At 66.0% G+C, this 55,303-nt stretch carries 61 protein-coding genes and 2 pseudogenes (1 of these 63 cut by a window edge); 29 read left to right on the top strand and 34 right to left on the bottom strand.

Going from position 1 to position 55,303, the window contains the following annotated elements; translation table 11 throughout:
* Positions 1-483, top strand: partial view of an alpha/beta fold hydrolase gene (locus NU1_RS12430; protein ID WP_067520667.1) — the 3' portion only. The gene continues 399 nt to the left of window position 1, outside the view; the window shows 483 of its 882 coding nt (coding positions 400-882); the start codon falls outside the window, past its left edge; it ends in the stop codon at positions 481-483.
* A gap of 79 nt (positions 484-562) precedes the next feature.
* Positions 563-847 carry a hypothetical protein gene (locus NU1_RS12425; RefSeq protein ID WP_212761171.1) on the top strand — a complete coding sequence of 95 codons (285 nt, stop codon included), beginning with the start codon at positions 563-565 and terminating at the stop codon, positions 845-847.
* Positions 848-890: 43 nt separating this feature from the next.
* On the opposite strand, the gene NU1_RS12420 is transcribed toward NU1_RS12425, so the two are convergent.
* Positions 891-1,328, bottom strand: coding sequence for a MarR family winged helix-turn-helix transcriptional regulator (locus NU1_RS12420; RefSeq protein ID WP_067520512.1), 438 nt, complete (start codon positions 1,326-1,328; stop codon positions 891-893).
* Between the two features lie 93 nt (positions 1,329-1,421).
* On the opposite strand from NU1_RS12420, the gene NU1_RS44015 reads away from it, so the two are divergent.
* Positions 1,422-1,619, top strand: coding sequence for a maleylpyruvate isomerase N-terminal domain-containing protein (locus NU1_RS44015; protein WP_307643694.1), 198 nt, complete (start codon positions 1,422-1,424; stop codon positions 1,617-1,619).
* A gap of 36 nt (positions 1,620-1,655) precedes the next feature.
* A complete protein-coding gene (locus NU1_RS44010) occupies positions 1,656-2,057 on the top strand; it encodes a TIGR03086 family metal-binding protein (protein ID WP_307643723.1) in 402 nt (133 codons plus the stop codon).
* 58 nt (positions 2,058-2,115) lie between these two features.
* Here the strand turns inward: NU1_RS44010 and NU1_RS12410 are convergent, their stop codons facing one another.
* From NU1_RS12410 to NU1_RS12405, 3 genes are all read right to left on the bottom strand, one after another.
* Positions 2,116-3,624 carry a serine/threonine-protein kinase gene (locus tag NU1_RS12410; RefSeq protein WP_067520510.1) on the bottom strand — a complete coding sequence of 503 codons (1,509 nt, stop codon included), beginning with the start codon at positions 3,622-3,624 and terminating at the stop codon, positions 2,116-2,118.
* A 357-nt stretch (positions 3,625-3,981) separates the two neighbouring features.
* Complete coding sequence (locus NU1_RS41325) at positions 3,982-4,125, bottom strand: hypothetical protein (RefSeq protein WP_157552132.1); 144 nt, start codon at positions 4,123-4,125, stop codon at positions 3,982-3,984.
* A 52-nt stretch (positions 4,126-4,177) separates the two neighbouring features.
* The gene (locus NU1_RS12405) at positions 4,178-4,822 is read right to left on the bottom strand and encodes a TetR/AcrR family transcriptional regulator (RefSeq protein WP_067520507.1); all 645 of its coding nucleotides are present in this window, start codon (positions 4,820-4,822) and stop codon (positions 4,178-4,180) included.
* A gap of 47 nt (positions 4,823-4,869) precedes the next feature.
* On the opposite strand from NU1_RS12405, the gene NU1_RS12400 reads away from it, so the two are divergent.
* Positions 4,870-5,871: an AF_0692 family protein gene (locus NU1_RS12400; RefSeq protein ID WP_169815048.1), complete on the top strand. Its 1,002-nt coding sequence runs from the start codon at positions 4,870-4,872 to the stop codon at positions 5,869-5,871.
* A gap of 2 nt (positions 5,872-5,873) precedes the next feature.
* On the opposite strand, the gene NU1_RS12395 is transcribed toward NU1_RS12400, so the two are convergent.
* Together NU1_RS12395 and NU1_RS12390 are read right to left on the bottom strand one after the other, a co-directional pair.
* Complete coding sequence (locus NU1_RS12395; RefSeq protein ID WP_067520502.1) at positions 5,874-6,377, bottom strand: HAD domain-containing protein; 504 nt, start codon at positions 6,375-6,377, stop codon at positions 5,874-5,876.
* A gap of 133 nt (positions 6,378-6,510) precedes the next feature.
* Positions 6,511-6,906 carry a RidA family protein gene (locus NU1_RS12390; RefSeq protein ID WP_067520660.1) on the bottom strand — a complete coding sequence of 132 codons (396 nt, stop codon included), beginning with the start codon at positions 6,904-6,906 and terminating at the stop codon, positions 6,511-6,513.
* Between the two features lie 135 nt (positions 6,907-7,041).
* On the opposite strand from NU1_RS12390, the gene NU1_RS12385 reads away from it, so the two are divergent.
* Positions 7,042-8,016 carry a helix-turn-helix transcriptional regulator gene (locus NU1_RS12385; RefSeq protein WP_067520499.1) on the top strand — a complete coding sequence of 325 codons (975 nt, stop codon included), beginning with the start codon at positions 7,042-7,044 and terminating at the stop codon, positions 8,014-8,016.
* A gap of 352 nt (positions 8,017-8,368) precedes the next feature.
* Here NU1_RS12385 and NU1_RS12380 read toward each other — a convergent pair whose 3' ends face one another.
* Both NU1_RS12380 and NU1_RS12375 read right to left on the bottom strand, forming a co-directional pair.
* Positions 8,369-8,965, bottom strand: a complete 597-nt coding sequence (locus NU1_RS12380; RefSeq protein WP_067520496.1) for a dihydrofolate reductase family protein — start codon at positions 8,963-8,965, stop codon at positions 8,369-8,371.
* Positions 8,962-9,807 (bottom strand): metalloregulator ArsR/SmtB family transcription factor, encoded by an 846-nt coding sequence (locus NU1_RS12375; protein ID WP_067520493.1) that lies wholly within the window; start codon positions 9,805-9,807, stop codon positions 8,962-8,964. Before NU1_RS12375 ends, NU1_RS12380 begins: the two co-directional genes overlap by 4 nt.
* A gap of 235 nt (positions 9,808-10,042) precedes the next feature.
* Between NU1_RS12375 and NU1_RS12370 the strand changes: the two genes are divergently transcribed.
* Complete coding sequence (locus tag NU1_RS12370; protein ID WP_067520489.1) at positions 10,043-11,002, top strand: phosphatase PAP2 family protein; 960 nt, start codon at positions 10,043-10,045, stop codon at positions 11,000-11,002.
* Between the two features lie 136 nt (positions 11,003-11,138).
* Here NU1_RS12370 and tnpA read toward each other — a convergent pair.
* A pseudogene (tnpA, locus tag NU1_RS12365) lies at positions 11,139-11,554 on the bottom strand (IS200/IS605 family transposase).
* Positions 11,555-11,560: 6 nt separating this feature from the next.
* Here tnpA and NU1_RS12360 point away from each other — a divergent pair.
* On the top strand, positions 11,561-12,721 hold the full coding sequence (locus NU1_RS12360) for an RNA-guided endonuclease InsQ/TnpB family protein (protein ID WP_212761172.1): 1,161 nt from the start codon (positions 11,561-11,563) through the stop codon (positions 12,719-12,721).
* Between the two features lie 255 nt (positions 12,722-12,976).
* Here the strand turns inward: NU1_RS12360 and NU1_RS12355 are convergent, their stop codons facing one another.
* Positions 12,977-13,384 carry a pyridoxamine 5'-phosphate oxidase family protein gene (locus NU1_RS12355; protein ID WP_067520486.1) on the bottom strand — a complete coding sequence of 136 codons (408 nt, stop codon included), beginning with the start codon at positions 13,382-13,384 and terminating at the stop codon, positions 12,977-12,979.
* 181 nt (positions 13,385-13,565) lie between these two features.
* Between NU1_RS12355 and NU1_RS41320 the strand changes: the two genes are divergently transcribed.
* Positions 13,566-14,024 carry a hypothetical protein gene (locus NU1_RS41320; protein ID WP_157552130.1) on the top strand — a complete coding sequence of 153 codons (459 nt, stop codon included), beginning with the start codon at positions 13,566-13,568 and terminating at the stop codon, positions 14,022-14,024.
* Here NU1_RS41320 and katG read toward each other — a convergent pair.
* From katG to NU1_RS12335, 3 genes are all read right to left on the bottom strand, one after another.
* Complete coding sequence (katG, locus tag NU1_RS12345; RefSeq protein WP_067520481.1) at positions 13,987-16,218, bottom strand: catalase/peroxidase HPI; 2,232 nt, start codon at positions 16,216-16,218, stop codon at positions 13,987-13,989. The two genes, NU1_RS41320 and katG, sit on opposite strands and share 38 nt — an antisense overlap.
* Before the next feature lie 30 nt (positions 16,219-16,248).
* Entirely contained in the window at positions 16,249-16,653 is a 405-nt protein-coding gene (locus NU1_RS12340; protein WP_067520478.1) for a Fur family transcriptional regulator, read from the bottom strand.
* A 106-nt stretch (positions 16,654-16,759) separates the two neighbouring features.
* Complete coding sequence (locus NU1_RS12335; RefSeq protein ID WP_067520475.1) at positions 16,760-17,302, bottom strand: uridine kinase family protein; 543 nt, start codon at positions 17,300-17,302, stop codon at positions 16,760-16,762.
* Between the two features lie 122 nt (positions 17,303-17,424).
* On the opposite strand from NU1_RS12335, the gene NU1_RS12330 reads away from it, so the two are divergent.
* A complete protein-coding gene (locus tag NU1_RS12330) occupies positions 17,425-17,853 on the top strand; it encodes an HIT family protein (RefSeq protein ID WP_067520655.1) in 429 nt (142 codons plus the stop codon).
* A gap of 79 nt (positions 17,854-17,932) precedes the next feature.
* Positions 17,933-18,238: a hypothetical protein gene (locus tag NU1_RS12325; RefSeq protein ID WP_157552128.1), complete on the top strand. Its 306-nt coding sequence runs from the start codon at positions 17,933-17,935 to the stop codon at positions 18,236-18,238.
* A gap of 41 nt (positions 18,239-18,279) precedes the next feature.
* On the opposite strand, the gene NU1_RS12320 is transcribed toward NU1_RS12325, so the two are convergent.
* Positions 18,280-19,281: an alpha/beta fold hydrolase gene (locus tag NU1_RS12320; protein WP_084521221.1), complete on the bottom strand. Its 1,002-nt coding sequence runs from the start codon at positions 19,279-19,281 to the stop codon at positions 18,280-18,282.
* A gap of 228 nt (positions 19,282-19,509) precedes the next feature.
* Between NU1_RS12320 and NU1_RS12315 the strand changes: the two genes are divergently transcribed.
* The 4 genes from NU1_RS12315 (at position 19,510) to NU1_RS12300 (ending at position 23,216) form a co-directional block, all read left to right on the top strand.
* Entirely contained in the window at positions 19,510-20,223 is a 714-nt protein-coding gene (locus tag NU1_RS12315) for an AraC family transcriptional regulator (protein ID WP_245720084.1), read from the top strand.
* Positions 20,224-20,309: 86 nt separating this feature from the next.
* The gene (locus NU1_RS12310) at positions 20,310-20,756 is read left to right on the top strand and encodes a nitroreductase/quinone reductase family protein (RefSeq protein WP_067520470.1); all 447 of its coding nucleotides are present in this window, start codon (positions 20,310-20,312) and stop codon (positions 20,754-20,756) included.
* A 149-nt stretch (positions 20,757-20,905) separates the two neighbouring features.
* On the top strand, positions 20,906-21,808 hold the full coding sequence (locus NU1_RS12305; protein WP_212761174.1) for an alpha/beta hydrolase: 903 nt from the start codon (positions 20,906-20,908) through the stop codon (positions 21,806-21,808).
* Between the two features lie 118 nt (positions 21,809-21,926).
* Positions 21,927-23,216 carry a low temperature requirement protein A gene (locus tag NU1_RS12300; protein ID WP_307643683.1) on the top strand — a complete coding sequence of 430 codons (1,290 nt, stop codon included), beginning with the start codon at positions 21,927-21,929 and terminating at the stop codon, positions 23,214-23,216.
* A gap of 279 nt (positions 23,217-23,495) precedes the next feature.
* On the opposite strand, the gene NU1_RS12295 is transcribed toward NU1_RS12300, so the two are convergent.
* The 4 genes from NU1_RS12295 to NU1_RS12280 are packed head-to-tail and all read right to left on the bottom strand — an operon-like array spanning position 23,496 to position 29,081.
* Positions 23,496-24,926 carry an aldehyde dehydrogenase family protein gene (locus tag NU1_RS12295; RefSeq protein ID WP_245720083.1) on the bottom strand — a complete coding sequence of 477 codons (1,431 nt, stop codon included), beginning with the start codon at positions 24,924-24,926 and terminating at the stop codon, positions 23,496-23,498.
* Positions 24,923-26,065, bottom strand: coding sequence for an FAD-dependent oxidoreductase (locus NU1_RS12290; protein WP_067520467.1), 1,143 nt, complete (start codon positions 26,063-26,065; stop codon positions 24,923-24,925). The genes NU1_RS12295 and NU1_RS12290 overlap by 4 nt, the downstream gene beginning before the upstream one ends.
* Entirely contained in the window at positions 26,062-27,516 is a 1,455-nt protein-coding gene (locus tag NU1_RS12285; RefSeq protein WP_084521220.1) for an aldehyde dehydrogenase family protein, read from the bottom strand. Before NU1_RS12285 ends, NU1_RS12290 begins: the two co-directional genes overlap by 4 nt.
* The gene (locus tag NU1_RS12280) at positions 27,513-29,081 is read right to left on the bottom strand and encodes an acyl-CoA dehydrogenase family protein (protein ID WP_245720082.1); all 1,569 of its coding nucleotides are present in this window, start codon (positions 29,079-29,081) and stop codon (positions 27,513-27,515) included. The genes NU1_RS12285 and NU1_RS12280 overlap by 4 nt, the downstream gene beginning before the upstream one ends.
* 67 nt (positions 29,082-29,148) lie before the next feature.
* On the opposite strand from NU1_RS12280, the gene NU1_RS43200 reads away from it, so the two are divergent.
* A complete protein-coding gene (locus NU1_RS43200) occupies positions 29,149-29,496 on the top strand; it encodes a hypothetical protein (RefSeq protein WP_245720081.1) in 348 nt (115 codons plus the stop codon).
* A gap of 18 nt (positions 29,497-29,514) precedes the next feature.
* Positions 29,515-30,321, top strand: a complete 807-nt coding sequence (locus NU1_RS43195) for an RNA-guided endonuclease InsQ/TnpB family protein (protein WP_307643720.1) — start codon at positions 29,515-29,517, stop codon at positions 30,319-30,321.
* A gap of 34 nt (positions 30,322-30,355) precedes the next feature.
* Here the strand turns inward: NU1_RS43195 and NU1_RS12270 are convergent, their stop codons facing one another.
* Complete coding sequence (locus NU1_RS12270) at positions 30,356-30,841, bottom strand: flavin reductase family protein (protein WP_067520464.1); 486 nt, start codon at positions 30,839-30,841, stop codon at positions 30,356-30,358.
* A gap of 151 nt (positions 30,842-30,992) precedes the next feature.
* Between NU1_RS12270 and NU1_RS12265 the strand changes: the two genes are divergently transcribed.
* Complete coding sequence (locus NU1_RS12265; protein WP_067520461.1) at positions 30,993-31,778, top strand: IclR family transcriptional regulator; 786 nt, start codon at positions 30,993-30,995, stop codon at positions 31,776-31,778.
* Positions 31,779-31,798: 20 nt separating this feature from the next.
* On the opposite strand, the gene NU1_RS12260 is transcribed toward NU1_RS12265, so the two are convergent.
* Entirely contained in the window at positions 31,799-32,506 is a 708-nt protein-coding gene (locus NU1_RS12260) for a hypothetical protein (RefSeq protein WP_067520459.1), read from the bottom strand.
* Between the two features lie 99 nt (positions 32,507-32,605).
* Here NU1_RS12260 and NU1_RS12255 point away from each other — a divergent pair, with 99 nt between their 5' ends.
* Positions 32,606-33,490 (top strand): alpha/beta fold hydrolase, encoded by an 885-nt coding sequence (locus NU1_RS12255; RefSeq protein ID WP_067520456.1) that lies wholly within the window; start codon positions 32,606-32,608, stop codon positions 33,488-33,490.
* Positions 33,491-33,538: 48 nt separating this feature from the next.
* Here NU1_RS12255 and NU1_RS12250 read toward each other — a convergent pair whose 3' ends face one another.
* A complete protein-coding gene (locus tag NU1_RS12250; RefSeq protein WP_067520452.1) occupies positions 33,539-34,156 on the bottom strand; it encodes an isochorismatase family protein in 618 nt (205 codons plus the stop codon).
* An 11-nt stretch (positions 34,157-34,167) separates the two neighbouring features.
* Complete coding sequence (locus tag NU1_RS12245) at positions 34,168-35,376, bottom strand: CaiB/BaiF CoA transferase family protein (RefSeq protein ID WP_067520449.1); 1,209 nt, start codon at positions 35,374-35,376, stop codon at positions 34,168-34,170.
* Positions 35,377-35,499: 123 nt separating this feature from the next.
* Between NU1_RS12245 and NU1_RS12240 the strand changes: the two genes are divergently transcribed.
* Positions 35,500-36,396, top strand: coding sequence for a hydroxymethylglutaryl-CoA lyase (locus NU1_RS12240; protein ID WP_067520446.1), 897 nt, complete (start codon positions 35,500-35,502; stop codon positions 36,394-36,396).
* Between the two features lie 59 nt (positions 36,397-36,455).
* Here NU1_RS12240 and NU1_RS12235 read toward each other — a convergent pair whose 3' ends face one another.
* From NU1_RS12235 to NU1_RS12220, 4 genes are all read right to left on the bottom strand, one after another.
* A complete protein-coding gene (locus tag NU1_RS12235; protein ID WP_067520443.1) occupies positions 36,456-37,427 on the bottom strand; it encodes an alpha/beta fold hydrolase in 972 nt (323 codons plus the stop codon).
* A 111-nt stretch (positions 37,428-37,538) separates the two neighbouring features.
* A complete protein-coding gene (locus tag NU1_RS12230) occupies positions 37,539-39,086 on the bottom strand; it encodes an MmgE/PrpD family protein (protein WP_245720080.1) in 1,548 nt (515 codons plus the stop codon).
* Positions 39,083-39,925, bottom strand: coding sequence for a cyclase family protein (locus NU1_RS12225; RefSeq protein ID WP_170264166.1), 843 nt, complete (start codon positions 39,923-39,925; stop codon positions 39,083-39,085). The genes NU1_RS12230 and NU1_RS12225 overlap by 4 nt, the downstream gene beginning before the upstream one ends.
* A complete protein-coding gene (locus NU1_RS12220; protein ID WP_067520441.1) occupies positions 39,922-41,109 on the bottom strand; it encodes a CaiB/BaiF CoA transferase family protein in 1,188 nt (395 codons plus the stop codon). The genes NU1_RS12225 and NU1_RS12220 overlap by 4 nt, the downstream gene beginning before the upstream one ends.
* A gap of 142 nt (positions 41,110-41,251) precedes the next feature.
* On the opposite strand from NU1_RS12220, the gene NU1_RS12215 reads away from it, so the two are divergent.
* Positions 41,252-42,715 carry a dihydroorotase gene (locus tag NU1_RS12215; protein ID WP_067520440.1) on the top strand — a complete coding sequence of 488 codons (1,464 nt, stop codon included), beginning with the start codon at positions 41,252-41,254 and terminating at the stop codon, positions 42,713-42,715.
* A gap of 77 nt (positions 42,716-42,792) precedes the next feature.
* On the opposite strand, the gene NU1_RS12210 is transcribed toward NU1_RS12215, so the two are convergent.
* Entirely contained in the window at positions 42,793-43,377 is a 585-nt protein-coding gene (locus NU1_RS12210; protein ID WP_067520438.1) for a YdcF family protein, read from the bottom strand.
* Between the two features lie 111 nt (positions 43,378-43,488).
* On the opposite strand from NU1_RS12210, the gene NU1_RS12205 reads away from it, so the two are divergent.
* Complete coding sequence (locus tag NU1_RS12205) at positions 43,489-44,313, top strand: thioesterase family protein (RefSeq protein WP_067520436.1); 825 nt, start codon at positions 43,489-43,491, stop codon at positions 44,311-44,313.
* A gap of 5 nt (positions 44,314-44,318) precedes the next feature.
* The gene (locus NU1_RS12200) at positions 44,319-44,927 is read left to right on the top strand and encodes a hypothetical protein (RefSeq protein WP_157552126.1); all 609 of its coding nucleotides are present in this window, start codon (positions 44,319-44,321) and stop codon (positions 44,925-44,927) included.
* On the opposite strand, the gene NU1_RS12195 is transcribed toward NU1_RS12200, so the two are convergent.
* Complete coding sequence (locus NU1_RS12195) at positions 44,878-46,362, bottom strand: flavin-containing monooxygenase (protein ID WP_067520433.1); 1,485 nt, start codon at positions 46,360-46,362, stop codon at positions 44,878-44,880. The two genes, NU1_RS12200 and NU1_RS12195, sit on opposite strands and share 50 nt — an antisense overlap.
* Before the next feature lie 70 nt (positions 46,363-46,432).
* On the opposite strand from NU1_RS12195, the gene NU1_RS12190 reads away from it, so the two are divergent.
* From NU1_RS12190 to NU1_RS12180, 3 genes are all read left to right on the top strand, one after another.
* Complete coding sequence (locus NU1_RS12190) at positions 46,433-47,464, top strand: AraC family transcriptional regulator (protein WP_067520431.1); 1,032 nt, start codon at positions 46,433-46,435, stop codon at positions 47,462-47,464.
* A 143-nt stretch (positions 47,465-47,607) separates the two neighbouring features.
* Entirely contained in the window at positions 47,608-48,999 is a 1,392-nt protein-coding gene (locus NU1_RS12185) for an aromatic ring-hydroxylating oxygenase subunit alpha (protein WP_067520627.1), read from the top strand.
* 14 nt (positions 49,000-49,013) lie between these two features.
* Positions 49,014-49,640, top strand: a complete 627-nt coding sequence (locus NU1_RS12180) for a TetR/AcrR family transcriptional regulator (protein ID WP_067520429.1) — start codon at positions 49,014-49,016, stop codon at positions 49,638-49,640.
* A gap of 78 nt (positions 49,641-49,718) precedes the next feature.
* Here NU1_RS12180 and NU1_RS12175 read toward each other — a convergent pair whose 3' ends face one another.
* Genes NU1_RS12175 through NU1_RS12165 form a run of 3 tightly spaced genes read right to left on the bottom strand, consistent with a single transcriptional unit; the run spans position 49,719 to position 50,883 of the window.
* Complete coding sequence (locus tag NU1_RS12175) at positions 49,719-50,105, bottom strand: VOC family protein (protein WP_067520428.1); 387 nt, start codon at positions 50,103-50,105, stop codon at positions 49,719-49,721.
* Positions 50,106-50,117: 12 nt separating this feature from the next.
* Positions 50,118-50,462: an ArsR/SmtB family transcription factor gene (locus tag NU1_RS12170; RefSeq protein WP_067520426.1), complete on the bottom strand. Its 345-nt coding sequence runs from the start codon at positions 50,460-50,462 to the stop codon at positions 50,118-50,120.
* Entirely contained in the window at positions 50,449-50,883 is a 435-nt protein-coding gene (locus NU1_RS12165; protein ID WP_157552152.1) for an SRPBCC domain-containing protein, read from the bottom strand. Before NU1_RS12165 ends, NU1_RS12170 begins: the two co-directional genes overlap by 14 nt.
* A gap of 250 nt (positions 50,884-51,133) precedes the next feature.
* Here NU1_RS12165 and NU1_RS41315 point away from each other — a divergent pair, with 250 nt between their 5' ends.
* The gene (locus NU1_RS41315; protein ID WP_157552124.1) at positions 51,134-51,313 is read left to right on the top strand and encodes a hypothetical protein; all 180 of its coding nucleotides are present in this window, start codon (positions 51,134-51,136) and stop codon (positions 51,311-51,313) included.
* 52 nt (positions 51,314-51,365) lie between these two features.
* On the opposite strand, the gene NU1_RS12155 is transcribed toward NU1_RS41315, so the two are convergent.
* Positions 51,366-51,953 (bottom strand): TetR/AcrR family transcriptional regulator, encoded by a 588-nt coding sequence (locus NU1_RS12155; RefSeq protein WP_067520421.1) that lies wholly within the window; start codon positions 51,951-51,953, stop codon positions 51,366-51,368.
* A 168-nt stretch (positions 51,954-52,121) separates the two neighbouring features.
* Between NU1_RS12155 and NU1_RS12150 the strand changes: the two genes are divergently transcribed.
* The gene (locus NU1_RS12150; RefSeq protein WP_067520625.1) at positions 52,122-53,066 is read left to right on the top strand and encodes an alpha/beta hydrolase family protein; all 945 of its coding nucleotides are present in this window, start codon (positions 52,122-52,124) and stop codon (positions 53,064-53,066) included.
* A gap of 155 nt (positions 53,067-53,221) precedes the next feature.
* Here the strand turns inward: NU1_RS12150 and NU1_RS12145 are convergent, their stop codons facing one another.
* Together NU1_RS12145 and NU1_RS44205 are read right to left on the bottom strand one after the other, a co-directional pair.
* Positions 53,222-54,223, bottom strand: a complete 1,002-nt coding sequence (locus NU1_RS12145; RefSeq protein WP_157552122.1) for an alpha/beta hydrolase — start codon at positions 54,221-54,223, stop codon at positions 53,222-53,224.
* A 239-nt stretch (positions 54,224-54,462) separates the two neighbouring features.
* Positions 54,463-54,859: pseudogene (locus NU1_RS44205) on the bottom strand (RidA family protein).
* 206 nt (positions 54,860-55,065) lie between these two features.
* Here NU1_RS44205 and NU1_RS12135 point away from each other — a divergent pair.
* On the top strand, positions 55,066-55,303 hold a 238-nt coding region (locus NU1_RS12135), incomplete at its 3' end, for an NAD(P)H-binding protein (RefSeq protein ID WP_157552120.1).

Here is a 55,303-nt window from a genome sequence, read left to right as displayed (position 1 = left end):
GCCGGTGCTGTCGCGGTGTATCGCTCCGAACGGCTGGCGAGTCTGACCATGCTCGAGCCGAGCGCCGCCACCTTCGCCAAGCCGCGCTGGAGTCTGCTGTTCAAATTCCTCATGGCGGGTATGCGGCCGACTCCCGAGCGGATGCGAAAGTTCAACAGATGGCTGATGCCCGGCCTGGAGCTCACCGACGAGGAGTTCGCCGTCGCCATGGCGACCATGAAGTTCCGGATGGCGATGCCGTGGGATCGGCCGTTCACCGATGAACAGCTGGCGGCCATTACCGCACCGACCCTGGTGCTGTTCGGCGCCGAAACAGTGGTCGCTGATCCGGAACTCGGGGCGGCCCGCGCCCGCAAGCATATTCCGGCCGCCGAGACCGAACTCTATCCGGGGATCGGCCACGATCTGTTGTGGGCGAATCCGGAGCCGGTGATCGCGCGCTTCCTGAGCTTCGTAGACAGCCATGACCAGGTCCGAGCTTGAATCGTAGGCGGTACCGGCTCGATTCTTAAGCGGCGCAAAGCCGTTGACGCCGCAGCCGAAAGACAGCACGCTGGGCGACATGCTGACTCGACTGACGATCGGATGTCTGTCCGCCCTGGTGGTGCTCTCGCTGACCGGCTGCGGCAAGGACGAACTCGGGGACCGGAGCGGACCCCCGGATGCCATCTACGATGTCGACTACGTCGAGGTCTTCCGCAATACCGATAGCTTTCCCAATATTGCCCGGGTGTGTGTACGCAAACTCGCCTTCGCGGTCACCTCGACCGGCCGAGGCGAGGATTCGGGCGGCGGCGGTCCACTCATCCGAGTAGCCGAGTGGGACAGTTTCTGCGCCGACAAGTAGTCGCCGACAGCCCTGACACAGGTGCAAGGGGCAACCCGTGCGCTCACCCCGGCTGGTCGGCGACAGCTTCCGACAACCGCTGTAGTGAGCGCAGGAATGCCTTCCGGTCGGCGGTCGGCAGTTGGGACAGCAGCTGGTCCTCCTGCTCCTGGATCTCGCGTTGCGTGCGGTCGCGGACGGTCCGCCCGGCCGGAGTGAGGGAGATCAGGCGGGCGCGGCGGTCGGCCGGGTCCGGATCGCGCAGGATGAGGCCGCGCTGCTGTAGTTCGTCGAGCACGCCGATAATGCGCGTCTTATCCGCATGGATCTTCTTGGCCAAGGCGGCCTGGGTGTACACCGGTTCGTCGCCGAGGCCCAGGAGCACGCTGTAACCCCACATGGTCAGCCCGTTGCGCTCGAGTACGGGCAGCTCCGCCTGCATGAGGATGCGGCCGAGCGGTGCCACCATCGCGGCGAGATCGGGACGCTTGGCTTCCGGCATGGTTAGAAAATACTACTCGACAGACTATGTGCATGTGCGTATGATAGGCGAATGCACACGAAGTGTCTGTGTTCGGGTACCGAGAGGACAACCATGACCACCGAATCCACGCCGTCGCACACCTTCGATTCCCTTGTGCGTGAGGCTGATCTCATCGCGCTGAACGCACGCGCCGTGCGCGCCTCCGTCGAAGCCGTATCGCATACCACCGCAGCCGATCTGGCGAAGCCGACGCCCTGCGCGAGCTGGACCCTGTACGGCCTGCTCACCCATATGATCGCCCAGCACTAAGGATTCGCCGCCGCCGCGTACGGCGACGGCGATCCGATCCGCTGGCATACCCGCCCCCTCGGACCGGACCCCGTCGCCGACTACCGGGCTGCCGCCGAACACGTGCTCGATGCCTTCGCCGAGGAAGGTGTACTGGCTCGGCAGTTCCCGCTGCCGGAGTTCACCACCGCTTTCGAGTTCTCCGGAAAACAGGCGGTCACCTTCCATTTCATCGACTACGTCGTGCACACCTGGGATGTCGCCCGAACCCTGGGCAGGACAGCGGATTTCGACGATGACGTGTTGGAGACCGCGCTCCCGGTCGCCGAATTCGTTCCCGGTGGAGCGACGCGCACGGCACCGGGTGCGGCTTTCGCGCCGGAGGTGGCCTGGTCCGGCGATTCCACCCTGGATCGAATCCTCGCACTCCTCGGTCGTTCCCCGAGCTGGGGTGCCTAGCGCCGCGGAATGGAGCGGTGCCGCCCGAAGCCATCGGCGCGGTCGGCGCGCTGCGAATTCAGCCCGGCCACTGGTGGGCTCGCGTCTGGGGTACTACCGCTGGTGCTTGCGGGGCGGGGTTCGCCGGCCGCTGGACGGTGTAGGTCGGTGCATACTGTTCGACCGGCGGCTCGTCGGCGGGCATCGGGGTATCGACCGGCGCGGGAGGATCGGCGGGCGGGGTATCGACCGGAGGCGGCTCGGAGGGTACCGGCGTGCTGCTCGGAATCGGCGTCGTGGTGGACGTAACCTGTTGTGGCACAGTGGGCGTCGATATTGTGGTGCCAGTCGCGGGGGAATCGCCGCGTACCGCGAGCGCCGCGACGACCGCCACGCCGGCAGCAGCCAGGACCAGTCCCGACACCACCGTGAACCGACGACGAGCCGAACCGTCGGCCGTCGGTTCAGTGACCGGCCCGGCCGACCATCGCGGGCTCGGATTGTGCGGCTCGCCCTTCGCCAGCGATACCGCGTTGTGGACCACCGTCGCCGCGGCCGCCTCGTCCGCAATCTGAGCGCGCACGGGGGACTGCGCATCGCGGAGGGCGGTCGGTGCGGCGGTCTCCTTGGCGACCGGCGTGTCGCCCGGGAATTCCGCATGGCGGGCAACGGTCGTCGCGGCGACCTGCTCCAGCGCCGCATCGCTCGAAACCGCCACCGGCCGTGCGGGTTCGGGCCGCGCCGTCACCGCGGACAGTGGTAGCGCGCGTGCCGCCGCATCGGCGAGGGCCGCGCAGGTGGGATACCGATCCTGCGGCGACTTGGCCAGCGCGGTCGCGATCACCGCGTCCAGTTCGGCGGGAAGTTCGGGCCGCAGCTCGCGCGGCGCGGGTGGCGGCGCGGTCAGGTGTGCGCCGATCACCGCCGCCTGATCCTTGCGCGCGAACGGCGGCTGCCCGGTCAGCAATTGAAACAGGGTGCAGCCGAGAGAATAGATATCGGCGCGATGGTCGGCGGGCGTCTCGCTGAACCGTTCCGGTGCGGCATAGGCGAACGTGGCCGCGATACCCGACAGCGTGACGGTGTCGTCGAGGGTGCGGGCGATCCCGAAATCGGTGAGCACCGCGCGCTCACCATCGCGGTGGTCGTTCTCGATGAGCAGGTTCGCCGGTTTCACATCCCGGTGCAGCACACCCTGTGCGTGCGCGTAATCCAATGCGTGCGCGGCATCGGAGAGCAATCGCACCGCCCGTGCGGGGTCCAGACCGTCCGGATGGTCACTCAGCAGTCCGGCCGCGTCACCACCGTCGATATATCGCATCGCCAGCCACAGCGCCGGATCCTCGGTGGCATTGCGGTCGTACACCGACACGATATTCGGGTGATCGAGCCCGGCGGCGAGGGTCGCCTCGCGGTCGAACGCGGCGCGCGCTTTCGGATCGACAGTGAAGGTATTGGTGAGCACCTTGAGCGCTACCCGGCGCTGCAATCGTGGATGCCGGGCCAGATACACCATCCCCATACCGCCCGTGCCGAGCAGGCGTTCGATGGTGAACCCGGCAAATACAGCCCCCGGCTGCAAACCCACTACTATCCTTCCCGCGCACGCTTCGGGCCGAGCACCCGAATCACGCCGCGGCCCCGAGAGAATGTAGCGCAACCGCCGGGCCCGCGGTGGCTTCCAGCCGGGTTCGGCCGCTACCCGACCCGCCATGCTCAGGCTCCTGATAGTCGAGAATCGAACTCCCGGAAGATGTTCGGACATCAGTCGGTCGACCCGCAGCGCGAGCAGGACCCGCGGCGCGAGCATGCCGAAGTCCTACGACAAGTCCCTATTCGCACCGTGCTGAGTCGGTCGAACCCGCGCACCCGGTGACTACCCGGCCCGAACCTGAGGTGCCGAGCAGCCGCCGACGGCGACAATGGGTGCAGATGGTCGCCCGACCTACTCCTGGTCGGCCTTTTCCTCGCCGTGCCGTAACGCCTCGTCGAGCTCACGACGGAGGCGGGCGACAGTCTGCTCGTCACCGGCATCCTCAGCAGTGGTGATGTCCTGACGGAGCTGAGCGATGATGTCTCGAAAAGCCATGGTTTGCTGCCCTCCTTGGTCAATGGCCTACCCTCCGCGGGTGACCGCTCGCTCAAGATCGAAACCGAGGCGGGAGTGCGGCCTCGTTCGGCACCGGCTGTGCGCGATCACCGAGCAGGAATCCGACCTGTTCGTTCAGCATGTGCTTTTCGCGTTCGGCGACGAAATTGTCGTTGGTGGCGACTCGGGCGGCGAAACCGTCGAGCAGCAGCACAATCCACTCGGCGAGCCGTTCGGCGTCCACGTCGACGCGGACGCGCCGATCGTGCTGGGCGGTCCGCACAATGGCTTGCAGTGCGGTACGGGCGGTTTCGTCGTCCGCGTGCAGTGCGCGGGCGATCTCCGGCCGGTGAGTGAGTCCGCCGACGACGGAGATGAATCCGGCGGCCCGGGGGTCTATCAGTCCGGACACGGCGTGCTCGACATAGTCGTGTAGCACTCGACGTGGATCGGCCGCATCGGCCTGCTGCTCGAAGAACTCACGGGTCTCGGCGGCGCTCTGTTCGAGAATGGCCACCAGGAGCGCGTCCTTGGTGGGGAAGTAGTGGAAGAACGTGCCCGAACCGATACCGGCGATGCGGCAGATGACCGCGGTGGTCGCGCCCGCATAGCCGTGCTCGGCGAAGGCGGTCAGGCCGGCGTCGACGATCTGGAGCTGTCGGGCGCGGTGTCGCTGTGGATCGATGGGGCGGGGCACCGCCTCATCATAGTTAATGGAGTGGCCACTCTGATAATATGGGCGGCATGCCTTTCGTGTTGCCGCCGAGCGAAACCGCCAGTGCTGCACGGGAGAAACGGCGTACCGTGCTCGCGCTCTTCGTTCTCGCCCCCGTGCTGGGGGAGGTTCTCGGGGCGTCATTGCGGCTGAGCTATTTTGTCGAGCCGCTGCGCATGGTGGGCATCGTGTGCTTCTACGGTGCCGGGGTCGTGCTGATCCGCGAGATCTGGCAACGGCTGCATCTGACCGGCTGGGGGCTCGTATTACTCGCCTGTGCCTTCGCGCTCATCGAAGAGGGCCTCGCCCTGCAAACCATCTTCAATCCCGTCGGCATGGACGGCGAGCCGGTATACGGAAACGCATTGGGGGTCAACTGGTTCTGGGCGGTTGTCGTATCCGGCTACCACGTCGTGTGGAGCGTCCTGATCCCGATCGCGGTGGTCCACCTCATCTTCCCGCGCAGCAGCCGCTCCCCGTGGCTATCCCGACGCTCGGCCGGTGTGCTGGTCTTTCTCTTCGCCTGTGGCACAGCCACATTCCTGCTGATTTCGTTCCTGCGCTCCGACTTCCGGCTGTCGTGGGTGCAAGCTGGTGTCACCATGGCCCTGGTGGCGGGCCTGCTCTGGGCAGGTACGAAGTGTCGGGAACGTAGAAGCGTGGCGCCCGCGGGACAGCCCCCGAGTCGGAAGATCGTGGCTCTATTCGGTTTCGCGGCCGGTCTCGTCTGGTTCGCCCTGTTCCTGGTCGCCTTCATCGGCGGCCCGATCTCGTTCGTATGGTGGACGGTCGGCGCGCTGGTGTTCGCCGCCGCAGCAGCACTGATGGTGCGCCGCTGGACCCGCCGATCCTGGACTGCACGACACCAACTCGCCCTCTGTTTCGGCGCCAGCCTGGCAAGCGCGCTCTTCGGCCTGTTCCTGGTCGCCGTATCCGGCCATCCCGCGAATATCGCCTTCCAGTTCGCCGTTATCGCCGCACTCATTACCGGCTACACATGGCTGGATCGCCGCCAGGCCGCGGACCGCTGACATCACATCGATCCGGAGTCGAGCCATGCGCTGAAGATCTGAAAATCACTCGGCCGCAGTCCTACCCGGTGATCCACGTGGTACAGCAGGGCCCGACCGGGGTGATGCGCGCAAACCCATTCCCGATCGCCGTCACCGATCTCATCGTCGATCCAGATGAATGAGCGCCCGCCAGCCCGTTCGACCAATGCGCGAGTCTTCCAATGCAACCCGAACCATTCGTCGATGCGATCGTCCGGCGACTCCGGCCAATCCATCACGGTCAGCGTCGGCAAGCCCAATGCCGGACTCACGACCCGATTGGCTTCATCCATCCAGGTCGTAGCCCACACCAGTTCGCAGGAAAGTGCGGACAATAGCGGCCCGAGCGCCGGATCGAGCCGTGCCATGAGCGGATTCGTGCTGCCCGGGCCGTTGTCGGGGAGCGAAGCGTCCGAATCCTGCCCGGATCCTCCGCCGAAGGGGATCAGCGGCCCATCGACGTCGAGGAACAGCAGTGCGTCCATCACTTTTGCAGGTTAGCCTCCAGCTCGGTGGCGACAACTGTGTCGAAGCATCGGTATCGCGTGCGGGCCCGCGTTTTCACGCCCTCCGGCGAGCCACTCCGACGGGCGGCCCGCCGGAGGCGGCGTGGTCGCATTACGCGACGGCGGTTCCCTCGAGCTCGACCATCAGGCCGGGGATGGCCAGCCGAGTCACCCCGAGCATGGTGGTGGTCGGCGCCACTCCGGCGGCGCCCAGGCGCGCCGCCAGCACGCCGTAGTGCTGGAAAAGCAGGTCGACGTCGGTGGTGTAGACGTTGAGTCGAACGAGATTCGCGAAGGACATGTTGGCCTCGCTGAGCACGGCTTCCAGGTTGTCGACGCTCAGTGCCAGCTGCGCGGCCATGTCACCGGCATGTTGGGGCGTGCCGTCGCCGCTCATCGCGGTCTGCCCGGAGCAGTAGAGGGTTCGGGTCTGCCCGGAGACTATCTCGCCTTGGCTGTACCCCATCTCCACCGACCACGTCCACGGGTTGACCGCGGTCCGTTCCAGGGCCCCATCGGTTCCGGTCGATCCATCGACAGTAGGTACGTCCATTGGCTCGCTGGCCATCTTGTTTGTCATGCTGGGCAGCCTCTCGAGCAATACCTGACACCCTGTGTCGTGTATTGCTGACATAATTTTCCCATGCGCGCTGACCGGTTGGTCTCGCTGGTGCTGCTACTGCGCCAGCACGGTCGGCTGTCCGCGCCCGCGCTGGCCCGCGAGCTGGAGGTGTCCACCCGCACCGTGCTGCGCGATATCGAAGCGCTGTCCGCGGCCGGCGTCCCGGTCTACGCCGAACGTGGCCGACACGGCGGATTCGCACTGTTGCCCGGCTTCCAGACCGAACTCACCGGGCTGAACCACGAGGAGGCGCTCGCCCTGCTGGTTGCCGGATCACGGCGCGGCGCACAGGCATTCGGCCTCGGCGCGGCGCTCGCCTCGGCCATGCGCAAGGTGGTTGACGCGCTACCCGAAAGCTATCGAGCCACCGCCGCCGGCGCGGCCCAGCGGCTGCTCATCGACCCGGAGACCGATATTCTCTCGCGGCGGCGGGTCGCCGAGGAGGTACCCGCCGCCGTCGTAGCCGAGGTTCGGCGCGCGGTGTTCGCCGGACATAAACTGCGCATCCACTACGCGGCAGTGGACCAGGCGGCGAAATGGCGCACGGTGGATCCGATCGGCCTGGTCACCGTCCGTGGCCAGGGCTATCTGTTGGCCACGAGGTCCGGCGCGGACCGCACCTACCGACTGTCCAGGATCTTGGCCGCCGAGGAACTCCCGGAGCCCGCGCAGCGACCGGACCGGGTCGATCTGGACCGAGCCTGGAAGGAACGCAGCACCCGGTTTCGGACCGGCGGCGACCAGGTCACCGTGCTGCTACGAGTGAACCCGGAACGGCGGGAGGAACTGGTGGATACCGTGCTGGCCGTCCGCGCCGAAGCAACCGACGCCGACGGCTGGTTGCGGCTGGAGGTGACCTTCCAGGATCCGAGGCACGCCGAATGGGCGCTGTGGCAGCTCGCCACGAACGCGGAAGCCCTTGCCCCACAGTGGTTGCGCACCTCCCTGCACAGCCGCGCAGCGGCGATCGCCACCCGCTACCGCGGGGACTCGTAAGAGGCGTCGCCTCCCCGCGGCCCGCCGCTGAAACTGGCCGACTTACAGTGCCGTCGGACGGGCTCGTGACGGCTCAGGGCGCGCACCCGAGAGCGGATTGATGCACCACTCAGCGGTGAGAATGCCTATGCCGGGTGTCGAAGGCTCGGCAGCGTCGGAGCTGGTGCACCGGAACGGCGGTGATGGTTTCGGGCTTCGGTGCGGTGAAGGTCCATGCATCGGGCGTCGTTTGCGGCCGGGGGTAGCCGGGTACGGCGTCGATGGGTGGCCACCAGCCCGGCCATCCATGACGCGATCGGCAAACCACGTTCCTGACAGTGGAAGTCGCCGCATCGGGGTGCGGCGCAGATGATCAGCGGGCGCGGTCGTAAACCACGGCCATCTCGCCGAGCTCGCCGACCTCCTGATAGGTGAGCTTCCACTTCGAACCCGGCAGGCCGTCGTCGAACAGACGCTCGCCACCCCCGGCGATCTCGGGGCAGATCATGAGATAGAGCCGGTCGAGCAGGTCGGCCGCGAGGAGCGCCTTGATAATGCTCGCGCTGCTGTTGACGAGGATGTCGCCCTCGCCGGTGGATTGGAGGTCGGCGACCACGTCGGCGGCGGGGGCATTCACCACGCGGGCGCGTTCCCATGGTGCTTCGGCCAAAGTGGTGGAGAGGACCACCTTTTCGGTGTCGACGAGCCACTTCGCATATCCGCGATCGCGGGGATCGGCATTGTCGTCGGCGGCGACCGACGGCCAGTACCCGAGGAATCCCTCGGCATTGCGTCGGCCGAGTAGCGCTGTGGTCGCGCTCTCCCAGATGCGGGTGAGGTGGTCGCGCGCGACATCGGTGGTCGCGTAGGGGACGATCGCGCTCAGATCGCTGGGGCCGCCGGGACCGTTGTAGCGGCCGTCGAGGGTGAGGCTGATATTCGCGGTCACCTTGCGGGCAGTGCTGGTCATGACTGTGCTTCCTTCTTGTCGGTCGTGAGCTCAGATGTGGTGGTGTGCTGTGTTTTACCGATGGTGTCGGTGAGTCTGTCGAGGACTTGGCACCAACCGGTTTCGATCCCGGCGATATAGGGGACGGCCTCGACGGTCGTTTCGGTGATGCGCAGGCCGAGCCGCAGTCCGGTCCCGTCAGGGACCGCGGCGAGCGCGAGGTCGTAGTGGCCGGTGAAGGAGACCGCCCCCGCCGCGTCCAGCACCGACAGGTCGAAAGCGAGATGTTCGGGTTCGGTCGCGGTATGGACTCGGCCCTCGGAGCGGTACCGCTGCTCGCCCTCGCGGTACTCGAGGACGGCGCGACCACCCGGCTTCGGCTCGAGGGCGCACTCGGTGATCGTCAAAGGCGAAGGGGCCCACCAGGATGCGAGCAGATCCGGATCGGTCCAGTACCGCCAGATGGTGTCCCTGGGCGCGGCCAGTACCCGCTCGAACGAGAACGTGCGTCCGTCCGCCCATCGTTCCCGGTCCGCGGCAGCGGATTCCGCGTCGATGGTGGCGCGATAGCGCGCGATGACGTCGCGCTCGCCGTGGTGCGCCTCGGTGCTCTCGGTCAATTCCCGCAGCCGCCGTTCGAGGGACTGCAGCGGGGCGGATTCGAGCGCGTAGACGCGCCGTTGCCCGAGCGGAAAGACCGTGACCAGACCCGCGCGAGCCAGGGTTTGCAGGTGTTTGGTGGTCTGTGGTTGCCGGAGGCCGGTCAGCTCGGCCAGTTCGCCGACAGTCCGGGGCCGCTCGGCGAGCAGCTCGACAATGCGCCACCGTGCACGCTCCCCGAGTGCCGATGCGATCTGATCCATGACCGAAAGTATTCACCATGGAGAATATTCCCGTCAAGGAATATCTTCCGGTGGCCGCCGTTGTCCCACCTCGTCGCTTCGTATGCGCCGGTCGGATCGGTTGCGGGTCGCAACCTACCGCTACGCCGCCGATTGCCCGCCGCTGATGAAATGACCTGCGGCGTAAGGGATGCGGATTCACCTACCGCGACCCTGGATGTGACGCCGAGTTGCCGGAGGTGGAACACTAGGTGAAATGGAAGCGGCTTCGGTAGCTTCCGAACTGCCCGACCAGCGGTGGTCGGAGCGGATTCGGCGGCGCAGGGTGGTCTGGTACGTCTATCTGGTCGCACTGGCCATTGTGTCCATGGCCTGGGGTTTCCCCACCAGCCGCATATATCAGGCCGCCTGGATTCTGGTCGGCATCGCCGCCTTCACCATCGACCGCCCCTGGCGCGAACACCTGCGGATTCTGACCGACTGGCTGCCGCTGCTCGCCGCACTGGTGCTCTACGACTACTCCCGCGATTTCGCCGACACCGTCGGCATGCCGCTGCGAATGGAAGAACTCGCCGCGGTGGACAGCTGGATGTTCAACGGCACCGTTCCCACCGTCTGGTTGCAGCAGAACCTGGTTGCGAACGGGGAGCAGCCGTGGTGGACGGTGCTCACCGGAATCGTCTACACCTCCCACTTCATCGTGCCGTGGTTGGTGGCCGCCATCTTCTACGTGTACTCGCGACCGATGTGGGTCAAGTACATGCGACGCATCATCCTGCTGTCCTACCTCGGTCTGGTGACCTACGTGCTGCTGCCCGCCGCGCCACCGTGGTACGCCTCCCGCGAGGGTGTGATCGACGAGGGGATAGCCCGCATCGCCGGTTTCGGGCTGGGTGTGGTCCCGGCCGAGGTCAGCGCGAAATTCCTGGAGACCCAGGGAAATTACGTCGCCGCCCTGCCATCGCTGCACACCGCCTTCGCCCTACTCGTCACGGTGACGCTCTGGCCGCTGCTCACCGCCTGGTGGATGCGCACAATCCTCGCCATCTACCCGCTGGCCATGACCTTCACCCTGGTCTTCGGCGGCGAACACTACGTCATCGACGTCCTACTCGGCTGGGCCTACGTCGGCCTGACCATCGTCCTCGCCCGAGCCTGGGAAAACCGCAAACGCTCCCCGACGGCGGTGCGAGGCCCCGCGCCCGCGGAAGTATGACGCCCGCGCCGACGGGCAGACATTCCTCCCAGGGCGTTGCCCTATTGATTGAGCTACCGGGTGTGGGGCAGTGCGCCGCCGTTCAGGGCGGTGGTGAAGGCCCACGAGGGGAGGGCCGCCAAGGCCCGAGCGTGCCCTAGACCGGGCGTTCCTGCCGCTCGATGTACTGGCGCCGCACCGACATCGGGGCGCCACCGACCGATCCGGCGAAGTAGGCCCCCGACCAGAGTCGTTGTGCTCGCCAGTAGTGACGCACCAGCTCGGGGAACTCGTGGCGCATCCGACGCGAGGACACCCCTTTGAGGGAGTTCACCAGCCGCGACGGGGCAACGGTGGGTGGGAAGTTCACCAGCGGGTGGACGTGGTCGGTGTCACCGGTGAACCCGACCAACCTCGGCGTCGAAGTCCTCGCAGACGGCGCGCGTGATCTGTTCCATCCGCACCGGATGTCGGTGGGTGAACACGCGATGTCGGTATCTCGTGACGAAAACCATGTGCGTGCGGTACGAAAGCACGGTGTCGACCGGTGCGGATATCGCCGCATTCGCTCATAGGTGAATGCTATCGTCGGGTGTGCAGCTTCGATACAACTTCCGCCTGTATCCCACAGTGGGACAACAGGTGTCGTTGGCGAAGGCATTCGGCTGCGCCCGTGTGGTGTTCAACGATGCGTTGTCGGCGCGGCGGGAAGCGTTCGCCGCCGGAGGGCGAATCAGCGACAGCGAGCTGTCGAAACGACTCACCGAGGCCAAGCGGGCCCCGGAGCGGGTGTGGCTGGGTGAGGTGTCGTCGGTGGTGCTGCAGCAGGCATTGGCGGATCTGAACACCGCGTACCGCAACTTCTTTGCCTCCGTCACGGGCAATCGCAAGGGCGCGAAGGTCGCAGCGCCGAGGTTTCGGTCCCGCAGGGATCATCGTCAGTCGATCCGGTTCACGCGCAACGCCCGATTCGCGGTGACCCCCGGTGCGAAGTTGCGGCTGCCGAAGATCGGCGATGTCGCGGTCCGCTGGTCTCGGGATCTGCCGTCGGAGCCGTCGAGCGTGACGATCGTGAAGGACGCAGCGGGACGGTATTTCGCGTCGTTCGTGGTGCAGGTGAACGACGAGCCGCTTGCGCCAGTCGCTTCCGAGGTGGGCATCGATCTGGGTTTGACGACGTTCGCGGTGCTGTCGAACGGGACGACGATCACCTCGCCCCGGTTCCTGCGCCGGGCCGAACGCCGGCTGCGCAAGGCGCAACAGTCGTTGTCACGCAAGGACAAAGGCTCGGCGAACCGGGCCAAGGCACGCATCAAGGTCGCGAAGGCGCACGCGAGGGTGGCCGACACCCGCCGCGATTGGGCACACAAACAGTCCACGATGATCATCGGCGACAACCAAGCGATCTACGTCGAGGACTTGTGCGTGAAAGGTCTCGCGCGTACCCGGTTGGCGAAATCGGTGCACGACGCCGGATGGGGCATGTTCACCCGCATGCTCGAGGAGAAGGCCCACCGGTACGGCCGGACCTTCGCCAAGATCAATCGCTGGTTCCCCTCCACACAGATGTGCTCGGTGTGCGGAGCTGTTGGAGGCAGGAAACCGCTGCACGTGCGGGAATGGACGTGCGCGTGCGGGACGACGCACGACCGCGACCTGAACGCGGCGATCAACATCCTCGCGGCCGGACAGGCCGAGAGGTTAAACGCCTGCGGAGGGACCGTCAGCCTTCCCGCCTAGCGGAAAGCGCGTCCCGGTGAAACAGGAACCCACCCAGAGCGCCCGTCAGGGTGCTGGTAGGAATCTCCGGCCTTCAAGCCAGAGAGGACGTCAACAACTGAGCTGCGAAAGCCGCGGGTTATGAGCCCACTGCGCTAACCGAACTGTGCCACACCGCTATAGAGGGTTCCCCCTCGTCCGGCGGTTCCGAGGAACCTGCGGGACACCAACATTCGCAGGCCGGGGATCTACCGCAATCGACTTTCCGCGCTCGGATTATTCCGGCTGCACGTATTCGATACCCGTGGTGATATCGAGCGACAGTCGGATAAGGCGGTCATCGGGCAGGTCGATCCCGGGCGGAAACAGGTGTTGGCATACGGCGACTTCGTCCGGATGACCGATGGCTTCGGCGGTTCCGGTGCAGACTACGCACCAACCCGATTGGGTGTGGGGATCGATGATGTCGGCCTCGTAGACCACGACCTGCCCGTCGAGCGTGCGGGCGGTGGCGGGGTCGGCGGCCAGGACGAGGTGATCACCGGCGACGTCGTGCGCGACGGGGCGCAGCGCGGGCAATGCGCGTCTGGTGAACGCGACCCGGCCGAACCCGATCGTTGTCAGCAGTCGCAGGCTCTCGCGCACCGGGATATCGCGGCGGCTGTGCGTGCGATGCGGTTCCATATTCCCAGTATGAATCGGCGAATCCCTCCGTTCGTCGGGTTCGGCGAGTCGTGTCAGGACGTATGAACTTTCCTCGCCCCGTGTGGGGGAGCGGGCATAGAATAGATGCCGATTTCGTGAGTCGACATCTACGGCCGCGAAATCCGATCACCACGCGCCGCGAATGGATCGAGGAGGAAGGATGACCGACGTCACGCGGCCCGGCCCGAGTGCCGGTGCCGCGATAAGTTTTCGAAGGCCTCGGCATATCAGCGATCTCGACGCTGAATTATCCGGTCCTGCCGGACAGTTCGTGAGTGCGGCGGACCTCTTGCGTCGCCGCCTGTTCGACGTCGGGTTGCCGCTCCACATTCTGCTCGAGGATCTCGAGCAACCCGAAATCACCCGAGAGCAGACCCGGGCGATCATTACCGGCTTGGCCGATGAGCTCGACGTACTGCTGCGCGAATCCGGTCTGGCGATGCTGGCCCTGCCCCAGGACCGCTATCCGATGTCGTCGGCCGATGGACATCCTGATCACCGGCGGTCGCACGACGGCCGCGACCACCACCGGTACAACCAGGCCGACCCCGAAGGGCCGGCCTGGGACTCATCGATCCGGCTCAGCGGAGATCGAAGCGATCGTTATCGACCACCTTGACCCACGCGGCAACGAAGTCGCTGACGAACCTCGCCCCGGCATCCTGCTGCGCGTACACCTCGGCCACCGAACGCAGCACCGAATGCGACCCGAAGACAAGATCATTGGCGGTGGCGGTCCACCGGCTCTTGCCGGAGTGCCGGTCGTAACCTTCGTACACGTTCTCCGCCGATTCGGACGCCTTCCACTCCGTATTCATATCGAGGAGATTGACGAAGAAGTCGGTCGTCAACGTGCCCGGCCGGTCGGTGAAGACACCGTGCTCGGTGCCGCCGTAGTTGGCGCCGAGAGCGCGTAACCCGCCGATCAGGACCGTCAGCTCCGGAGCCGTCACATCGAGCATGTACGCCCGCTCGAGCAGCAGGCGCTCCAGGGGAGCTTTCTCACCGGCCCGCACGTAGTTGCGGAATCCGTCGGCCCGCGGTTCGAGCACCGCGAACGAATCCACATCGGTGCTCTCCTGCGTCGCGTCCGTCCGGCCGGGCGTGAACGGCACCGTAATGTCATGGCCCGCATCCTGGGCCGCCTTCTCGACCGCCGCGGATCCGGCGAGGATGATCAGGTCGGCGAGGGAGACCTTCTTGTTGCCGGACGCCGAGTTGTTGAAGTCCTGCTGGATCTGCTCGAGCGCGGACAGCACCGTGGCCAATTCCGCCGGTTCGTTGACCTCCCAGTTCTTTTGCGGTTCGAGGCGAATCCGGGCGCCATTGGCACCGCCGCGCTTATCGGTGCTGCGGAAGCTCGCTGCCGAGGCCCAGGCGGTCTTGACCAGTTGCGCAACCGACAGCCCGGACCCCAGGATCGTGCGCTTCAGCGCCGCGATGTCCTGTTCGTCGATGAGATCGTGGTCGACGGCGGGAACCGGGTCCTGCCACAGCTGCGGTTCGGGCACCCACGGACCGAGATAGCGGCTGATCGGCCCCATATCGCGGTGCAGCAGCTTGTACCAGGCCTTCGCGAACGCCTCGGCGAGCTCCTCCGGGTGGTCCAGCCAGCGGCGGGTGATGCCCCGATAGATGGGGTCCTCCCGCAGCGCCAGATCCGTCGTCAGCATGGTGGGGGTCCGTGCGGGTCCGCCGAACGGGTCCGGAATGGTGCCCTCGCCCGCGCCGTCCTTCGCCTTCCACTGCCAGGCCCCGGCCGGGCTCTTGGTCAGCTCCCACTCATAGCTGTACAGGTTCTGGAGAAAGCCGTTGCCCCACCTGGTCGGAGTGGATGTCCAGACGACTTCCAGACCACTGGTGATGGCGTCTTTGCCCTTGCCCGTGCCGAAGGCGCTCTTCCAACCCAGACCCTGCTGTTCGAGCGGTGCGGCTTCGGGTTCGGCGGCGACCAGCTCGGCGTCGCCGGCACCGTGGGTCTTGCCGAAGCTGTGGCCGCCGACGATCAGCGCGGCGGTCTCCTCGTCGTTCATCGCCATGCGGGCGAAGGTCTCCCGGATATCGCGCGCGGCCGCCACGGGATCCGGCTGACCGTTGGGCCCTTCCGGATTCACATAGATCAGGCCCATCTGCACGGCCCCGAGCGGGTTCGACAGCTCACGGTCGCCGCTGTAGCGCTCATCGCCGAGCCAGGTGTCCTCCGGTCCCCAGAAGATCTCTTCTGGTTCCCAGATATCGGGGCGCCCGAAGCCGAATCCGAAGGTCTTGAATCCCATCGAGTCGAGGGCGACGTTCCCGGCGAACACCAGCAGGTCGGCCCAGGAGACCTTGGTGCCGTACTTCTGCTTGACCGGCCACAACAGTCGCCGGGCCTTGTCCAGGCTGGCATTGTCGGGCCAGCTGTTGAGCGGTGCGAAGCGCTGAGCTCCCTGACCGCCGCCGCCGCGTCCGTCGGCGATTCGGTAGGTGCCCGCGGCATGCCAGCTCATCCGAATGAACAGGCCGCCATAGTTGCCGTAGTCGGCCGGCCACCAGTCCTGCGAATCGGTCAGCACTGCCGCGACATCGGCCTTGAGAGCATCGACGTCGAGCTTCTTGAACTCCTTGGCATAGTCGAAATCCGCGCCGAGCGGATTGGACTTCGACGAATGTGCATGCAGCACAGACACATCGATCTGCTCCGGCCACCAGTCCTTGTTGCTGCGAGGACGATGGTCGGTCTGCGGAGTAGGGGAGGGGATCGCCGGATTCTCACTCTCGCTTGCGCTCAGAGTTCCGGTGTCGGGAGCGGGGGGACGGCTCTCGGATGTCACGACATTCCTTCCTGAATGAGTGAGCTGCGATCAAGGACTTTGTGATGCCGCACAATCGGCACACAGACCCCAGTAGATGACCTCGGCCTCGTCGATCGAGAAGCCATGGTCGTCGGACGCGGTCAAACACGGGGCTTCGCCGACCGCGCAGTCGACATCGGCGATCAGCCCGCACGTCCGGCATACGACGTGATGGTGGTTATCGCCGACCCGCGACTCATAACGCGCCACTAGGCCCGACGGTTGAATACACCGGATCAGGCCCGCTGCGGTCAGTGCGTGCAATGAGTCGTATACCGCCTGATGCGACACCGCCGACAGGCGAGAACGCACCGCACGGATAATCGAATCCGTGTCGGCGTGCGGGTGTTCGTGCACCGCGCTCAGCACCGCGACACGCGGAGCGGTCACGCGCAGCGAAACTCCCCGCAGCATCTGCTGGAATTCCGTGGCCGTAGGCACGCACCGAATTTTTGTCCGCATTCTGGAACGAGTCAAGGGTTAGAGGCGTGTCGATTGCTTTCCGCCGCCTGCGTTCGGTTCAGTGCCCGCTGACGATCACATCCGCGTGCTCCCGTGTTCGATCGGTAGCGAAATGAGCGTCCTCATCAGCCATCCAACGCTGCCACAGCGGCAGGGCGTCGACGCCGTCGCGTTCGAGTCCCCGCGTGAGCCGAACGTTGGCGGGAGTCTCTACCCAGATCGACAACGTCAGCCGGTCCCGCACGGCCCCACGCGCCGCGGACACACCCTCCAGGATCAGCACCTGGGGTGGGTCCACCTCATGCCACTCCGACAGCGCGCCGGTACCCCAGTCGTAACGCTGATACCGGCCGGGCCGCCCCGCCGCGATGGGCGCCAAGATCTGCCGTTCCAACCTCGGCCACCAGTCGAGCGGGTGGTCCCAGGACGCGAAGTCGTCGGTGTGTAGCACAATGCCATGGCAGGCAGCGGCGAGCCCGTCTGCCAGCGTGGACTTCCCCGCGCCACCGGGCCCGTCCACAGCCACCAGTTTCGTCGCACCCAACCGCGGCTCCCCGCGTGCCACCGCAGCGGCGATCTCCTCGATCCGCACATACGCCATTCTTGCCGAAGATCCGCATACGCCCCTGGACGTCCGACGAAGGTCGCGTGCTGCTGGTGTACGCGATCGGCGGCGATCAATCCGGTCGCGTCGCAAGCGTGCGGTCGTTAGCGTCGATGCCCATGAGTGATCAGTGCCTGTTCTGCGGTATCGTGGCCGGCGATATCCCCAGTGTCAGGGTGGCGGAAGACGATACGACCTACGCGTTCATGGATATCCACCCGGCCTCGGACGGTCACCTGCTGGTCGTTCCCAAGCGGCACAGCAGAGATCTGGTCGATATCCAGGCCGAGGATCTGACCGCCGTCACCCTGACCGCGCAGCGAATCGCCAAGACAGTCGTCGGGGAATTCGGTGCCGACGGGGTCAATCTGCTCAATTGCTGCGGCGCCGACGCTTGGCAGACGGTCTTCCACTTCCACCTGCACGTGGTTCCGCGCTACGTCGACAAGGCCAAGGACCGACTCGTCCTGCCCTGGCAACCGGGGATCCCGGGGGATATGAACGCGATCGCCGCCCGGGGCGAGCGACTCCGCCGCGCCCTGGAATGACAGCGACCTCTATTTCCGCAATCTCGACAACGATGCCGGGGTGTTCCACCACTTACTGCGCGCCGCAGAGGATTCCGAGGTGAAGGAAACTCTCCTGGCCTACCACTTCCTGCGTACCGCTGACGGTCCGCTCACCGCCGACGTACTCGACCAGCGCATAGAGGACTGGTTCCGTCGACGGTGGGAGACAACCTTCGATTTCGAGATCCGCGGCGGGCTGGACAAACTCCGGGAGCTGGAATTGCTCACCGAGGACGAGCACGGCGCGCTGGGTGTGGTGGGGCTTCCGGAAGCGAAGCAGCGACTGGATCGGCGGTGGGACAACCTGTTTCGCATCCACACACCGACATCGGAGGTAATCGGTAGGACTAGGGAGTCTGCCTGACGCGATAGGTCTTCGCTGGCCTGCGGTTGCAACCCTTGGCCCTACCTATCGTGAATCGTAGTGAACGCCAAGAGAATTGCGGCGGTCCGTGCCGGATCCTCGAGCATCGGCGAATGTCCGATACCGGGCAATAATTCGACGCTCGCATCCGGAACCGCGCGGTATTCGGCGGCGGATGAGGATCGCCATCTGCGATCGTCGGCGCCGAAGATCACCAATAGCGGCTTACCGAGTCCGGTCAGCCGGTCCGGGAGTGGTCGTTGCCCGAGGTAGTCGTCGACCGCTTGTGACGTCGCGGTGATCGCGGTGTAGGTCACGCCGCGTACGTCGTCCACCAGCTGTTGCGGGATCTCGATTTCGCGGGTGAACGCGGTGCTCATGGCTTGGCGAATCAGCCCGTCGGTCCGGAATCGCCACAGCAGGTGTCCGAGGACGGGGACCGGAAGGAGCCGGCTGACGAGCCCCTCCGAGATGAAGGCGTCCATGCTGGGTCCGCTGTCGATGAGCGCGAGCGCGGTCACCAGGTCGGATCGTTGTTCGGTAAGGGCGGTGGCGACCGACCCGCCGGTGGAATGGCCGACCACAATGGCGCGACGCACGCCCAACCGGTCCAAGGCCGCGCCGACTCTGCGGCCCTGCCGAGCGATCGCGTAGCCGTCGCCGGCCGGTTTCGCCGATCGGCCATGGCCGAGCAGATCGATCCGAATGACGCGATAGGTGCTCGCCAGCATCGGGACCAGCGGGTCCCACCAGTGGGTCGACCCGGCGAGCCCATGAATCAGTATGAGCGCCGGGGCGTCTCGGGGTCCGTCCTGAGTCACATGGATGTGCCCGCCGTCGAGCGGCAGCGTCGAATTCCCGGTGGCCTCGGCGTCCTGCCGCGCCACCGCGACCGCATTCCCCAGGAGCAGCCCGACAATTGTGAGGAGGACAGCCGCGGCGACGATGCGCCGTCGTCGGCGTTTCGGCGTACGTCCGGCGGGTAGTCGGTGGTCGCCAGGCCGCCGATCGTCGTGGTGAGTGGGTTCAGGGAGAGTGGTCATGCGCTCACTGTCGCGGTCGGCGCGTCACGGTGGCTTGAACAAATGTTCCGGATCCGCCCGCCCACATACGCTATGTGGATGCGGTCCAGTGCGGACGATCGTGGCGATGCGGCCGTCTGGGATGTGGTACGCCCGGCTCGACCGAGCCGGCTGGCTGGTGTTCGGATGGCTGGTTTCCGTGACCGCGGCTTGGCCCCGGCGGGTCACCGAGTAGTCCCGCACCCGGCTGTGACGCTACTTCTCGAATTCGGCTCCGGCACACCGATTGTGGAGACTTCCGCCGGGCGGCAGCGGGGAAGTCTCGTGGCCGCGCCCGCACCCGGTGCGATCTGGGTGTGGGGCGAGAACGTGGAGTGCGTGCAGGTGCGACTGTCTCCGGTTGTCGCACCTGCGGTTCTGGGTATCTCTGCGGCCGATCTGGACGGTGCGGTGGTGGGACTCGACGACTTGTGGGGCCGCGACGGGTCCCGGATTTGTGAACAGCTGGGCGAGGTCTCGTCGTGGGAGGAGCGCCTCGCGTTGACCGACACGTTGCTCGCCCGCCGATGTACGGCGAGGGCCTACGTGGATCCGGAGGTGGCGTGGGCCTGGCAGCGGATCGTTATCGGCCGAGGTCTGGTCGGAGTCGACAGCTTGGCGGCCGAGGTCGGATGGAGCCGAAAGCGCCTATGGTCCAGATTCTCGGCGCAGCTCGGCCTACCACCCAAACGCGCGGCGAAGCTGGTTCGCTTCGACCACGCCGCCCACCGCTTGGCCGCGGGTGTGGACGTGGCCCGAGTCGCGGCGGAGAGCGGCTACGCCGACCAGTCCCACCTGCATCGCGATGTCATGGCATTCACCGGAGTGACTCCGGCGAATGTGGGCAGCGAGCCATGGCTGGCGGTGGATGACATTGCCTGGGCGGGCTACCCGGGACCGGGCTCTACGGTTTCCAGTGCGTAGGGCATCGATCCGGGGTGACGGTGGTTGGTAGCGTGGTTCTGTAGGCGGCTCACACAACCTGTCTCTGTCACAAGGAGTTTCAACCGATGCCGAAGCCATGGGCGCTCGCGTTCAACCGGCGGGTGATCCACCCGCTCGTGGTCACCGCGCTGAAGTGGGGTATCGCTCCGCCTACGTTCGCGCTGCTGGAGACAACCGGCCGTCGCACCGGCCACAAGCGCGTGGTGCCGGTCGCGAATGGCTTGCAGGGCAACACCTTCTGGCTGATCTCCGGGCGTGGTAAGAGTGCCGGATACGTGCATAATATTGTGGCGAACCCACGTGTCCGAATCAAAGTCGCACCCGCGCGGCTGCGCGACGGAGTGCGCAGCACCTGGCGATCGGGCACGGCGCGGCTGCTGCCTGACGACAATGCCCGGGATCGACACCGCCGACTGGGCCGAGGACGACCGGGCTACCGACTCGACGGGCTGGCGCTGAAGGGGCTCGCCGCGGGCGGTGAGATGTTAACGATCCGTATCGATCTCGACTGATCGCCTTTCGGTGTACGGTGAACCTCGCCGTCTCCGGGCTGTCGGGTGAGGATTCCCGCATCGGCTGTGGCAGGTGTGAGGCCGTGGTCGGGGCGGCCCGCTGTGGGTAGTGACCTATCGTCGTTTATTGCTTCGTCCTAGGGGGATACGTGCCCGAAATTGCTCAGCCGTCTCCGGAAACCGCGACCGCCGCACCGATATTCGTGTTCGTGCACGGCATGGTCAGCAGTAGTTTCTACTGGACGCCCGTGGTTCGCGAACTGGCGTTGCTCGGGCATCGCAGTCTGCCGGTGGACCTGCCCGGACACGGGCTCGACGCCTCGTTCCCGCTGTCCTACCAGTCGCCGCAGGACGTGCCCGGATTCACTTCCGGCTCGTCGCCGCTGGCCGCGATTACGGTGCAGGACAACGTTGCCCATGTTATCGATGTGGTGCAGCAGGCTCGGCGGCACGGACCGGTCGTCCTGGTCGGCCACAGCCTCGGCGGCGTAACAATCGGTCTGGTCGGCAATGCCATACCCGAAGCCATTCACCGCATCGTCTACCTCTCCGCGTTCTGCCCGTCCACGGCGGAGGCCCCCAGCGCCATGGCGCTCAGCCAAACCCCCGAAGCCAAAAAGGATGTTCCGACCCCGAACCCGGACCATTCGCTCTTCCTGGGAATGGACGGGGTGCCACCCGGCATTATCCGTTTCAACCTGCGCTCGGCCGATAAGGAAGCGCTCGAGGACTTTCGGATGACGAATATGCCCGAGGTCACCCTGGAACAAATGCTGCCCGTACTCAATCTCGGCATGCAACCAGAGGACGGGGCACAGACCAGTGTCGCCGACGGCCGGGTCGAGGCCGAAACCTGGGGCCGGATACCCCGCAGCTTCATCCGCCTCACCCGCGACAATGTAATCTCCCCGGCTCTGACCTCGAAAATGATCGACGACGCCGACCGGCTCACACCCGACAACCCCTTCGACGTCCACAGCCTGGACGCCGGCCACGTAAGCGTCATATACCAAGCTCGCGAACTCGCGGCCATCCTCGATCAGCTCGCCTGAACCCCTGTCCGGGCGGTTTCATCCTCAGCAGGCCAGTCCATGGGCCTGCGGTTGAGTTACGCACTACGCAAGCGTGTCCGACCCGGCATCGGTCGCTTCCTGCGGCATGCTGTCACGGGTGACTGAACCGGAGCATCCTGATGATGCGGCAAATGCGGTCGCGCACCGCACTACGCCGATGGTCGGGCGCGACCCGACGGAACGGGGTAGAGCCGCCTCCCCGCTGGAGTTGTTGCTCGACCTGACGTTTGTCGTTGCGGTGGGGACGGCGTCGTCACAGTTCGCGGAGATGCTGGCGGAGAACCATATCGGCCCGGCGATTATCGCGTTCGTGTTGGCGATGTTCGCGATCGTTGTCGCCTGGTTGAGCTTCAGCTGGTTCGCGTCCGCATTCGACACCGACGACTGGCTGTACCGGGTGCTGACCATGCTGCAAATGGTCGGTGTGGTCGTTTTCGCCCTGGGATTGCCTGCGATGTTCCATTCGGTTGCGGAGGGACATCGGCTGGAACTGCGCCTGATGGTGATCGGGTACGTGGTGATGCGGGCTGCGATGGTATTGCAATGGGGACGCGTCGCCCGGCAGTCTCCCTCGTTTCACGGGGTGGCCATCGCGAATATCCGATGGATATCGATCGTCCAGATCGGTTGGGTAATCATCGGATTCGCACCGCTGCCGATCGGTGCCGTCGTGGTGGGCGTGCTTGCCCTGGGATTGTTGGAACTGTGGTTGCCCAAGCTCGCCCAAGGGGGCGCGGGAGGAACCCCGTGGCATCCGCACCACATGGCCGAGCGGTACGGTCTGTTCGCAATTATCGCCCTCGGCGAAGGCGTGGTCGGCACCGTCGCCTCATCCTCCGGATTGCTCGGCGGAGTGGACGGAATGCACTGGTCCGTCGACACCGCGGCCGTCGTCGTCGCGGGCGTCGGGCTGACCTTCGGTATGTGGTGGGTGTACTTCGCGACACCGTTCGGTGAGATCCTGACCTACCGTCGAGACCGGGGATACCTGTTCGGGTACGGGCACCTGCCACTGTTCATCGGCATCGCGGGCGCCGGCGCGGGCTTGCATGTCGCGGGGCTCTATCTCGAGCATCACACGAACCTCGACGAACTCACGGTGGTGCTCGCACTGGCGGTCCCGGTCGGGCTCTACTTGTCGATGGTGTACCTGCTGCACACGTTGCTGTTGTCCGCGGTCGATCGGTTCCATCTGTTGTTGATCGGGCTCACGCTGGGCGTCTTGGTCCTGGCGGGTGTGTTGTCCGCGGTCGGCGCCGATATAGCGGTGTGTCTGATGGTGGTGATGCTCGCGCCATACGTCACGGTGGTCGGCTTCGAAACAGTCGGACACCGGCATCAGCGGCAGATGCTCGCCGACCACCGCCTCGGCAACGGCAGGAAATAGGGCTGTCGCGGTCGGGATTGATCAGCTCGGGCAGCACGGGGGATTGCCGTGTCCTGTGGGCGGAGCTGTGCGTCAGCGCGCGCGTCAGTCGGAATTCCAGGTGGGCCTCTCTGCCGGAGCGATGGTGGCTTCCGGTCGAATCCTGTTGTGTGCACGCAACTTCCGTGGTCCGGGAAAGGGCTGTCGGTGGGACGCGGGGCAGGTGGGCGGCTACCTGGCCTTCAGCTTCGGCGATGACAGCAGGACGGCGCTCCACGAGTTCGCTTCGGCGGTAATCCCTTATTCCTGAACGGGGTTCGGATAGGCGCGGGCGGGCATGCCGGTGCCGCCTCGGCGGAAGGCGGCGGGGGCGTGGGCTACTGCGGATTGGGTGTATTCGCGCAGGCCCTCGTCGGCGTATTCGCGGCCGTAGCCGCTGCGTTTGGTGCCGCCGAAGGGGGCTCGCAGGGACATGCCGGTGCGGTTGTGGGTATTGATGAAGGTGAAGCCTGCTTCCAGGCGGGTGGCGAAGGTGAAGGCTCGGGCTTCGTCGGCGGACCAGACTGAGGCGGCTAGGCCCAGGTCGGAATTGTTGGCGCGGGTCAGGGCTTCGTCTTCGGATTCGTAGGTGAGGACCGGGACTATGGGGCCGAACTGTTCTCGGTGGACGAGGTCGGCTTCGTCGGGGAGGTCGAGGGCCAGGGAGGGCGTGACGTAGTAGCCGTCGCTGTCAGGGATGCTCGACAGGGGGATCATCCAGCCGCCGCGGTTCCAGGCGTCGGCTATGAGGTCGTTCATGCGTGTGACCGCGGTGCCGGTAACGACGGGGCCCATGGTGACGCTCTCGTTGAGGGGGTCGCCGACCAGCAGGATGCGTTGGGCCGCAGCGAGATACGACTCAATGAATTCGTCCAGGCGGGGGTGGGGGACGTAGAGGCGTTTGGCTGCCATACAGACTTGGCCCGCGCTGGCGAACGATGCCAGCACCAGGCGTTCGTAGTCGTCGGGAGTGAGCGCGAAGTCGTCCAGGAACACGGCGGGGTCGTTGCCACCGAGTTCGAGCACCACCGGCGTCAGTGCTTGCCCGGCGGCCGCCGCGATGGCGCGCCCCGCCTGGTCGCCCCCGGTGAAGGCGACCTTGCGGACCAGGGAATGGGTGACGAGGGCGTGCACGGTTTCGGGGCCACCGTGGATTACCCGGGTGGCCGGCAATAGCTCCGCCATCGCACTCACCGCCAAAGGCGCGAGCGGAGAGGGCTTGAGTACCACGGTGTTTCCCGCCGCCAGCGCGGGCCCGAGTTTGAGTACGGCCAGGATGATCGGCGCATTCCACGGGGTTATGGCGGCGACCACACCGAAGGGCGCCGCCGTGCATACGATTCGGCCCTGGGCGTCATCTACGACGGATACAGCGAGTACACGCGGGGCATTGTCGCGCACCCAGCGCAGATAGGTTGCGGCGAAGCCTATTTCTCCGCGGCAGTCGGTGACGGGCTTACCGCTTTCCCGGGCCAGCAGAGTGGCCAGTTCGTCGGCTTTGGCGTCGAGTGCGTCGGCGGCGGCCGCCAGCGCATCGAGGCGATGGTCGAGCGACCGCGTCGACCAGTCGCGGAACTCTCGATGTGACTGGCGGACAACGGCATCCACCGTATCCGGTGCCGTCACCGAGACCGTGCCGACGATTTCCGAAGGGTGCGCGGGGTTCTCCCGCGTGATGAGCAATGGGTTCACCGCTGTGGCTCCAGTGAATCGAGCAGACAGGCGCGACGCAGGTAGGCGCGGGCCGCGACTGGATCGGCAGCCAACTCCCGCAGCTGCGTTCGGTATTCGTCATCTCGGCCGCGCAACTGTTGCCAATTGTTGTGACTGGCCCGTTGGACATGGTCGATGGCCACGGTGCGTCGGCGCGCGGCCACCATATCGAGATCGGATTCCGGCCCACCGTCGAGTACGTCGGCAAGGGCCGCGGAGAGTTGGACGGCGTCGTGGATCCCGCTGTTCATCCCCATTCCACCGAGGGGATTGTTCACATGCGCCGCGTCACCCATGAGCAGCACCCGCCCCCGCCGGAAGCTCTCGGTGACCCGCTGATGCACGCTGTACAGGGACGCGTGCAGCAGCCGCCATGTTCGTCCGAGGTCGGCCACGGCGGTCAAACGGTCGGGCAGCCTGGACAATTCGACGTCATCAGGACTGTCGGCGGGGGTGGGCAGCAGCACTCGCCAATGCTCCGGCGTGCGCAACAGCACCAACCACTCGGTCGGGTCGAAGATGTAATTGATGGGTGCGATACCGGGCAGCGCCGCGGCGAGATCCTCATCGACCGAGGCGACGAGGAAGCGTTCGGGATAGGTACTGCCCTCGAATCCCGCACCCAGCCCGCGCCTTACGGCCGAATGCGCACCATCGGCGCCGATCACCCAGTCCGCGCGCAGCGGACCGTGCGAGGTGTGCAGAATGACGCCGTCGTCGCCGGAGAACAGCCCGTGCACCTGGTACCCGAAGCGCACGCGCACGTTCTCGGGCAGGGTCGCCAGCAGGATCGGGGTGAGCTTGCTCTGCTCACACTGCACCCGATAGGGATAGGCCGTGTCCTCGGCGAGAACCGCGAGATCGAGAGTCGCGATCTCACCCCCACCACGCTCGCGATACTGGAAGGTCGAGGCGATGATTCCCTTGGCCAGCAGGGGTTTCAACACCCCGAGTGTGCCCAGCATGTCCAGGGTCGGTGGATGGAACGTCGAGGCCCGCGATTCGGCGGCGAGGGTATTGCCCTGTTCGAGGACGGTCACCGCGATACCTCGGCGGGCGAGCGTCAGCGCGGCGGTCAGGCCGACCGGCCCCGCCCCGACCACGACCACGCGGGTCATGAGGTGTGCAGGGCGAAGCGGCCCTCGACGCCGACGACCCGGGCTCCGGTGAAGAAGCGCAGGGTTTCCGCGGTGCCCTCCTCGCCCAGACCGGACCAGCCCCAGGCCGGGCGCGGGGTCATCAGGTGCAGACTCATGATGGAGGAGCCGTTCACCTTGACCTCTCCGGCCCGGATGCGCTGCGCCACAGAGAGAGCCACATCCTTGTCGGTGCCGCAGACATAACCCTCGAGGCCGTACGGGACGGCGTTGGCCAGCCGCACCGCCTCATCCACGGACTCATAGGTGACCATTCCGGCGACCGGACCGAAAACCTCGTCGGTGAGATCATCGGCGAGAAGTGCCGGTGCGAGGTAATTCCCGGTCTCGGGAACCTGCCCGAAGCTGCGGAACCGCCTCCCCGACAGCGCTTCCCGCATCGTTCGCACATGCCTCGAGTGGACCAGGGGCCCGAATTCGGTCGCCGGATCCAGCGGCGGCCCGAACCGCAAGGCGTCCAACCGTTTCCCGATCGCCTCCACCAGTTCAGCGGCCCGGTCGGCGGGCAGGATCAACCTGCCCAGCGCCCGACACCACTGGCCGTTGAGGGTGGTGAGGAGTTCGGCCGCCATGCGCGCGGCGGTATCGGTATCGGCGTCGGGCAACACCAGCAGGGGATTGTTCCCGCCCAATTCGAGTTGGCACGGACGCAATAGCGGAGCCGACGCCGTGGCGACAGACCGCCCACCCGCCAGGCCGCCGGTGAAGGACACCGCCCGAATGCGCGAATCGGCCACCAACTGCGTGCCAGTCGCGATCCCACCGTGCACCAGCTGGAACATCCCCGGCGGTACCTGCTCGGCGATCGCCTCGGCGAGCAGAATCGAGCTGTAGGGCGTCAACTCGCTGACCTTGAGAATGACCGGACACCCGGCCGCGAGCGCATTGGCCACCTTATGAGCGGCCATGGGCGCGGGCGCGTTCCACGGCACCAGACACAGCGCCGGCCCGAGCGGCAACCGATGAACCCGCACCCCGTCGCGGTCCTCGCGCAGGATGCCCGCGCGCACCTGCCCGGCGGCCAACCGGAACGCACCGGCCACAATCACCCCGAGCAGCGAGGTCTGACTGAGCGGCACACCCGTTGCCAGCGCATCGAGCTCGGCGATCCGAGCCAGTCGCGGCTCCAACGCATCGGCGATGGCATCGAGCATATCCGGCGTGACCACACCGGAAGTCTGATCCGCCACGGCGAGCGCCAACTCGATCCGCTCGGGAGCGGTGGCAACGGCTCGCGCCACCTCCGCCCCGGTCGCGGGATCCTCCAGTGCCACACCGAGATCCACCGCAGGAGTGCCCCACTCGCCGTCGACCAGATCGACGATGGCGGGCAGGTGGCCCGGATCCCCGGTGGCGTGCAGTCGATCCTGCGTGGTCGGCGAAGCTTGTCCGGCACCGAGTTCGGCGGTCATTGTGTGGCTCCCGGCAGGTGCGCCGCCGCGTCAGCCACGCTGGGCGGGTTCGAATCAGATGTGGCTCCGCCGGTCGTCGAACACGTGTCGGCACCGGTGGTCTTCGTTTCGACGCTGCCGGGGGCCGTCGTTGACGTGTTGCCGTCGCTGGCGGCTTCCGACGATGCACTGCCGCTGGCAGAGCGGTCGCCGTCCGCCCCGGACGGGCCACTGTGACCGTCACGTTCGGGGTTCCCGCCGGACGTCTGCGCCCCGGAACTGCTCCCGCCCTCCGACGCTCCCGCCCGCGCCGGCGCGGTAGCGAACAGTTCATTCGCCTTGGCATCGGTGACAATGCGCGCGACCTCCAACATCCCGCGCTCGGCGGGGAAGGTCATCACCAGTCCCATGGCCAGATCCCGCAGCGCCCGCCCCGCCACACCGCTCATCGACGCCGCCGAGGTGCCGCCCGCCTTGAGCCCGCCCAAGGCCACCTGGAAGCACGCCTCGGTGACCGCGCCCTTACCGAGCCGCCACTGCGTGAACACCTCCTGCTTGGGTTTGATGGGCGGTTCCACGGTCTCGATGGACAGTTGGTAGCGCAGCCACAGGTAGGCGGTATTGAGCTGCCGGGTCATCTCGCCGATCAGGACCTGGTGAACGGGGGAGGAGGCGATCGGTTCCCCGGTGTCGGCGAAGGTTTTTCGCGTGGTGGCCGCGAGTGTTTCGTCGTAGACATGCTGCGCGCACCCGGTGTAGACCGCCGCGATGGCGAGCTGATTGCCGACGAAACTGCCTCTACTCATGGTGAGCATCTTGGTGAACGCACCCGGCACTGCCAAGGCCTCATCCGCCGGAATGAATACCTCGTCGAGCCGGATGCCGTTATTGGCGGTGGCCCGCATACCCAATCCGTCCCACGGTGCGCGCACGCTTACCCCCGGTGCGTCGCGCGGTACGAAGAAGGTCGCCAATCCCTCCGCGGTGTCGTAGCCCTCGAGTTTGGCGGAGGTCAGATAGTAATCCGCCACCCCGGTAGCGCAGCCGAAAGACTTCTCGCCCTGTAGAATCCAGCCACCATCCACCTTGCGGGCAGTGGTCGCGATGGTGATATTCGCGCTGGCCGTCTTCACCGATTCGGAGGCGAAATTGGCCAGCCACACCCCGTCGGCCATCCGGGTGAGCACCTTCTCGGCGAAGGCCCGAACCGCCGGGACCTCATCGTCGGCGAACAAACCGGCCTCGATGGCCTCCAGCGGCAGCAGTCCGCGCGAGGCGCTGGTGTTGTGGAAGAAGAATGCCAAAGCCGTGGACGCACAGGCGGTACCCATGGCGAAGGTGGCGGCGGCGAGGTCGCGCAGCGAGCCCCCGAGCCCGCCGAACTTCTCCGGCACCACCAGGCCCAGCAGCCCGGCGTCGCGTAGCAGTTCGATATGTGAGGGCGGGAACGACGCGGTGCGGTCGGCCTCCGCCGCGGCGGCCCGCAGCGCGGGCAATACCGACTGAACCCGTTGCGCACGGGCGCGTTCCGCGTCGTTCATATCTTCGACGAGACGTTCGCCGATCATGTGGTCGCCGGTCATCATGTGTTGAGCGCGGATACCCCCTCGTTCACGAGGGTGAGGCAGCGCTGTCCTCCTTCAGGTGTCGGTGGTGACGGTTACCGTGTTCGGTGTGGCTGAGGTGGTGCGGTACAGCTATCGGTTGCGGCCCGGCCGCACAGCCGAAGCCGCGCTGTGCGCCGAGTGGCATCGCTGCAGGTTCCTGTGGAACGAAGCGGTCAACCAGCAGAAGTCGGGCAACAGACCGACCTTCGGGACACTCAGCAAGCTTCTGACCGAGGCCCGTGCGCATAGCGCGTGGTTGCGTGAGGGTTCGCAAGTGGCGCAACAGCAAACGCTGCGGACCTACGCGCAAGCGCTCACACAGTCGTTCACCGTCAAGGGCCGTGGGCGACCGGTATTCAAGGCCCGCAAGAGGTCCCAGCTGTCGCTGGAATAGACGCGCCGAGGCTTCACAATCAATGACGGTCGTCTGGTGTTGGCGAAGGGTGTCCGTATCCCGGTGGTGTGGTCGCGGGAGTTGCCACCGGAGCCGACCAGCGTGCGGATCACCCAGGATTCCTTGGGGCATTGGTATGCCTCGTTCGTCGTGCACCGCACTGTTGAACCTGCCGCTATGGCCGAGGGCAGTATCGGTATCGACTGGGGCGTGCGGACCACGGCCACCACGACCGACCCCGCGTTCGATCTGCCGCATCGGGGTCACCGCGCGCGTTGTGCGTCCGAACTTGCGCGGGCGCAACGCAAGAGTTCTCGACGGCACCGCAAAGGTGGGCCGCAGTCGCGCGGGTATCAGCGGGCCGCGCGTATGGTGGCGAAGCTGCACAAGAAGGCGGCCCGGCAAACTCAACATGATGCGCGGATGTGGGCCAAGAGCGTAGTTGATAACCATGATGTGATCGCGGTGGAGGACTTCACGCCGAAGTTTCTGGCGAAGTCCACGATGGCTCGCAAGGCCGCGGACGCGGAGATCGGCGCGGCGAAACGGGAAATCATCGAGCGGGGCGAGCGGGCCGGCCGGATGGTGGTGTTGGTGCGGCCCGCGCATACGACCATGACGTGTTCGAGTTGTTTCGCGAGAGCCAAGCAGCGACTCGAACTCGCCGAGAGAGTTTTCCGATGCCACGCCTGTGGGTTTACCGAGGGCCGGGATCGCAACGCCGCCAGGGTGATTCTGGCTGTGGCAGAGCGCGGCCACACACGTGTCGAGGATGTCAGTCAATCGGGTCACCGCCTTCCGGTGGTAGGTTCGGTTGCGGTCTGAGCGTGAAATCCCCGGCCTTCGGGCCGAGGAAGCGTTAACGGGCAATCCCCTCGTAGTAGGTGCGGTCGTGATAGATGAGTGGGGGCGCGGGCCGGGGTGCGGCGGCCTCCTGGACCAGGCCGAGCACAATGGTGTGGTCGCCGGCCGGATGGCAGGCGGCGACCGCGCAGTCCAGCCAGGCCACCGCGTCGGTCAGCACGGCCGCCCCGCTGGGTGCGCGCTGCCACTGTCCGAGTCCGAAACGGTCGCCGACATCGATATTCGGCGATGCGAACCGGCGGCTGATGTCCTCATGGTCGTGTCCGAGCACATTGATGGCGAAAACGCCGCTGCGCCGGATCAATCGGCAGGTGGTGCTCGTCGAGGCGAGACATATGGAGACGAGCGGCGGATCGAGGGCCACACTGGTGAATGAGCTGGCCGTCATGCCGTGTCGTTGACCATCGTCGCGAGTCGTGGTGACGATGACGACGCCGGTGGCCCACTGTGCCAGTACCGCACGGAGATTCGTCGAATCCACGGTGGCTCCGTTTCGATAGTGGAAACGCTGTTACGCACACGGTAACGCCGTCGGCGGAGCCGTGCAAGCCGTCGACCGGGGGAATGCTGTGCTGGAGCGGAATTCGGTGAGCCGTTTCCCATCGGGAAATCACGTGCCCTAAGCTGTACTCGTGTCGGACAACGAGGCCGAGAGTCAGAGTCGTTCCATCGCCGCCGTCGAACGGGCCATGGACGTATTGTTGCTGTTCGGCCGTACCGGCCGACCCGATCTCGGGGTCACCGAGATCGCCAATGAATTGGGCCTGACCAAGGCCGCCGTGCACCGCATTCTCACCGCGCTGCGCAATCGCGAACTGATCACCCTGGAGCCGACCACCCGGCGCTACGCCCTCGGTCACGCCGCCATCGCCCTGGGGCGCGCTTATCTCGCGCGCACCGACCTGCGTGTCATGGCCGCTCCGGAGCTGCGCCGGCTGGCCGCCGCCACCGGCGATACCGCGACCCTCTCGATCCGCCGCGGCGATACCCGCATGTACGTGGATCAGGTTGTGCCGGATCAGGAATTGCGGATGGAGGTCGCCCTCGGGGTGCCGTATCCGCTGCACGCGGGCAGTTCCTCCAAGGTCATCCTGGCGCACCTGCGCAAGGAGGAGATCGATGAGTACCTGGACCGGCACGAACTGACGCCGTTCACCGACGCCACCATCACCACGCCGCGCAAACTGCGCACCGAACTCGCCGATATCCGCAAGCGCGGTTACGCGATTTCGCTGGGGGAGCGGCAGATCGGTGCGGCATCGGTTGCCGCACCGGTGCTCGACCACGATGGCGGGGTGGTGGCCGCCATCAGCGTATGCGGCCCGCTGTCGCGGTTCGAGCCGCGGATGAAGGAATGCCTGCCGTTGCTGGAGAAGGCGACCGCCGCGGTATCGGCCCAGCTGGGATATTCGGCCTAGCGTGCGATATCGACCCGACGTCACAGTTCGACGCCGGGTTTGAACACCCCCAGCGCCGCCGCCGCGAGCACGCTGCCCCAGATCACCCAGACATACGGTAGGCAGCCGTTCACGCTGCTGCGGAGGGTCTTCTCGACCTCGGCGGTGGAGCCAGTCGTCATGAGTGCCCCGAAGGCGGGGCCGAAGGGGCGCAAGGTCATTCGAATGCCGAGCCCGGCCGCGATGGCGGCGGTGTAGAGCAGAATCTTGCCGCCCAGCCATTTGGGATTGGTGGTGACCCCGAATGGTTCGGTGGCGATGAGCGCGTAGATCCCGGCGGTCGCCATGGCGCCGATGACCGCGAACCGAATGGCGAGGTCGCCGCGCTGCACCCAGGTGAACCGTCCATGCGTGCGGTGTTGAATCACGGTGAGCGCCAACCAGACTCCCGCGAACAGCCATACCCCAACCACCATCCACCACGGGAAGAACTCGATTCCCCACAGCGCCGCGCCATGTGGTTCCAGGGCCATGAGCGTGATGCCGCTGGGCAGGAACAACACCAGGCAGATCTTCGGGCCGAGGTCGAGTCCGCTCATGATGGACAGTGCCGCCGACCGGGCGGGTGGGGTCAGCTCGGGGTTGATCACGAACCTGCTGGAGTAGAAGACGCCCAGGTCGCCGCCCAGCCAGAACACGAACAGCACCAGGTGCAGCAGAATCCACCAGCCGTTGAGGTGTGCGCCCATCCATCTCTCCCTGTTCTCTTCTGCGAAACGGTGTTTCGTTGTAAGCTCCGCCGATAGTTTCACATCGAAACACTGTTTCCACAAACGAAACGGGGTCCCATGCGCGGTTTGATCGCGGCCACCCTGTCCCTGCTCCTACTCACCACCGCTCCCGTCGCGTCCGCCGATAGTGGTGTGCGCCATGAGGAAACCCGCATCGCGGCCGATGCGGCCACCGTCTGGTACCCGGCGAAGGCCGACCGTCGGCTGCCGGTGGCACTGCTGCTGCCCGGCGCGAATGTGCGACGCGCTCACTACGCCCGGTTCGCCGCGATGGTCGCCGATTATGGCTTCGTGGTGGTTGTTCCCGAGCGCTACGTCATGCCCGGCTACAGTCTGCCCAGCGAATTCGCCCTGACCGATGTGATGGATTGGGTGCGCGACCGCGTGGCCGATCCGAATTCGACCGTCGGACAGCTCGTCGACCCCACCACGCTGGTGGTCACCGGACATTCCTACGGCGGCGCGGCGGCACTGTACGCCGCCGCCGACCGTTGTCAGATCCCCTTCTGTTTCGGCCTCGGGTTCCGGCATCCACCGGAACTGAAGGCGGTTGTGGGCCACGGCACCAATACGACCATCGGCAGCACCGTGGACGCGGTCACGGTGCGCGATATCCCGGTCATGTACATCAATGGCGCCGACGACGGGGTGAGTGAACTCGACGAGGCGTACCAGAGCTTCACCAGCCTGTCCGGCGCGCCATCGGCGGCATTCGTGAATCTGTTGGGTGTCAACCATTTCGGGCTCGCCGATATCGATAATCCGCCGGGTGCCGCTCCTGATCTCCGGACGGGGACGGTATCGCGTGCGGAAAGCATTGCGACCGCGGCGCGTTGGACCGCCATGTGGTTCCTGGCGCAGCTCGGTGATCAGGCGGCGCGGGAGTACGTATACGAGATCGGTCCGCGCACCGATGCGGCGGTGCGCGTCGAAATCCGCTGAGGCGCACAATGTCTGGTTGGCACACGCGATATCGCGTGTGCCAACCGGTCAGCTCAGTACCCGCAGTGCCGCGTCGAGATCGATGACATCGGCGTACTTGGCGTTCAAGTCGAACAGGTTCGCCTCGTGCAGTCGCCGATCGCGGTCGCCGCAGGCGTCGGCCACAACCAGCGGGCGGAAACCGTGCTGCATGGCGTCGGTGGCGGTGGCCCGGATACAGCCGCTGGTGGTGAGCCCGACGATCAGGAGGGTATCTATGCCCGCCGCGGTCAGATTGGCGGCCAGCGCGGTGCCGTGAAAGGCGCTGGGGTACTGCTTGGTCACCACTGTATCGCCGGGCAGTGGGGCGGGGTCGTCGAGGAAATCGCCGAGCGGGTTGCCCTCCTCGAAGACGGACAGGGTGGGTATCTTGCGGCGGAAGAGTCCGCCCTCGGTGGTGCCGGGGCGGTAGGAAACGCGGGTGAACAGGACCGGATATCGGCCCGCGCGGGCACCTTTCACCACTGTCGCGGCGGCGTGCACCGCATCCTCCACGGGGGCGCGCAGCGGTGAGCCGTCGGTCAGGTAGGCGGCGCAGATATCGATCACCAATACCGCGGGGTGTTCTCCCGCTCCGAGCGGTGTTCCGTATCCAGCGCTGCGCGCGTCGTCGTCGAGATCTCTCATGTGAATTCCCCTCAGATAACGCCGGTTTGGGCGAGCTTGGCGATCTGGTCGGCGTCCAGGCCGAGTAATTCGCCGTACACCTCGGCATTGTGTTCGCCCAGTTCGGGTCCGGCGTGGCGCACGGAGCCGGGTGTGGCGCTGAGCTTGGGTACGACGTTCTGCATGGGCAGCTCACCCAGTTCGGGATGCGTGATCCGGACGATGGCCTCGCGGGCGGCGAAATGCGGATCGGTGAACATATCCCGGGCGGTGTAGATGCGTCCGGCCGGAACGCCCGCTGTATGCAGTTTCTCCAGGAGCTCCTCGGCATCGGCGGTGGCGGTCCAGGTCGCGATGAGCTCGTCGAGTTCGGCCATGCGCGCACCCCGAGCGGTGTGGTTGCAATACCGCTCGTCGACGGCCAGTTCGGGTCTGCCCATGAGTTCGGTGAGCCGGGTGAAGACGGAATCCTGGTTGGCGGCGATGAGGACCATCTCGCCGCCCGCGGTGGGATAGACATTGCTGGGCGCGACATTGGGCAGTACCGATCCGGTGCGTTCGCGCTGGTATCCGGTGATGGCGTACTCCGGCAGCAGTGATTCCATCATGGCCAGTACCGCCTCGTAGATGGCCGAGTCCACCAGCTGACCCTGTCCGGTGCGCTCACGGTGGTGGACTGCGGCGAGCGTGCCGATGGTGGCGAATACCGCGGCCAGGGAATCGCCGATCGAGATGCCGGTGCGAGCGGGGGCGTTCTCGGGATCGCCCGTGGTGTAGCGGATTCCGCCCATCGCCTCGCCGATGGAACCGTATCCGGCGCGCGGCGCGTACGGCCCGGTCTGCCCGTAACCGGTGACCCGCACCATGATCAGGCCGGGATTGATCTCGCGCAGCCGCTCGTAGCCCAGTCCCCAGCGCTCCATGGTGCCCGGGCGGAAGTTCTCGATCACGATATCGGCGTCGGCGATCAGTTCGCGCGCCAGGCGTTGGCCTTCCGGATTGCGCAGATCACAGGTCACCGACTTCTTATTGCGGGCGACCACCGGCCACCACAGCGACTTGCCCTGGGACTGTTCACGTCCCCACTGGCGCATGGGATCTCCGACGCCGGGTGCTTCCAGCTTGATCACCTCGGCTCCGAAATCGCCGAGCAGCTGTCCGCAGAACGGTCCGGCCAGCAGCTGGCCCATCTCGATAACGCGCAGATCGGCCAGGGGCCCGGTGGTCGTGTCGGCTGGCATGCGGCCTCTCCATTCTTGGGGTGCAACCGATTCCGCGCGAGAAGGCGGTCGGTGTACGGTGAATGGTGACACTGTATCCCTCAGTGAAACAGTGCTGCAAGGCAAACGTATTCGGGAGGCCCCGTGGATGTCACCGTATTGGAAGTCGCGCCGAGGGACGGACTGCAGAACGAGTCCGAGATCATCGCGACCGCGGCTAAGATCCGCCTGATCGAGCGATCCATCGAGGCCGGACTGCGGCGCATCGAAGCGGTGAGTTTCGTGCATCCGCAGCGGGTTCCGCAGATGGCCGACGCCGAGGCGGTGATGGCGGGGGTGCCACGTGTGGCGGGCGTCTCCTACGCGGGACTGGTGTTCAACGACCGCGGACTCGACCGCGCGATGGCCGCGGGCGTGGACGAGATCAATGTCGTGGTGGTGGCGACCGATACCTTCAGTCATCGCAACCAGGGCTGTACGACGGCCGAAGGTATCCAGCGCTGGCACACGCTGGCGAAGCGTGCCGCGGATTCCGGACTGCGCCGCACCGTGACCATTGCCGCCGCCTTCGGCTGCCCCTTCGAGGGTGAGGTGTCCGCGGCGACCGTCCTCGATCTGGTGCGCCGCGTCGCCGAGGCCGAACCGGACGAGATAGCGCTCGCCGACACCATCGGCGTCGGGACACCCGACCGGGTACGCACCCTGATCGCCGGTACCGCCGCACTCGCTCCCGCCGCAGCCCTGCGCTGCCACTTCCACAACACTCGAAATACCGGGTACGCCAATGCCATTGCCGCCCTCGATGCCGGGGCGCGAGTGCTGGACGCCAGTACCGGCGGCATCGGTGGCTGCCCCTTCGCCCCCGCCGCCACCGGGAATATCGCCACCGAGGATCTGCTCTACATGCTCGACCGCATGGGTGTCACGACCGGAGTGCGGATGGATCTGGTGAGTGAGACCGGGGTGTGGCTGGGCGATGTGCTGGGTACACCCGTCCCCGCTCTGCTCGGTCGAGCCGGTGGATTTCCGTCGGCCGGTTGAGTCGGCTCGGCTCCCCGTCATCGCGGGGCGCGTCCGCCCGCGATGACGGAGAGCAGGGCTCAGCTCAGGGTTGTGATGGTGCCCGCCGTGCGCAGGCTCTCGTAGTATCCGCCGCCCGGGTAGTAGTCGGCGGTTGTCGAACCGCTGACGAAGTCACCGGCCCATCCCACGGACAGCTGCTGCAACGCCGCCACATTCTTCGATTGCGGTGCGCCGCAGGCAACCTTGTCCGGTCCGGGTGCGCTGGAGGCCTCGACATCGATATGTGAGCCGCTCGTCAGCCGGACGCCCAGGAACGGTCGTTGCAGTTGGTTGAGCAGTATGTTGGTGCCGCTGCCGTTGCTATTGCAGCTGTATGGCGGGGCGCTGACGGCGAGGATCGGGAGTGTGGTGTTGCTCAGGTGGTTGAGTGAGCTGCTCAGGTTGTTGCCGATGATGCTCTTTACGGGGTCGTACAGGATTACTCCGCGCAGCTTCCCGAAGGCGGCGGCGTAGTCGGAGCGCAGTCTTTGTGCGACGTAGGGGACGGCCTCACCGGCGGCCGAGTGCCCGGCGAAGACGAACGAACCGGGCAGTGCGAGATTCGTCCGTCCCGCCTTGGATTTGGCGTCGGCGAAGCTGCGCCCCAGCTTGTCGTTCGCATCGGCGGACTTGCCGAACAGGTCGGCCACATTGTGCAGGAAGTTGGTGTTGTTGCCGAGATTCTGCACGGTGCACCCGAAGATATTCGCCGTCGGCAGGGTGGGGGCGAACACCAGGAAGCCCTGGTCGGCGAACTTCCCGGCCGTATCGTCCATCGAGTCGTTGGCGCTGGCGAAGCCGTGCTGCAACCAGAGCAGGGCCTTCGGCGTTCCCGCCGGGAAGTACCAGTCGCTGCTCTGGCGCAGTGTGGTGAACGCGCAACGGATCTCCACCCGGTTCGACACCTTGGTGACCGTGGTGTCCGCGCTCGCGAAGGGGGTGGCAGGGGTGAAGGCGATGAGGGCGGCGGCGATTGAACATGTCGCGGCCAGCAGTCGTCGGAATCTCAAAGGACGTCCTTGTCTCTCATTGAGAAACGCTGTTCCATTTCTCGCGCTCTATTAGCGGTCTGAAACGGCCATGAGTCAATAGCTCACGGTGTGTTGACGCAGCGGGTCGTGTCAGGTCTTTCGCAGCAGGCCCAGCAGCTTGTCCAGATCAAGGAGATCAGCTAGCCCGTAGACAATTTCGCTGATATCTTCGGCCCGACCCGGGGGCAGCACGCCTGCCGCGTTCATCCGGAACTTGGTCGCCAGCTCGTCGGCGGACAACGGATTTCCCGGTCCGCCGCGATTGGCGTTCACACGTTCGGTGTAGCTGCGACCGTCCCGGAGTTCGGCGGTGAGGACGGCGGGGAACTGGTGCGGGAAGATCTCGTCGCAGTGCGCGTCGGGGACGCATTCGACCTTGGCGGCCAGGGCGAGCCGGTCCGGGTCGCGGGCCGCGTCGTCGGTGAAGTCCTCGTGGAACAGGCCGAGACCGCCGCCGCCGAGCAGCGCCGCCGCGACCGTGTAGGGGCCGGAAAAGGCGGCGTGGTAACCGGATTCGGGGCGGCGTTTGGCCGCGGTGGGTTCACCGATGGTACGCAGCACCGGGGTGGGAGCGCCCAGGATCAGACTCGTCACATCGGCGGCGGTGACACCGCGGGCGCGCAGGCGCAGGGCGGCATCGATACCGGCGTGGGTGAAGTGATTGCAGGGGTAGGGCTTGAAGAACACCCCGGGTAGCTCCCAGTGCGCGCCGAGGCCGTCGGTAATCGCCGATGGCACGGCCTGGTCGCCGCAGAATGCCTGCAACAGACCGAATCTGCCCTCGATAACGGTCGGTGGGCCGGTCAATCCGTGCCGGGCCAGGTCGGCCGCGGTCACCGCCGCGTGCGCGGCCCAGCCGCAGTGCACGCGTTTCACGGTGCCGCCGGTGCGATTGGCTTCGAGGAGGCCCGATCCCATACTCGCGGCGATACCGATCGCGTGCGCGATACCGTCGGTGTCGAGGCCCGACAGCATGGCCGCTGCCGCCGCACCGCCGAGCGCGCCGCAGATGGCGGTGGCGTGGAGTCCGCGCTCGAAGAACACCGAATTGCCGAGTTGCTCGTCGTATCCGGCCATCCCGAGCCGAACGGTGATCTCCACGCCGACCGCGACGGCATCGAGGAGTGCCGCACCGGACGCGCCCGCGCCCTCCGCGACGGCGAGGGCGGCGGGGACCACCGAGGCCGAGGGGTGCAGCACCGAGGGAAGGTGCGTGTCATCGAAATCCAGTGCGTGGGCCAGGGTTCCGTTGAGCAGGGCCGCGCTGGCCTCCGGATGGCGATCCGGTAGGCCGAGTGCGGTGGCGCGGGGCCTGCCCGACCATTCCTCGATCAGGGACCGCACCGAAGCGGCCGCGGGAGTGCGCTGCGCGGCCAGGCTATTGCCGAGCACGTCGAGTACGCGCCGCGCGGCGTCGCCGCGCAGCTCCGCGCCCACGCCCCGATCCCGAGCCGTGGCGGCGAATTCCGCCAGCCGCTGCACGATTGTTCGTCCGGTTGTCGACTCGCCATCGCCATTGCGCGCACCGCCTTCGCGCGGCCTCGTGGCGGCCTCGATCGGGGCCATGCCTTCGCGTACGCGGCCGTCGGCCTCGCTCTGCGCAACGTCTCCGCGTACGCGCTCGTCGGGCCCGCTCATCGGGTCACCGCCGCGAGTGGGCGCACCGGCGACCCGGTTCCGCCGACTATGCGTAGCGGCGCGAGCATGAAGGCGAACTCGAAAAGCTCTTGGGCAGCAAGCGCTTCCAGATTGAGGTGCTCGAGGATATAGATACCGGATTCCACCAGCAGCACCCGGTGCACGGGCAGCACGCTGTGGCCGGCGCCGGGTGCGATGCGCTCGTATGCGGTGGTGTCGGCACCGGTGGCGGCGATACCGCGACCGGCGAGCCAGCGCGCGGCCTCGACACCTACACCGGGTACGCCGGACTGTCCGCCCGAATACGCTGTCGGAGTGTCGAATAGGCGTGCCCACCCGGTGCGTATGAGCACTACGTCCCCGGCCTCCGGTTCCACCCCGGCCTGTTGTGCCGCGCGTGCCAGATCGTCGACGGTCACCTCGTAACCGCCGGGGAGCGTATCGGTGTCGCGCAGGCGGGCGATATCGAGCAGGAGGCCGCGCCGGAGGAAGCCGGGCAGGTGTTCGGCTCCATGCGCGGTGAACGCGCCGCCGCGCTGGGCGGCCATCGCGTCGACGCCACCGTGCAGCAACCCATCGTGGCTGACGTGACTGAGCGCGTCGATATGGGTGCCGACATGCCCGCCGGTCACGATGATCTCATTGGCCGCGGAGCCGCCGTCGGGCCGGACCATATCACCGTGCCTTCGGGCGAGTGTCATTCGGAACCCGGGGTGGTTCGGGGAGCACGGCATGCCGGTGAAGAACGGCTGACCCAGCTCGATGAGGTCCACCCCGCCCCGCACGAGCTGCACCAGCGGGTCCCGTGTGCGCTGCACTCGTGAGTCCTGGGTGGTCATCGGACCACCCCCGCCGCGCGCAGTTCGGCCAGCCGGTCGGCATCCACGCCGTACTCGCGCAGGACCTCCGCGGTATGCGCACCCAGTGGTGGCCCGGTCCAGCGGATGCGGCCCGGTGTTTCGGAGAGCCGGAAGAGCACGTTCTGCATTCGGACAGTTCCCAATTCGTCGTCGGGCAGTTCGGCGATGGTGCCCAGCGCTCGAAACTGCGGATCGGCCAGTACATCGGCGGCGGTGTAGATGGGTGCGACGGCGGCCTCGGCCTTCTCGAAAGCGCGCACCACCTCTTCGGCATCGCGTTCGGCAATCCAGCCGCCCACCGCCGCATCGAGTTCATCGGCGTGCTTTGCCCTTTCGGCGCCGGAGGTGAACCACGGCCGCTCGATCAGATCGGGACGTCCCACCAGACGCATCACCCGTTCCGCTATCGACTGGGCGCTGGTCGATACCGCGACCCAACGGTCGTCGGCGGTGCGATAGGTATTGCGGGGCGCGTTGTTGGACGATCTGTTGCCCATGCGCGGTTGGAGTTCACCGAGTTGGTCGTAGGCAATGAGCTGTGGGCCCAGCAGGGTGAGGATCGGTTCGATAATGGCCATGTCGATCTGCTGGCCGTGTCCGTCCCGGTCGCAGGCCTTCAGGGCGGTCATTATGGCGAAAGAGGTTGCCAGCGCGGCGATTCCATCGGCCAGTCCGAAGGGTGGCAGGGTGGGTGGGCCATCCGCGTCGCCGGTGATGGCGGCGAAACCGCTCATGGCCTCGGCCAGTGTCCCGAACCCGGGACGGCTCGCGTACGGTCCGATCTGACCGAATCCAGTGACCCGGGCCAGTACCAGTCGCGGATTGATCTCGCGCAGTTCGGAATACCCGAGCCCCCAGCGTTCCAGGGTCCCGGGCCGGAAATTCTCGATCACCACATCCGCGTCGGCGACCATCCGTCGGAAGAGTTCCTGGCCCTCGGGGGAGCCCAGGTACAGCGTCACCGATTTCTTGCCCCGCCCCAGCATCTTCCACCACAGTCCGACCCCGTCACGTTGTGCGCCGTGGCTGCGCACCGGATCGCCCTGTGGGTGCTCGATCTTCACGACCTCGGCCCCGAAATCGGCCAACATCGTCGCCGCCAACGGCCCGGCGAACAGTGTCGCCACATCCAACACCCGGATTCCCGACAATGGACCGTCCATCGCTCAACTCCTCACCTTGCCGCCAGATTGTTTCCCACACCGAAACGCGAGAGTGGCTGTGCGGCATTGACTATCAGCGCATAGTACTGCGATGATCGCAAAATTGGTAAAGATGTTTCGCACAGAGAAACTGGAGTGAATCGTGGCGGCGACCGACCTGCTGATCCGGAACGCCCGCGTGGTGCGCCCGGGCGACCCGTCCACCGACCATCCGGAGCCGGTGGATATCGCCGTCGCCGATGGCGTGATCGCCCGGATCGGATCCAACCTGCCGACCGCGGGTGCCGAGCGTGTGGTGGATGCCCAGGGCCTGCTGGCCTTCCCCGGGGTGGTCGACGCGCATCAGCACTGGGGCATCTATCAGGAGCTGTCCGCCGATACCGAGAGCGAGAGTCGCGCCTGCGCCCAGGGCGGTGTCACCACCTCGATCACCTATATGCGCACCGGCCGCTACTACCTCAACCGTGGCGGCGCGTACCGCGACTTCGTCCCCGAGGTGCTCGACCGGATGGCCGGGCGGTCATTCGTGGACCACGCCCTGCATCTGGCCCCCATGACCGCCGAACATATTGCCGAAATACCGTCCCTGATCGAGGACTTCGGCGTTACCTCGTTCAAGATCTTCATGTTCTACGGCGGTCACGGCCTGCACGGCCGTTCCGCCGACCAGGCCGACTTCCTGATGATCCCGCCCGCCGAGCGCTACGACCTGGCGCACTTCGAGTTCGTCATGCGTGGAATCCACAGTGCGCGTAAACGTTTCGGCAACCGCCTCTCGCTGTCACTGCATTGCGAGACGGCCGAGATCATGACCGCCTACACGGAAATGGTCGAGCGCGAAGGCAACCTCACCGGCCTCCGCGCCTACAGCGCGTCACGCCCGCCGCATTCCGAGGGTCTGGCCATCACCATGGCCTCCTATCTTGCCCATGAGACCGGCCTGGCGAATATCAACCTGCTGCACCTGTCCTCGGCCAAGGCTGTCGAGGCGGCGCTCACCATGGCGACGGCCTTCCCGCACGTGGACTTCCGCCGTGAGGTCACCATCGGCCACCTGCTCGCCGACGTCGACACCGCCCACGGTCTCGGCGGCAAGGTGAACCCACCCTTGCGCGAACGCTCCGACGTCGAAGCGCTCTGGCAGCATCTCCTGGCAGGCGAAATCGACTGGGTGGTCAGCGATCACGCCTGCTGCCGCGATGAACAGAAGTTCGGCCCCGATCGCGACGATATCTTCGCCGCCAAATCCGGTTTCGGCGGTGCCGAATACCTGCTGCCGGGTCTGGTGGGCGAGGGTGCCAAGCGCGGTGTGCCGCTGTCGCGCATAGCCGAACTGACCGCCTGGAACCCGGCCCAGCGCTACGGTCTGACCGGTAAGGGAACCATCGCGGAGGGGTTCGATGCCGATATCGTCCTGATCGACCCGACCGCCGAATGGACAGTCCGGGCCGCCGACTCCGAATCCGCCCAGGAATACACACCGTTCGAAGGCTTCACCATGAACGCCCGAGTCACCGACGTCTTCCTGCGCGGTCACACCATCTACCGCGACGGCAAAGTCCAGGGCGACCCCCGCGGCCGCTACCTCCGTCGCGGTCCGGTCTGACCATGCTTTCCATGGCACTGGTGCTCTTGGCCGCGGCTCAACTCGGTTGCGTGGTCTGGTTGGTCATGCGGCGGTGATTACCCGGAAGCCGCCCGGTCGGCGTCCCTACGCAGTCCATAGAGCGCGGCCAATGGTTTCAGCGGCATCCAGTCGCCGAACCGATATTCCGCGCCGGGTACCAGGCGCGCCGCCAGGTCCGGCCGCTGCCGCAGCAGATAGCGCCGGCCCTTCTCGGCATGCATGGGAATCGAGACGATCTTGATCCGGTCGACGTCTTCCAGATATGGAATCGCGAAAGCGATGTTCTCCCAGGTGCTTCGGCTCAGCTCCTCGAGGACGGGCTCCCCGCGGTATCCGCAGGTGTCGACGGCGTACCGCGCCATCAGCGCGGCCTCGCTATACGGGCCCGCACACGCCCCACCACACAGGATCAGCCGACTCTCGGCCGCATCCGGATCGACGGACCGTAGCCCCGCCCGCACCCGCCACCGGTTCATCGGGTTGGCGCGTGTCCCGGTATTGCGATATCCCAGTACTACGACGGCCTCGGCGGGTCCGGTGGCCGATCCCACGAACCTGCGCGATGCCCGCCAATTCGCCCACTCGCCCCAGAGCAGGAGCAGTACGAGGCTGGTGCTGGTGAACCAGGTCCGTTTCCGCACCGGTCCAGCCAAGCACAGGCGTGACCTCGCACCCCGCTCAGGTCCTTCAATCCAGTATTGAAACGTGTTCTAATTCGAGGAATCTTGATGTGAGGAAAGAGGTCGGACACGGTGGTGGCGTTCTTTACCAAGGTCGACGATTACTATCTCGCGACCGAGATGATGGTCAGTCCGTGGGCGGCCAACCAGATCGGTGGGACCGGGGTGTGCGGGCTGCTGGCTCGGGAATTGGAGGGGCACAGTCCGGGGGTGGGGTTCATTCCGGCGCGGTTCACCGTTGATTTGTTTCGGCCGGTGCTCAATGAGCCGATTCGGTTGCGCAGCGAGGTGGTTCGGGACGGCAATCGGGTGCGGGTGATCGATGCGACGATTGTGCAGCGTGACCAGGTGCGGGCGCGGGCGAGCGTGATGTATTTGACCGTTGCGGAGCAACCTCCGGGGGAGGTGTGGCAGGCGACCCGGGAGTTGCCGGTACCGGAGCAACGACTGATGGGCGTCCATGGCGATCCGCCATTGTTCAAGTCCGGGGAGCTGGAGTGGACCGGTGATTTCGCCGCGAGTCAGAACGGTGAACGCAAATGCGTGTGGCACAACCTGCCCGAATTGGTGGAGGGCGAGCCCATCACGGCATTCCAGCGGGCGGGTTTTATCGGTGATTCGACCAATCTGGTGTGCAATTGGGGGACTGAGGGTGTGGGGTACATCAATACCGATGTGACGGTGACCCTGTCGCGTCTGCCAGCGGGGGCCGAGGTGGGGTTGCGGGCCCTGGATCAGGTCGCGGCGAATGGGATCGCCGTCGCCACCGCCACCATGTACGACCGGTCGGGGCCGCTGGGTACGTGCATTGTCACCGGGATCTCGAATGCTCGCCGCCAGGTGGATCTGGCCGCCTTCGCAGACGAACGGTCATTTCCGGAACCGAGCCTCGGGTGAACGGCATGCCGCCCCGGGTATGGCTGCTCGTGTTGGTCGGGCTCGGGCTTGCTTATGACTCAGCGGTTTTCGGGCTCGGTGCCCTGATCGGTGAGGGGGCGACGCTGCACGGGATGAGTGTGGGGCGGTTTGTCGGGCACGTGGTATTGACGCCGTTGTTGGTGGTGTGGGCGGGGGAGTGGTTGCTGCCCGGCCGACGGGTCTGGGCGTGGCTGTTCGCCGGGGCCTTGGTCATCTGGGGTGTGCTGGAGGACCTCGTCCACCTGAGTCTGATACCGCGCGAGTACGCGGGGACGCTCCGCTACGTTCCGGAGACGCCTTCGGGTCCCCCTTTTCCGGCGCTGGTCGTGTCCGCTGTGCTGTTGATCGCCGGAATTATGCTGTGGCGCAGGGCGGGCTGGCCTTGGCTCGCGCTCGCGACGCTGGTACTGATCGCTGCCTCGGCCGCCGCGTTCGCGGTACCGCCACTCGGGAACGCGGGGGAGGCGGTGTTGCTCGCGGCCCTCGTCGCCACCGAACGGGGCTCGGGACGACGTGAACCGCGTGACAACCAGCGGCGCGGATTCACCGCTCCGCCATTGCTTCTCGTGTTCCGCCGTGCTCGTACTGGCTGAAATCCACCGCCCGGGTCGCGCGGGCATAGCCGACGTGTGAACCCGGCCAGACAGCGATGACCTTGCCCTCGTCGGTGTGGTACCACCCGGGACAGCCGCTCGTGAATACGGTGCGCTGCAAGGTGTTCTGCAATTGTTCGTTGTAGGCGTCCTGTGCCTCCCGGCGCACATCGAGCCAGCCGCCGCGTTCGGCGATGCGCTCGATCGCCATGCGGGAATAGCGCGCCTGCTTCTCCAGCATGAAGGTGATGGTGTTGGTGATGGAGCCGGTATTGGGCCCGAACATCAGGAACAGGTTGGGATAGCCGGAAACAGTGATGCCGAGATGGGCGTACGGCCCGGACTTCCACTCGGCGTGCAGGTTTCGCCCGTCCCGGCCGGTGATATCCATCGGGGCGAGGTACTCGCTGGCGGTGAACCCGGTGCACCAGACAATCACATCGGCGGCGACCTCGGTGCCGTCGGACAGCAGCAGCCCGTGTTCGGTCACCCGTTCCACGCCGTGTGAATGCAGCGTCACCTGGTCGCGGTCCAGGGCCGGATACCAGGCATTGGACAGCAGCACTCGATTGCAGCCGAAGCGGTACTTCGGCGTCACCGCCGCCCGCAATGCCGGATCGCGGATCTCTCGGCGGATCTTGAACTTCAACCACAGCTCGAACCCGATCTGCACCGGCTCCGCCCACCGTGCGACGAAGGGTGCGCGCGATTCGTACCACAGCCATTCGAGATTGTGCTGCCATCGGGCCAGTCCGGGGATGGTGCCGAGCAGCCTGCGTACGGTCGGATTGGTGCGACGGTCCCACTTGTTGCCCACCCAGTACGCGGAGCGCTGCACCACGCTCAACTTCTCGACCTGGTCGACGATCGCGGGCACCACCTGGACCGCGCTGGCTCCGCTACCCACGACCGCCACCCGTTTACCGGTGAGATCGACGCTGTGATCCCATTCCGCCGAATGGAATTGGACACCGCCGAAGGTATCCATACCCTCGAGTTCCGGCAGCTTCGGTCGCGACAACTGCCCGGTGGCGCAGATGAGAGCGTCGAAATGCGTGATCGCCCCATCGGCGGTCTCGACCCGCCAGCGCCCCGACTCCTCGTCGAATGCGGCCGAGGTGACATCGGTGTTGAACCGAATCCGCGGGGTCACCCCGTATTGATCGGCGGTGTGCACCAGATACCGATGGATCTCCGGTTGCGTACCGAATCGTCGCGACCACTCCGTCTCCAGCGCGTAGGAGAGCGAGTAGATGGGGGAGGGTACATCGCATGCCGCGCCCGGATAGGAGTTCGCCCGCCACACCCCGCCTGCGGAATCACCGCGCTCGAAGACGGTGTAGTCATGGATTCCATGGCGATCCAGTTCGATCGCCGCCGCCAGTCCACCGAATCCGGCCCCGATAATCGCGACCGACACTGCCCTGCTCGTCATGGTTCGACGCTAGAAGCGGGACTGATTTCGCACGATGTCCGCTCCGGGTCATCTATTGTCATTTACGGACATGACCGAGAGCGCGAAGACGATTCACCCGGCTACCTGGGATCATCCGCGCGGCCCCGCAGCCGCGCGGATCCTCCTCGAACTCGGCAATGAACACGGACTGACCGCGGCCGAATGCCTGGCCGGTACCGGCCTGACCCGAACCGATCTGGAGCGGCCCGACACCTTCGTCGAAGCAGGGCAGGAACTCGCCATCGCCCGCGCCATCATCGGGCGCGTCGGCGACAGCGTCGGACTCGGGGCGGCGGCCGGACTGCGGTACACGGTCGGCACACTCGGTGTCTGGGGTTACGCGATGCTCTCCAGTGCCAGCGTGCGCGAAGCGATTCGCCTGGGCGTGCGCTACGCCGAACTGTCGTTCGCATTCATCCAGCCGATTGTGGAACCGGATGGACCAGATCTGGCCGTCGTCTTCGACGATGCCGAAATCCCCTTCGATGTCCGCGATTTCTTCGTCGAACGGGAACTGACCAAGATCGCCGTCCTCACCCCGTACGCGATCGGGGTCAGGCGGGGCATGCGGGTCGAGACGGCCTTCACCGCATCGCGCGCCGCCGCGCTGCGTGGCCTCCTGCCCGGCGTCGACCTGCGCACCGGCGCCGCCGACCACCGGGTGATCTTCGCGGCCGATCTACTGGATCAGCCGCTCCCGCAGGCGGATTCGACCACCGCGCTGATGCTGGAGGAGCAGTGTCGTCGCATGCTCGAGGCGCGCCGAGCCCGCCGCGGAATCGCGGCGCGCGTGCGCTCGCTCATCCTTGCCGAACTCGATACCGGCCCGACCGCCGCCACCATCGCCGCCCGCCTGCATATGGATGAGCGCACGCTGCGCCGCCGGCTGCACGCCGACGGCACCTCCTTTCGTGAACTGGTCGACGAGGTCCGCTCGACCCTGGCCGCCGACCTGCTCACCCTGGACCGCCTCACCCTCGCCGAAATCGCCCGCCGCCTGGGCTATCACGATGCCGCCGGTTTCAGTCGCGCCTACCGGAGATGGACGGGCCGAACGCCGAGGCAGTCCGTGCGCGGCTGACCGCGCCCGCGCCCGGTGGTTGCCGGGATCCAGGATTGCGCCTGCGGGCTTGACTAATTAGGCGACCAATATAATAGTGATGTAGGTCATAGAACATCGAAGTTCCTCTCTCGGAGGGGAATTCATCCTTCTTGGAGAACGTCATGACCGATATCCGCGCGCCCCGAGATCTCGCACCGGGGGAAGCCAGATCATCCGGGCCGAGCGTGCAGAGCCTGCTGGCGGGCGATAGCCGTGCGGTGCCGCCGCCGTTGCTGGAGGAGTCCTATGAGTACCTGGGCTCCGAAGACATCGACAAGGAGCGGTATCTGAGCCATGACTTCCACCGCAGGGAGGTGGAGAAGGTATGGAAGAAGGTGTGGCAGTTGGCCTGTCGCGAGGAGGACATCCCCGAGGCGGGCGACTACGTCGTCTACGACATCGCCGATATGTCCCTGATCGTGGTGCGCACCCGGGAGAGGGATATTCGGGCGTATCACAATGCCTGCCTGCATCGGGGTACGCGACTGTGTGAGGACGCGGGGCAGGCCAAGCAATTGCGGTGTCCCTTCCACGGTTTCACCTGGAATCTGGAGGGTGCGCTCACCGAAGTGCCGAGCCGATGGGACTTCCCGCATGTCGCTGACGCCGAATTCGCACTGCCACAGGCGAAGACGGGGGTGTGGGCCGGATATGTCTTCGTCAATTTCGATCCGGACGCCCCGGCGTTGATGGACTACCTGGGTGATGTGGACAAGCACCTGAGCTACTTCAAACTCGAGGACCGGTTCAAAGCGGTGCACGTGGCCAAGGTGATCGACTGCAACTGGAAGGTCGCCCTCGAGGCGTTCATCGAGTCCTACCACGTCATTTCGACGCATCCGCAGCTGCTGGAGTACCTGGGCGACTGCAATACCCAGTACGACATCTATGCCGGCGGTGACGGAATGCCGGGATTCAACCGAATGATCACCCCGCAGGCCACCAGCAGTCCGCATCTGGAGGCCGTGGAGCCCCAGGACGTCCTCGACGCCATGTTCCGGGACTTCTATCCCGAGGGTGTCGGCTCGATCACCGTGCCCGAGGGCGAGTCCGCACGCCCCGTTGTCGCCGAGGCGCTGCGACAGCGGATGGCTCAGCAGGGCACCGATGTGTCCACCGTCAGTGACTCCGAAATCCTCGACGCCATCGAGTATTTCGTCTTCCCGAATATGTGCCCCTGGGCGGGTATCGGCGCGCCGATCACCTATCGGTTCCGGCCCTACGGCAATGACCCGGACCGTTGCGTGATGGACATTATGCTGGTCGTCCCGCTGCCGCCCGGGGTGCCGAAGCCGAAGTCGGGTCCGGTGCACTGGCTCGGTCCGGATGAGGATTTCAGTGCCGCACCGGAACTCGGTGGCCTGGTGCCGGTCTTCAATCAGGACCTGTCGAATCTGCCGAAGGTGCAACGCGGTCTGAAGGCCATGACCAAACCCGGCGTCACCCTGGCGAACTATCAGGAAATCCGCATTCGGCAGTTCCACCGGGACCTCGACGCTCACCTGGGCGCATAGGGAAGAATGAAAGGGTGACTGAAAGTAAGCGGGGCAAGGTCGGTCCGGGCCGCCCGGCCGGGATCGACAGTGTCGAAACGCGACAGCGAGTAATCGACGCCGCCATTCGATGCTTCGCTCAGAGTGGCTACGGCCCGGCGACCAATAGCGTGATCGCCGGGCTGGCCGGAGTCACCGCGGGAGCGGTGTACTACCACTTCGGGACCAAGAGCCAATTGTTCGAAGCGGTGTGCACGGAGGTATACGGGAAGATTCAGGAGCGAGCCGCGGTGGCGCTCACCGGGGCATTGTCGGTGCGCGAACTCCTCAAGGCACTACTCGCCGTCTCCATGCGGATCAACCACGAGCACCCCGAACTCGCCGGATTCGTGGCCACCGCACCCATCGACGCCCGCCGGCACACCGAACTCTCGGAACCCTTCGCGGCCGTCAGCAAGGGCATGGTGGAGGGTTTGGCCGAGGCGGTTACCCGCGGCCAAGCGGCGGATCTGATTCCGGCGGAACTGGATTCGATGCATGTGGCGCGGTTGATCCTCGCCGTGGTGGATGGTTTCGCACACGCCGCGGCGGCCACCGATCCGATCGAGATGGATATCCTCGACGAACTGTTCGAGCGGCTACTCCTGGACGCGTCCAATTGATGGATGTCCGCTCCCGCCGGTAGGCAAGAGGGTCCCCGAAATCACGGTGCTGTGGGCCCGTTCGATCAGCTGAATGGTTCAACCGTTGTCGGATAGTCGGACGATATGCGGGACCCCGACCGGATTACTGATCCAGTGCGCGTTCATGCCTGATGGAAGTGGTTCGAGCTCATCCTGTACCGGGATGCCGTGCGTGGCCAGGTACTCGGTTGCCCGGTCGACGTCGTCGGTGAACAGTTCCAGCCAGAGGTCGGCATGCGCGTAGTTGTCGACACGGTCGAGCCACAGCGTTACGGGTCCGAACCGGATTGCGGCGCTCTGGACCACTCCTTCGGCGATGGCTTCGCCGCTGTCATCGGTAACTTCCATACCCAGTACGTCACGGTAGAAGGCGACAGTCCGGTCGAACTGGGCCTTGGGAAGTTTCATGGCGATATTGTTTCCGCCGCGGAATGCAGGCTTCATGGTTCAGTTCTCCTATGTCCGATCGAGGTGTTCACCTAGAGCACCCAGGCGGTCGTCCCAGGTGTGTGCTAGTGCGGCGAGGAATGACTGGGCCACGGCCACCGGATGGGTCCGGAGGCAATAGCGGATACGGCGCCGCTCGCCGGGTTCGGCTCGGACGAGTTCGGCATCGGCCAGCAGTCCGAGGTGCTTGGTGATCGCCTGCCGCGAGATGGGTAATCGGTCTGCCAGGTCGGTCGCGGTCGCCGGGCCGTGCGCGGCGAGTTCGGCGAGAATAGCGCGCCGCGTCGGGTCGGCCAGCGCGGTGAATACCGCCTGGGCGATCAGTTCGGGATCGCGTTGCTCAGGCTGCGGCATCGAGGTACTCGGCCAGTTCGGCCAGCTCCGTCGTCCAGCCGCTGACATTGCCTTCGTACGCGTTGGCCAGGTGGTCGGGTAGCTGGGCGAAGCCGGTGTCGACAACCATGAGCCGGGTGCCGGTCGGCGTCGGTGCCAGCGAGATTTCCACATGTGTCCGGCGTGGATCGCTGGGCGGTAGCCCCTCGATCGGCCAGGTGAATGCGAACCGACGGGGCGGCTCGACGGTCTGGATCGACAGGGTGTGCGGTCCGTCGTCGTCCCACCACACCCGCACCGTGCCGCCGGGACACAGGTCGTCGATCTCGGCCCGGGAACCGAACCAGCTACCGAGACCTTCGGCCGTAGTCAGTGCGTTCCACACTTTGTCGGGCGGATGGTGAAGTTCGAGAGTGCGCTCTATGCGGTCGGGTAGCGGCACCACAACCTCCATGTATAGCAACCAGTGGGTTGCTATATGTTATCGCAACCTGTTGGTTGCGACAAGTGGGCTCGCTGTAGTCGGAACCGCGCGGATCTCATCGCCGCGAAGGTTCCCCGAATCGGTTGGTTGGAGATTGGCGGCGGTGGTCGGCGCGGATGTTCCATCAATCGGGAGACGGCGACCAGCGGCGCGCCCCATCACCGCGGTCGAGTGCCTCAGCGGCGACCTTGGTTATCGCCAGCCCGAAATGTCTGCTGGGAGCATCGCTTTCGGTGATCGGCTGCTGGTCGCACAGGTGGCCGAGCTGAAGCTGACGACCTACGGCCGACAGCCCTCGATATCGATGCCGGGCGGCGGTTCGCTGACCGCGGCGTTGAAAGCGCTGAGGGCGTGCACCCATCGGGATCGGCATTGCGGGATGTCGTGAGGTGTAGCAGGTCTCGTAGGCCGGTCGAACGCCGCAAAGTGGTGTTCCGGTCCTATCGGCATCCATCGAGTAGCAGTCGAATGGTGAGGCGCGCGTCGTACTGCGTGTAAACCATTTCCGCACCCGCACAGATGTCGCCGATCGCTCGGAGCAGTTGGTAGGTGGTGAAATCCGCGGTGACCTCGCCCGCGCTGCGGGCGGCGGACAGGATGTCGTCGAGCACCGGTACCAGGCGATCGAGGAATAGTGCGTGTAGGGCGGTGAAGGTCTCGGGGTCGTTACGCATTGCGGCGGCGAGCCCGTGCTTGGTGACCAGGAAGTCTGCGAAGAGTTCCACCCATTGGCGCAGTGCGGTGAACGGTGACGCCGCGGTGGCGAGCAGGGTGGGGCCGGCTTCGGCGCAGGCGTCGACCTGGTGTCGATAGACGGCCACGACGAGGTCCGCGCGCGTGGGGAAATGTCGGTAGATGGTGCCCATGCCGACACCCGCCACCGCGGCGATCCGACGTACGGGTGCGTCCACGCCGTCGCTGACGAAGACCGATGCCGCGGCATCGAGCAGGGCCTGCTCGTTCCGCCGGGCGTCCGCGCGTTTGGCGGGGTTCGCGTTCGTCGACGGTGGCTCGTCGCCTGCGCTCACGCAACCTTCCTTTCCTTGGGTTTTCGGTTCCTCTTGCGAAGCGGAGCACTGCTCCGTATATTCGGAGCAGCGTTCCGATTAAGAGTCTATCCGGTAGTTCATGCCGTCGGAAGCTACGCCGCCGCACCTGATGCGGACGCGGTGTTCATCGCAATCGAAGGAAATCCCATGCCCACATCTGTCACGTTCGCCGTGAACGCCGTCCCTGCCCTGACCACTCCGATCATCAGCCTCAAGCCGGTCATCCTCCCCGCGCCGGCACGCGGCGACGACCTCCAGATCCGTGTGTCGGCACCCGCCGTCGGCACGGATCTCCCGGTCGTGGTCCTCGCGCACGGCTTCGGCGAGTCGATGTCCGCGTACGACCCGCTGGTCGATTTCTGGGCGGGCAACGGTTTCGTCGTCGTACAGCCGACGTTCCTCGATTCGCGGACGCTCGGCATTGCGCCCGCCGACCCGCGGTATTCGGATATCTGGCGTATACGGGTCCAGGACGTCACGCGCATCCTCGACGAACTCGACCACATCGTCGCCGCTGTCCCGGGCCTCGGCGACCGCGTTGATCGCGACCGCATCGCCGTCGCAGGGCACTCCTGGGGTGGGCAGACCGTCGGCATGTTGCTCGGCGCGCGCGTTGTCGGCGCGGACGGGCAGCCCGGCCCCGACTTGACCGACCCACGTGTGAAAGCCGGTGTGCTGCTTGCCACGACCGGCATCGGTGGAGCGGATTTGACGCCGTTCGCGGCGGAGAACTTCTCCTTCATGCACCCCGACTTCGACGCTCTGGCCACACCGACCCTGGTGATCGCAGGTGACGCCGACCAGTCCCACCTCTCGACTCGCGGCCCCGACTGGTTCACCGACGCATACACTTTCAGTCCCGGCGCCCGGAGCCTGCTCACCGTGTTCGGCGCCGAACACTCCCTCGGCGGAGTCCACGGCTACAACGCCAAGGACACCACCGACGAAAGCCCCGAGCGAGTTGCGTTGATTCGCAAGGCTTCCTGGGCTTTCCTCCGCAGCGCCCTCGGGATCGATGATACGGCGTGGAAGCAGGTGCAGGCCGAGCTCACGGAGTCTGCCGATTCCCGCGGAAGTATCGACAACAAGTGAGACGCAACCCAGCTGGGGCGAGTGGTTGGAGCGAGGCTCGTCGGAAGCCGCTCTTCTCGGGTCGTGCGATGACCAGGTCAGGGTTCGCCTGTGTAGTTCAGTGGCGAGGTCGTCCCGGCGATGTCGGACGTAGCCGGTGCTCCGGGACGCTCCTGCTACGACCCGGTCAGGATCTCGGCTTCGGGTGCGGCCGACACCGCGTCTGTGACGGCCGACTGCGCGGTGGCGGCATCGGCGGTGGGTGCGTGGGCGGGGTAGTAGTCGGCGGTTCTGGTGCCGGTGAAGAAGTCGGTGGCCCAGCCGACCGCAAGGGTTTGCAGGGTCGAGATGTTCACCGATGTCGGATCGCCGCACAACAGGTTGCCCAGCGAATCGCCGCTGGGGCCTTCGGCGTCGGTGTGCACTCCGGTGCCGATGCGGATACCGAGGTATCGGCGGTGCAGCAGTCGCTGGAGGGTGTCGGTGCCGACTCCGAAGAGATTGCATGGTGAGGGTTTCGCGGCGATATCGAGAATCGGCAGGTCGGTGTGGTCGAGATCGGTGAGGGCCTGGTCGGTGTTGTCGCCGAGGAAAGACTTCACCGGGTCGAGCAGGACGACTCCGCGTAGATCGGCGAAGGCGGCGGGGTGATCGGTGTGCAGTCGGCGCGCGACGTATTCGACGGCCTCGCCGCCGGCGGAATGCCCGACGAAGACCGTGTGCCGCGGCAGTCGCAGATCCGGGCGGTTCGCCGTTGCGGTAGCCGCGGCGAAGCTGCGCGCCAACGAGTTGGCGGGTTCGGCGTCGGTGGCGAACAGTTCCGCGATGTTGTCGAGGAATCCGGTGTTGTCGCCGAGATTCTGCAGGGTGCAACCGGCCGGGTCCAAGAACGGCAGAGCGGGTGCGAAGACGACGTATCCGGCGGCGGCGAAATGCTCGGCGAGGCTGGCCACATTCGCATTGCTGCGCGCGAAGCCGTGCTGCAACCAGACCAAACCCCCGGCGGGCCCATCGGGCAGGTACCAGTCGGTGCTCAGATGCCGGATGTCACCCCCACAGGCGATATCGACGGTCTCCGACATCCGGTCGGGTTCGGCGTGCGCCATGGGTGTCGCGGCGGTCGCCACGGCGCAGGCGGCGGCGAGCATGGCAGTGAGTACGAGACTACGAAGGTTCATCATCACTCCTGTGCGGAAACGCGCTGCTCCGGTGCGGGAGCATGAGTTAACTGGACATATGCCCAATTGAGAACCTTCAGTCGGGGGCTGTCAAACGGTAGGCAACAGATCACACACAGGTGGACGGGAGGAGGCGACGTCAAACCACTGGCATCCACTCGACCGGCAGGCATGCCCATCGAACTCACGAATATCGGAAAACTTCCCGGTTCCGGGGATGCTCCGGACCGCCCCCAATGTCAATCCAGCACAGCGGCGACCGCTTCTATCTCGACCAGTTGATTGTCGTAACCGAGCACTGTGACGCCCATCAGGGTGCTCGGCACATCGTGCTCGCCGAACGCGTCCCGGACGACCTCCCAGGCCTCGACCAGGTCTGCCTGTTGGGACGACGCTACGAGCACTCGCGTGCTGATCACATTCTCGAGTTCGGCATCCGCCTCCTGGAGGGCGGTCCTCAGGTTTTCGACCGCCTTCGCGGCTTGGCCCGCGTAATCCCCGATGGCCGTCGGTGTTCAGTGGGCAGGCGCCGGCGAGGAAGATCAGTCGCGCATCCGCCGGTGCCGTTGCGGCGTAGGCGTACTCGGCGATGTCGGACAGTGTGCGAGATCTGATAAGGGTGACGCTCTTCGGCATGGGCCCATTCCCTCTCGGTAGTCGAGTCATCGTCAACCGCATTGTGGCAGGCCGACACTCGCCGATGATCGCACTGTCCAACCGGGTATTGCGAAGCCGTGATGCGGTAAGAGAATGAGAGTCTATGTATCTCACACGTATGACGTGCTAGACATATCAGGAACGGCATGCAGTGGCCGTGATACCGAGCGGAAGAGAAGACCGCAATGGCGAAGATCGTATTGTTCGGGGCGACCGGATACACCGGGCGCCTGACAGCCGAAGTCCTTGCCGCGCAAGGTGCTTCACCAGTACTGGCCGGGCGTGACGCGACCGCACTGGAGAAACTCGCAGCCGACCTCGGCGGTGCGGAGACCGCGGTCGCCGATGTCGCCGACCCCGCGTCGGTGCGCGCTCTGCTCGGTCGCGGCGATGTACTGGTGACCACGGTCGGGCCGTTCATGC

This window comes from Nocardia uniformis NBRC 13702, from assembly GCF_001613345.1.
GTDB classification, from domain to species: domain Bacteria; phylum Actinomycetota; class Actinomycetes; order Mycobacteriales; family Mycobacteriaceae; genus Nocardia; species Nocardia uniformis.
This window is presented reverse-complemented; position numbering and strand designations above follow the sequence as displayed.

Bases quoted from the DNA above. Each gene is read 5' to 3' on its own strand.
- NU1_RS12425 (WP_212761171.1), top strand. From the start codon at position 563: ATGCTGACTCGACTGACGATCGGATGTCTGTCCGCCCTGGTGGTGCTC.
- NU1_RS12420 (WP_067520512.1), bottom strand. From the start codon at position 1,328: ATGCCGGAAGCCAAGCGTCCCGATCTCGCCGCGATGGTGGCACCGCTC.
- NU1_RS44015 (WP_307643694.1), top strand. From the start codon at position 1,422: ATGACCACCGAATCCACGCCGTCGCACACCTTCGATTCCCTTGTGCGT.
- NU1_RS41325 (WP_157552132.1), bottom strand. From the start codon at position 4,125: ATGGCTTTTCGAGACATCATCGCTCAGCTCCGTCAGGACATCACCACT.
- NU1_RS12400 (WP_169815048.1), top strand. From the start codon at position 4,870: ATGCCTTTCGTGTTGCCGCCGAGCGAAACCGCCAGTGCTGCACGGGAG.
- NU1_RS12395 (WP_067520502.1), bottom strand. From the start codon at position 6,377: ATGGACGCACTGCTGTTCCTCGACGTCGATGGGCCGCTGATCCCCTTC.
- NU1_RS12385 (WP_067520499.1), top strand. From the start codon at position 7,042: ATGCGCGCTGACCGGTTGGTCTCGCTGGTGCTGCTACTGCGCCAGCAC.
- NU1_RS12380 (WP_067520496.1), bottom strand. From the start codon at position 8,965: ATGACCAGCACTGCCCGCAAGGTGACCGCGAATATCAGCCTCACCCTC.
- NU1_RS12375 (WP_067520493.1), bottom strand. From the start codon at position 9,807: ATGGATCAGATCGCATCGGCACTCGGGGAGCGTGCACGGTGGCGCATT.
- NU1_RS12370 (WP_067520489.1), top strand. From the start codon at position 10,043: ATGGAAGCGGCTTCGGTAGCTTCCGAACTGCCCGACCAGCGGTGGTCG.
- NU1_RS12360 (WP_212761172.1), top strand. From the start codon at position 11,561: ATGCTATCGTCGGGTGTGCAGCTTCGATACAACTTCCGCCTGTATCCC.
- NU1_RS12355 (WP_067520486.1), bottom strand. From the start codon at position 13,384: ATGGAACCGCATCGCACGCACAGCCGCCGCGATATCCCGGTGCGCGAG.
- NU1_RS41320 (WP_157552130.1), top strand. From the start codon at position 13,566: ATGACCGACGTCACGCGGCCCGGCCCGAGTGCCGGTGCCGCGATAAGT.
- NU1_RS12340 (WP_067520478.1), bottom strand. From the start codon at position 16,653: ATGCTGCGGGGAGTTTCGCTGCGCGTGACCGCTCCGCGTGTCGCGGTG.
- NU1_RS12335 (WP_067520475.1), bottom strand. From the start codon at position 17,302: ATGGCGTATGTGCGGATCGAGGAGATCGCCGCTGCGGTGGCACGCGGG.
- NU1_RS12330 (WP_067520655.1), top strand. From the start codon at position 17,425: ATGAGTGATCAGTGCCTGTTCTGCGGTATCGTGGCCGGCGATATCCCC.
- NU1_RS12320 (WP_084521221.1), bottom strand. From the start codon at position 19,281: ATGACCACTCTCCCTGAACCCACTCACCACGACGATCGGCGGCCTGGC.
- NU1_RS12310 (WP_067520470.1), top strand. From the start codon at position 20,310: ATGCCGAAGCCATGGGCGCTCGCGTTCAACCGGCGGGTGATCCACCCG.
- NU1_RS12290 (WP_067520467.1), bottom strand. From the start codon at position 26,065: ATGACCCGCGTGGTCGTGGTCGGGGCGGGGCCGGTCGGCCTGACCGCC.
- NU1_RS12285 (WP_084521220.1), bottom strand. From the start codon at position 27,516: ATGACCGCCGAACTCGGTGCCGGACAAGCTTCGCCGACCACGCAGGAT.
- NU1_RS12280 (WP_245720082.1), bottom strand. From the start codon at position 29,081: ATGATGACCGGCGACCACATGATCGGCGAACGTCTCGTCGAAGATATG.
- NU1_RS12260 (WP_067520459.1), bottom strand. From the start codon at position 32,506: ATGGGCGCACACCTCAACGGCTGGTGGATTCTGCTGCACCTGGTGCTG.
- NU1_RS12255 (WP_067520456.1), top strand. From the start codon at position 32,606: ATGCGCGGTTTGATCGCGGCCACCCTGTCCCTGCTCCTACTCACCACC.
- NU1_RS12250 (WP_067520452.1), bottom strand. From the start codon at position 34,156: ATGAGAGATCTCGACGACGACGCGCGCAGCGCTGGATACGGAACACCG.
- NU1_RS12245 (WP_067520449.1), bottom strand. From the start codon at position 35,376: ATGCCAGCCGACACGACCACCGGGCCCCTGGCCGATCTGCGCGTTATC.
- NU1_RS12230 (WP_245720080.1), bottom strand. From the start codon at position 39,086: ATGAGCGGGCCCGACGAGCGCGTACGCGGAGACGTTGCGCAGAGCGAG.
- NU1_RS12225 (WP_170264166.1), bottom strand. From the start codon at position 39,925: ATGACCACCCAGGACTCACGAGTGCAGCGCACACGGGACCCGCTGGTG.
- NU1_RS12220 (WP_067520441.1), bottom strand. From the start codon at position 41,109: ATGGACGGTCCATTGTCGGGAATCCGGGTGTTGGATGTGGCGACACTG.
- NU1_RS12200 (WP_157552126.1), top strand. From the start codon at position 44,319: ATGCCGCCCCGGGTATGGCTGCTCGTGTTGGTCGGGCTCGGGCTTGCT.
- NU1_RS12195 (WP_067520433.1), bottom strand. From the start codon at position 46,362: ATGACGAGCAGGGCAGTGTCGGTCGCGATTATCGGGGCCGGATTCGGT.
- NU1_RS12190 (WP_067520431.1), top strand. From the start codon at position 46,433: ATGACCGAGAGCGCGAAGACGATTCACCCGGCTACCTGGGATCATCCG.
- NU1_RS12185 (WP_067520627.1), top strand. From the start codon at position 47,608: ATGACCGATATCCGCGCGCCCCGAGATCTCGCACCGGGGGAAGCCAGA.
- NU1_RS12175 (WP_067520428.1), bottom strand. From the start codon at position 50,105: ATGAAGCCTGCATTCCGCGGCGGAAACAATATCGCCATGAAACTTCCC.
- NU1_RS12170 (WP_067520426.1), bottom strand. From the start codon at position 50,462: ATGCCGCAGCCTGAGCAACGCGATCCCGAACTGATCGCCCAGGCGGTA.
- NU1_RS41315 (WP_157552124.1), top strand. From the start codon at position 51,134: ATGTCTGCTGGGAGCATCGCTTTCGGTGATCGGCTGCTGGTCGCACAG.
- NU1_RS12150 (WP_067520625.1), top strand. From the start codon at position 52,122: ATGCCCACATCTGTCACGTTCGCCGTGAACGCCGTCCCTGCCCTGACC.
- NU1_RS12145 (WP_157552122.1), bottom strand. From the start codon at position 54,223: ATGAACCTTCGTAGTCTCGTACTCACTGCCATGCTCGCCGCCGCCTGC.